Below are 57,671 nucleotides of genomic sequence, written 5' to 3'. Positions count from 1 at the left end.
CGTTGTTAAGGAGCTTTCTGAACGTACAGGACTATCAGAAGGAGACTTTGGAATACTAGATCGGTTAATCCAATTCGGAGATGGCAAGCTTCGCCAACAGGAACTAGCCGACTCGATGAACTGGGATAAGAGCAGATTATCCCATCATTTGACGCGGATGGAAAAACGGGGCCTTGTTAAAAGGGGGCCATTAGACGCAGATCGTGGTGTCCAGGTCATCATTACTTCTGCAGGAAAAGCAGCTTTGGATGAGGCCCTGCCCATCGTCTCAATGGCAATACGCAAGTATTTTCTGGATCAATTAACCGATCAAGACATTGAATCGATTACGAAGCTTGCGGAAAGAACAAAAAGCGACCCTAGCCTCTAGTAAAGCCTCGTTAACTTGATCGCTTCTCTGGGCACTGTCCATGCTGTATATTCGAAAACGACAAGGGACTGAACCGGTCTTTCCCTTTATCTGTACCTCCAAGAAACACGCAGCAGCCCGTTTAATTCGGCTTTTCCGCCAGTCGTGGGTAGCTCACCCCCTTTTCGCCTCATTTATGGTACGGTTCCCCCCGATTTATCTTCACCGCGCGATAAATCTGCTCCACCAGCACCAGGCGCATGAGCTGATGAGGCAGCGTCATGCGCCCGAAGCTCATGCGCTGCTGCGCGCGGCGCATGACCTCGTCGGAGAGCCCATGGCTCCCTCCGATGACGAACACGACATGGCTCGTCCCATAGGTGCCGAGCCGGTCAATTTCTGCGGCAAGCTCTTCCGAGCTCCACAGCTTGCCGTCGATCGCGAGCGCAATGACATGCGCCTCGCTCTTAATGTGCGCGAGGATGCGTTCCCCCTCGCGCGCCTTAACAATACCGACCTCTGCTTCGCTTAGAGAGTCGGGCGCTTTTTCATCTGCCACCTCAATCACCTGAAATTTCAGGTACGGCGTCAGTCGTTTAGCATACTCTGCGATGCCACTAATCAAGTACTTTTCCTTCAATTTTCCTACGCCAATAAGTTGAATAAGCATAAATACCTCCTATTATAGTCCTCTATAGAAATAGCAAAAGGACGCGCTCTAGGCGTCCCTTATAGTTTTAGTAAGTACCTTCTCTCGCCCAATCCTTATATATCTTGTGTTTCATGTATTCCCTGTCCTCATAGGTCAATCCGTTACTTCCCTTCCTCCCGCTCCTCCATCGCAAAATCCGGTTTTTCTCCAGCTTCATAAGCACTTAATATGGAATCCAGCAAACCTGGGAACCTTGCGTTAAGATCTTCCGTCCGCAGCGACAGTATGCGCTGTGTTCCTTGTACCCGCGTAAAAACTACCCCTGACTCACGCAAAGTACGGGCATGGTGGGACATGGTGGACTTTGCAATTGGAACGTTGAAGCCGTTGCAAGCCTGCTCTCCATTTAAGTGAATATCCGAGACGATATGAAGGCGAATCGGATCGCTGAGCGCATACAATATGGAAGCAAGCTGAATGTCCTTGCGGTCCGGATGAAATAGTATTTTCATGGATGATTATCCCCTTTGTCCTACAATTCATACGAAAAAAATATTGTTGTTCCTAATTGCATTTTATATCAACGCATGCTATATTTCAATTGTTCGTAAGTAATCGAACTATTAAACAATAATAAAAGGAGTGCTTCACACATGACTTCTGTAAATAACCTTTCCGCAAACGCGGATCATGAAGCCTCCGCTCCGGAAGCGACTCTTCCACGGGAAGGCTTGCTGACTCTGCTGTTCAGCATCGCTGTAGTTCTCGTCATCATGAATACGGCCATGTTCAATCTGGCACTGCCTGATGTAACTGAAGCCTTTGGGATTACGGCTGCATCCGCTTCTTGGATTGTTACCGGGTATTCCATTATGTTCTCAATTGCCTCCATCACGTACAGTCGTCTCTCTGACTTTCTGCCGATCCGCCGCCTGTTAGTAATCGGGCTGTTGACGCTAGGTTTTGCGGCTGTTGCTGGATTTTTCAGCACCAACTTTGTCTTTCTGCTAATCGTACGCATTCTACAAGCGTCGGGCGCGGGCGCAGTCATGTCCTTATCGCTTGTCCTGTTTACCCGCTATATTCCACAAGCCCGTCGGGGAAAAGCGATGGCGACGATTATGTCAGCCGTTTCACTCGGTCTAGGGCTTGGGCCGGTAGCGGGCGGAGCCATCGTCGAATATCTCGGCTGGATCTGGTTGTTCGCTGTTACAGCAGCAATTTTGCTTCTCGTGCCGCTGTTCCTTATCCTGCTGCCCAAAGAGGTACCCACACGTGGCTCCTTCGATGTCCTTGGTGGGCTGCTCTTGGGCGTCGGCACCACTGGGCTGCTGCTGTTCCTAACCAGTGGGCTGTGGGTGGCCTTGGTCGCCGGAATTGTAGCCATTGCTTTATTTGTTGGCCGCATCCGCAGCACGCCAGACCCTTTTGTGCTGCCTGCGCTTTTCCGCAACCGCTCCTATCTCGTCCTGGCGCTGGTCGGAATCGCCTCCTATCTGTGCAGCTTCGCTACCCTGTTCCTGCTGCCACAGATTCTGACTCATCGCTTTGGCTTCAGCGCAAGCCATGCTGGACTTGTGATCTTTCCGGGCTCGCTGCTCGCCATTTTCGTATCCCGTTCCGTCGGAAGAATCATCGACCGTTATGGTAATGCAGGGATTTTACGCTTTGCTCCACTGCTAGTGCTGACCGCTACTGTACTGTTCGCTTTTTTTGCCGGGCGATCCTGGGTTGCCGTCATGCTCATCTATATGATTATGAGTCTTGCCTTCACGACGTTGTCCAGTAGTGTCTCCAATGAAATCTCTCGGATTCTGCCATCTTCGCAGATCGGCTCCGGAATGGGACTGTTCCAATTGCTGCAATTCTTTAGCGGTGCCTTCAGCGTAGCTATGGCCGCAAGCGCACTCGAATGGCAGCGCGGGCTGCCGCTCTGGACGGCCTACTCCAACATTTACTGGGGACTCTCGATTGCCGCACTGCTTGCCATCATCTCAGCCATTCTCTACCGCAAGAGCAACCGCGGGGGTTCACCAGCCAACATGGCAGACGCAGCAGATGCCTAAGATTAATCCTTTAATTCCATACAGTATTAAACGCAAAAACACCTTACAGCCCATTACGGGACTGCAAGGTGTTTTTTATAAGTCTTAACGGTCTTTAGACCACCAAATATTCCGCATTCTTCTCACATTCCACACATTTGGCCGGCGGGTCCCAGTCCGAGAACTCGGTCTCCTTCAAGTCCACAATATCTGGTGCATCCTCATACTCGTCCACAAATTTGTCGATGGCTAATTCTACATGTTCTTTACATACTACATACATTCAACCAAGCATCCCTTTCTGTGCCGCTACGGCCTAATACTCCTTCTATTGTTCTACCATACTTCCCACGAAAAAGGAACTCCTATCTGCCGATTCCAGCGATCTGTTCATCCATTGTCTATATTCTTGCCCTCCTACAAAAAAAGATTCCTCTCACCCCAATGGGCAAAAGGAATCTCTACACGCATACCTCTCTATTTTATATATCATATTATCTCAAAACTCCCCATCCTACCCTATAAACTCCATCGGACGATCCAGCTCATACAATCTGCGGTAACGTGGTTCTTTTTTCATCAGTTCCGCATGGGTTCCACGCATTTCTACCGAGCCGTTTTCCATAAAAATCACTTCATCCATCTGCTCCGCACCGACCAAATGATGCGTTACCCAAATTAGTGACTTACCCTTCATGGCTTCGAACATTGTCTTCAAAAGATCACGTTCCGTCCGCGGGTCCAGCCCTACAGTCGGTTCGTCGAGAATGACGACAGGTGTATTTTGCAGCAAAATACGAGCTAACGCTATCCGCTGGCGCTCCCCACCCGAGAAACGTTGCCCCGCTTCACGGACAAAGGTATCATATCCATCTGGCAACGAGGAGATCAACGTATCCATTTTCGCTAATGCTCCAGCTTCCTTGATCGCTTGTTCGGAAGCCTTCGGATCACCCATACGAATATTGTTCGCTACCGTAGTATCGAATAAGTGGGGGCTCTGATTTAACACCGCAATAATAGAAGGAATATGTTCACCATAAGCCGCAGCAGCGAGACCATTAATCATAACCGAGCCTGCTGAGGGTTCAATAACACCTTGAATCGCCTTCAATAACGTCGATTTACCCGCACCACTTCGGCCGATGATCGCAATCTTTTTACCTTGTGGAATATCGAGGCTGAGATCGCGAACCGACCAGTTATCCGCTGATCCATAATGGTAACCTACCTTTTCGAGCCTGATGTGAGTACTCTTCATCGCATGAGGTAGAGCATCGACTACAGATACAGATGCTTTTTTAGACACGATGTTCTGCCCATGTCCATCTACACCAGACAACCGCTCCAAGGAGTTACGGTACTGTGGGATTTTCTCCACCGCTTCGGACACTGGCAGAAAGGCATCTGCAACAGGAAAAACAACCAATACGAACGCCGCAATCAACGTACCCGCAATCGCACCATCCGCAAATTCTCCAGCAGCCCAATACAGCATTGAAAGCACACCAACCCCAATTACCGCTTGCCCAATGAATGTGCGAAGACGTGCCCAACTGCGTAACGCTGCATCGGTTTGAGCCACTTTTCTCTCATCTGCTTCATACGTCTCTACGAACTGGCTTTGCCGTCCACTAATGACCCAATCACCCATGCCAAGCACGGCGTCAGTCAGCTTTTGATAGAGACGATTACGCTCTACTTTCACTTCACGTTGGCGCTTCTGTGTGAACAACAAAGATAAGAACGGTAGCACCACCACTAACACCAATATATACAGAGCCATCAATAACGCAAAAGCGATATCAAAAGTACCCAGTGCAATCACAGCTGCTCCATAAATCAGCAAAGCAATGATGCTTGGAAACACGGTGCGCAGATATACATTTTGCAAATATTCAATGTCATCCGCAAGCATCCCGAGAATATCCCCAGTGCGGAAGCGTGACGACAGGAACAAAGCCTGTGGCTCCAAAATATTGTACAAACGCACACGCATCTTAGATAGAATTCGCAAAATCGTGTCATGCCCAACTAGGCGTTCCACATAATGAATTACAGCCCGACTCGTCCCGAACGTACGCACACCCACAATCGGTACATAGATCATTAGAATATTTTCAACCGGTGTAGATGCTTTTGAGATCAGAAATCCTGAAGTATACATTAATGATGAGGCGGTAAAAATCGTCAACGCCCCAAGCGCAATAATAAGCACAAAACGCCAAAAATACGACGATACATACGGAGCAAACCATCCTTCACGTTTCAATGGATTCCCTCCAATTGCGACCCAATCAATTCATAATACGCACCCTTGCGGGCAAGCAACTCCTGATGGGTACCGATTTCTGCCACTTGTCCTTGCTTCATTACTACAATCATGTCCATATCAAGCATCCAGTGCAGGCGATGTGTAGCCAGGAAGACCAGCTTTCCTTCAAAAAGAGGCACCATCGTCTCCTTCAGCTCATATTCGGTTTCAATATCCAGATGTGCCGTTGGCTCGTCTAATAACATAATCGGACGACTGCTGAGTAAGGCCCGGGCTAAGGCTACACGCTGCTCCTGCCCACCACTGAACGAACGACCCCCGCCGCCGATCATCTCATCCAGACCATTCGGAAGGGTTGCCACCAGCTCTGATAATCCGGTAGCTTTCACAGCTGCAGCCACAGCTTCCATAGAAGCTTCAGGGTAATAGAAGCGAATATTATCAGCCAATGTACCGCTAAAAATATAAGGGCGCTGCGGGATATACGAGGTCTGCTTTCGCCAAGCCTCATCCGTTAATGCGCTAACCTTTGTACCGTTTACTGTGATACTTCCTGAAGTAGGGTGTAAGAAACCACCCAAGATATCGACTAGTGTAGATTTACCGGCCCCACTCTCTCCGATAATCCCAATTTTACTTGCTCCTTTAAATTGCAGGTTCACCGCTTCCAGCGAAGAAAGGCCCGCTTCCTCATATTTCACACTGACTTCCTTTAATGTGAGCACGCTATTCTCATGCCAAGTGAATATCTCTTCGGATGTTTTTGATACTGAATCCAAGGTTTGATTACCGTTTGAACCTATTACTTCAGCCTTCACTTCTTCCTGGTCTATGATACTCTTCATTGCTTCAGCGGCTTCCTTCCCATCCAAAGTAGCATGGAAATCTGAACCTACCAGTCTGACAGGCAGGAAATATTCCGGCGCCAAGATCAGAATGGTTAAGCCCGTAACAAGAGTCATCTGATCGTTCACCAGCCGCAACCCAAGACTTACCGCTACGGAAGCAACCGATAACATTGTAAAGAAGTCCAGAGCAAACGAGGACAAAAAGGCTACTCGCAGGGTTCGCATCGTCGCCGAGCGATATCGATCGCTGACCGTAGCAATACTCTTGCTATGACTACGACTGCGGCCCAGAAATTTCAGCGTCTCTAGCCCACGGAGGGAATCCACAAAATGATTAGACAATGTGCGATAAGATTTCAGCTGACGGTCCATCTGCTTGCGAGCGGTCATCCCGATCAAAATCATAAAAACAATAATAATTGGCATGGTAATCGTAAGAATAATCCCACTCGCAGTATCCATCTTGTAGATATAAATAAGTACCAAAATCGGTGTAATTGACATCCCTACCATTCTAGGGATAATCGCTTCCAGATATGTGCGGAACTTTGTTACGCCTTCCAGCACAAGTGTAACAAGATCCCCGGTTCCACGCCCGCCCACCATTCTGGGTCCGAGCTGGAAGAGCTTATCCATCATTTCCCTCCGCATATTGCTGCCCGTTGCTTCCGCAAAGCGGTAAGAGATACGGCTCATCAGCATGGCGCAAGCATGGCGCACTAGAAATGCAAGAAGGAACAATAGCGAAGTAGCCCATTGTTCCTTCAGAGGTTCTCCCGCAAATAGCGCAGAGATAACTTCTGCCAGCCATTTGGCCAGCAGAAGTATGGACAAGCTTTGCACCAGGGTAAGGAGACCAACGATCAGAAAGACCGGCTTAACTCCTTTATACCCAAGCAAATTTTTATCCATCAGTATTCAAGATGCTCCTTCTCGTGAACGCGTTTATGAAAGACAAAGTAACTCCAAATCTGATATCCCAATACGAATGGAAGGATGGTCAGTGCCACAATCGTCATTACCTTTAAAGAGTAATGACCGGAAGCCGCATTAGTGATTGTCAAATTAAAGGCTTGATCTATTGAACTAATCATAACACGTGGGAACAATCCTACAAAGATAGAAGTCACGGACAATGCTATTACCGCTCCTGTCATGCCAAAAGCATAGCCATCCTTCTTCTTTGTCATGAAATAACCCGATAATATGAATGCGATAATTCCTAGCGCTACTATAATCATAAGAACTAAACCACGTTGTTCGAAAATATCAGTCATATAATAAGTCATTACCACGAAAGCAAGCAATAAAGCTCCAAGTGGCAAAAGCAATCTTTGCGCCATTTTTCGAGCACGAGCCTGTAGATCACCTACTGTACGCAGGGTAGTGAACATTAGTCCATGTACCAAGCAAAGAAGAACAACAGTCACACCAGCCACTACGGTATACACATTTACGATATCAGTAAAACCTGCGTACATTTGCATATCCCCATCAATCGGCAAACCTTTGATGAAGCTGGCGAACACCACAGCAAGGAGGAACGGTGGGAGGAAGCTGCCGAAAAAGATGCACACATCCCAAGTTTTTTTCCAAGCTACAGAATCCCGTTTGCCTCTGAATTCAAAAGCAACACCACGTGCAATCAAAGCTAATAAAGCAAAGACAAAAGGAATATAGAATCCACTAAACAATGTTGCATACCACTCAGGGAAAGCCGCAAACATTGCACCCGCAGCAGTAATTAGCCATACCTCATTTCCATCCCAGAAGGGTCCGATCGAGTTAATCAAAATCCGACGCTCTGTATCATTTTTAGCCAGAATTTGTGTTTCCATCCCTACGCCGAAATCGAAACCCTCCAGGAAGAAGAACCCTATAAACAGAACTGCAATGAGCACAAACCACAATTCATTAAGAGAAATCATTGGGCGCCCTCCTCGTTATATGGATCATGCGAATCCCCGTGATCGTTATCCATCGCATAAGGACCTTTTTTAATCACTTTCATAAACAAACCAATCAGAACTAATCCGAGAATGGCGTAAATCGCTGTAAAAGAAATAACAGAGAATAGAACCTGACCACTCGTAATATTAGGTGACACACTGTCTTCCGTTGTCATCAGTCCGAATACCGTCCATGGCTGACGCCCGAATTCGGTCATGACCCACCCCGCTGTATTCGCGATTGGAGGAAGCAATAGTCCCCATAACATAAACCGCATAAACCAAGTGTTAGGACGGTCCATCTTTTTGCGCCACATTAAATACATTGCGTACATACCCAGTACAATCATTAACGTTCCTGCTAGAACCATGATCCGGAAACTCCAGAATGTCGTACGTACAGGTGGAATATAGTCACCGGGGCCATAGGTTTGCTCATACTCAGCCTGCAGCTCAAGCATACCTTTAACTTCACCGGAAAATTTACTGTATGAAAGGAAGCTCAGCATGTACGGAATTTGAAATTCACCTGTACTTTCTTGCTTCTCAGGATCAATATTTGCCCATACGGTCCAAGGTGCTGGGTCACCACTCTTACCCCACAGTCCTTCGGAAGCCGCCATCTTCATAGGTTGAGTTTCAACCAAATACTGTGCTTGCGCATGACCTGCCACTGCTACACCAATCGAAGAAATGATCCCTACGATCGCTGCAATTTGAAAAGATTTCTTAAAAAAAGATACATCTTGTTTCTTCAATATCTTGTACGCACTAATCCCCGTTACGAGGAAGGCGCCTGTTGCATACGCAGCAAGAACCGTGTGCGGGAATTCAACCAGCAATTGTCCGTTCGTAATCAGCGCGAAGAAATCATTCATTTCTGCACGTCCATTATTAATCGCAAAACCCACAGGATGCTGCATAAAAGAGTTCGCTGCTAGGATCCAGAAAGCAGATAACATCGTTCCGAATGCTACCAGCCAGATGGACAATAGGTGCACTCTCTTGGACACTTTGTCCCAGCCGAATATCCAGATTCCAATAAAAGTAGACTCCAGAAAAAAGGCTGCCAATGCTTCAACTGCAAGCGGAGCCCCGAATACATCACCCACAAAACGTGAATAATCAGACCAGTTCATGCCGAACTGAAATTCCTGCAAAATCCCTGTAACTACCCCTACTGCAAAGTTGATGAGAAACAGCTTTCCCCAGAACTGCGCCATTCTTTTGTACTCTTCATTGCCTTTTCTAACGTACATGGTCTCCATAATCGCAATCAAGAGCGCTAGTCCGATTGATACCGGTACAAAGAAATAGTGGAATATTGTCGTCGACGCAAATTGTATACGCGACAGCATTACTGTATCCATATTTGTCCCTTCCTTCTCCCCTTTTCGTTAATTATATTGTGTCAAAAATTTAGACGTTATTTTGTGATATATGTCACACAAAGGGGTACTATTAACGGTAAAATTCAAATGATTTGTGACAAAAATCACAATTTACCTTAAAAAAAGCAAAAAAAATAAGACGGTTTGACCGTCTTGAAGTTGTTCACTGCTCTATAACAAGCTTGACTCATAAAGGCATTGGTTAGGTAATGGAAATACCCTTCTTCAGCGATTTGAGATCGCCATTCGAATTAAGCAATTGTGGTAGCATCTTCGTGCTGCGAACCATTGGAGAGTCACATAGACGGCAAGAAGGCGCATGTTCAAATGCGAAATTATCCCTCATCCATCCGTTGCATCCATCATTGGTACACGCCCAAATCGCGGTATTTTCTTCCGGTATTTCTTCCAAAGGTTTCTTCCGGTAGTTCATTGCCGTTCCTCCCATCCTGTAAGTCAATAGTGACTAACTAGATATAAAAAGACCGTCCCAACTTTCACAAGCTGGGACGGTTTCTTCTATTATTACAGTTTTACAACGTTTTCGGCTTGTGGTCCACGGTTGCCTTGAACAACGTTGAATTCAACGCGTTGGCCTTCGTCCAAAGTTTTGAAGCCGTCGCCAGTGATTGCGCTGAAGTGAACGAATACGTCGCTTCCGCCTTCAACTTCGATAAAACCGAATCCTTTTTCTGCGTTGAACCATTTAACTGTACCTGTTTGCATGTGTGTTACCTCCACAAATTTAAATTAATATGTTCTTTTTATCTTCAAACAAAGAAAAAATTCACACATTGAAAAAGGTTGTATTTCCGAATATAACAGCCCTTTTCAATGCGAAAATTAGGGACTAAATGTATGATTGATATCATATTACCACACCTGATTAGCAAAGGCAAGCTGGCATCCGTATATATCCGTTTCTACCCTAATAAGTATTACCTTCCAATGTAAGGGTTGCCAGTCAGCCCAAAATTCATTAAATCAGCTTATAATTGCCATATTTATCAAAAATTTAGAAGAAACAGATCCCCGATAGCGATACAGAGTATCGCTATTTCAGGAAGCTCTACCTTCTCAACTGAAGGGGTAGTCCGCTCTACTTGTCATTACTGCTATATCATTATATGCCGACTTCCAGCATATTATTCCTCTGGTTTTTCAAGAAGTTTAACTGTGGCTTGATTGACTTTCCCATTTCGGTAATAGGTAATCTTCAGATCCTCACCAATCTTCGTCTGATTATATAAATACTTGCGAAGGGAAAGCGTAGATGTAATAGGTTGATCATTAAATTTCGTAATCACATCATTGAACTGTATTCCCGCTTCCTGTGCAGGTCCAACAGCATCCAGAACGACAACCCCATCCTTAACATTGTTCGGTAGGTTCAGTTCCTTGCGTTGGTCCTCTGCGAGAGGAACGTAAGGATTGTTTAAATCTACCGAATATACGCCTAAGTAGGAACGAGCAATCCGTCCTTTCTCAGCCAGTTCATTAGCGGTGTCTATCACATGGTTAGCTGGAATAGCAAAACCCAGCCCTTCTACACCTGTATCGGAGATTTTCATCGTGTTAATACCGATCACCTTACCATCCAAATCCACAAGCGCTCCGCCGCTATTGCCTTCATTGATTGCCGCATCGGTCTGAATGACCTCTTGCTCCCAATCATATACGCCATCCTGATTCAAGGATACGGGAACCTTCCGTTCAGTGTAGCTAACAATACCTGAAGTTAATGTGTCACCAAGTCCTAACGGGTTTCCGATGGCAATGACCGTTTCACCTAGACGAAGCTTCGAGGAATCTCCGAGCTCTGCGATTGTATTGATACCCTTGGCGTCAATTGAAAGCACCGCAATGTCACTCACTTTATCCGTTCCAACGAGTGTAGCTTTACGTGTCTCGCCATCTACTGTTACGACTTCAAGATTGCTAGAGTCTTCGATGACATGGTTATTAGTAATGATAAATGCCTTATTATCTACCTTTTTATAAATCACTCCAGAGCCTAATGCTGACTCATCCAGAATGTTCAATTCTTTATTATCTTCTTTATGATTGATAATACTTACTACTGCAGGACGGACTCTAGCAGCGGCTTGAATGATACGGTCAAACGGATCACTGCTTGGGGCAACCTCCCCAGTTGTTACTACCGAATTCGGGGTAGTTTCGTGACTCATTTGTCCAGTAAGCATACTGAATAAAAACACTGCCACCACAGCACTGATTAAGGAGCAGACGGCGGATATTTGCCAAGTAGCTAAGCCCTTGCGCGATCTTCGCACAGAATGCTTGCGGTTAGCAAATGATCCCTTTGATGCTTCATCCCCTCTGGACCGTGATACTTTAGTTGAATAGAAATCGTCATCAAACAATCCCACCGAAAATCTCCCCCTTCTATTGCCAACCGTTCACAGTATTTAAAACCTGAACCTCTAGCAATCACGTTCCAAGCATATACCTCTGCATCCTTTAGACTCCAACAATCACTAAAAAGTTTCACTTTATCCATTAACCACACAATAGTTTCAGTTAATCGAAAGAATTTTAGAATCTTTCAATATATCTTCTCTACTAGGAATATTTTGTAACTTAAAAGACTACACTAATAGAAAGGTTCCTTAAATTTAGAGTTTGCTTATCACGTCTATAATTGTATCACAGGCAACCGTCAATTCGTGATTTTCCTGAGGTAAAAAGCCTGCGAATTTTTTACAACTCCAGTTCTGCTTATCCTATATAAGGAGGTATAATTATGAATTCTTTTTCCACAAGTATGGATCTGGTCGAGTTTATCGGTAAGCTTGGTGATTTAAAGGATGAACATTACCATATGACCCTTGCCTTCAGTGCAATGATCGAATTGATGATCGATAAAGGCCTGATCTCCCGCCAAGAATTACAACGAAAGACTGCCGAGCTTGATCAGCTTATGACAACTGGCTCAACTTATCCCATGGCGTAGGTTGGTCATAATAGGTATCGCAAAGCTTAAACTCACTATCTTTAAAGAAACAGCCCCGATCCTCCATTGCGCAACGCACCGACATTTTGGCCAAATCCATCATATTATGATCCCGGCTTAAATGCGCTAAATAGGTACGTTTAGTCCGTCCTGTGAGAATTTCACTTAGTGCCGCTCCGGCTGCTTCATTAGAAAGGTGACCCATGTCGCCAAGTATACGTCGTTTCGTATTCCACGGATAACGTCCCATCCTCAGCATTTCAATATCATGATTCGCCTCCAGCACCAATACGTCCGCCTCTGAAATCGCATCTCTTACCTTGTCGCTAACATACCCCAGGTCTGTAGCTACACACAGCTTTTCTTTTCCATCATAAAAATTGTAGCCCACCGGCTCCGCCGCATCATGAGAAATTGCAAACGATTCTACACGCATACTGCCAAAATCCCTATGCTGTCCCGATTCCATAATGATTCGGTTATAGTCGGGTATTTTTCCAATGCCTTTTTCAATGGCTCCCCAGGTATTGGTGTTCGCATAAATCGGAAGATCGTATTTACGGGCCATTGCCCCGAGTCCTTTAATATGATCGGAATGCTCGTGTGTGACTAGAATCCCGTCTATCTCATTACCCGTTAGCTCGCGCATGGCCAACAGCTCATCGATCCGCTTGGCACTTAGTCCCGCGTCAATCATAAGTGTTGTCTCCCCGTTCCGTACCACCGTTACATTTCCGGTAGAACCACTGGACAGTACTGTAAATGAAATCCCCATTTTCCTTACTCCTTCTAATCTGTTGTCTTCGGACTGATGATGTCCGCACTTATAGCATCCACATAATAGGCATTGCCGTTCTCCAGCATGAACCGCCACATCGGTGACGCTACCTGACTTTCGGAGTTGAACAACTCACCATAATAACCAAGCTCAATCTCCTTCACTACGGAGTCTGCCGGAAAATATTTTTCAATCAAACTGCTAAGCGCTTGCGATGCCGGCAGTACCTTCTGTTCCTTATCGCTACTGCTTGCCCCTATCTCAATCTTAGGTGAGCGGAAAGCTACAATCTTCTGATCACTATTAATCAACTCTAACCTAACTCGGAATAGCGACCACTGATTCTGAACTAGCGGGTGAAGCACGAACTTCCCAACTTCACTTTCTTGAGAATCAAAACGATAATTTGCGATATCCGGTATTTGACTCTCAAGCGCCTTGCTAAGCTCGGTGAAGGAAGAATAGATCAGCTTGCTATCTATAGGAACATCTAATTTAATGGGTGGTTCATTCTGCTCTTCAGCAGAATATCGATAAGTGATATTAGGAAGCTGCGGGGTAGAAGCCGGAATGGGACACAACACACGAATCCCTTTCTGCTCCATGACCGCCTGGGTTTCTTCGGACAGGGAAGTGAAATCGAGATTGGCACTAACCTGATCGCGCAAATCAATCCACAGCTGATAACATAGCAGCAGATTTAGACCTAAAAAGGCGCAAATTAGTACATTTTTGGCTCTTCCCCAATCCATACCCTTACCTCCTAAATGTTATATGAACAACTTGTACATTAATTTAATGTAAGAACGCTGCCGTCAATAAGTGTAACCTTCCAGACTGGAAGTAGTTGCAGCTTTTCTTCTTTCACTACAGGTACATACGCAGGCGTTAAATCCTTCACTGCCGAAGTTTTACTAACCGCAGACAATTGATTCTCTAGCTCCACGCCTCCAGACAGCTCTACGATTTTCTTCACTGCTTTACTCTCATCAATATAGATTAACGAGCGTTCGTAAGAGGATACGGTGCCTTGCTGCAATTCCAGATTAATTACACCATACTGCAGCTGCGAATTACTCATGATCGGATAGGAACCATATGGATAGGAGCCATAATATTGTTGAAAAGAGACCTTTCTCTCCTGTCTCCCCTCCTCTGTGGCTTCAAGACGATAGGTTCCATTCCATCCACCATGTTGGTTCACAAATTCTACAGCTTCAAGCGCATCCTTGGCAGGTGTACTGTCTCCGGCTGGAAGCGCGGCAGGATCGCTATAGCTCATCCAATTCCGTTCCTTATCGACCTGAAGACTCCGTTTGCTATCCGTATAAATCTCCGAGCCATTTTTCTCGCGAATATATCTAGTGCTTCCAACATCGAAGAAAAGATTGTTCTGCATCTGTTCTATGGTATACATGCCTGAGGGCATCTCAACCTGAACCAGAGAAATCTTGCTGTCTGGCACATAATAATCACCATCTACGGACTTGTAAGGCGTCCAATTCTTGCCGAAATCCACATGCTGCTGCACGTCTTGCACAGTTAAATCCGCTTTTGCTGCTTCATATATAATGTCGCCTCTCGTGCTGAAGAAAATGGCATGCGCTTTGGAATCATTCTTAATGTTATAGATCCAAATGCGATCGATGCTTTCTCCTTCAAATAGGGAATCAGGTGACAGCTGCATAACCCGCTGAAGTAACGTTACCGGAATGCCGGATCCGAACGAAAGCTCAATCCCCGGATTCTCATTGCGAATCTTATCCCAGTCATAATCCTGTACCGAGTGCCGCTGGAAGCTTTCAAATCCACGCCCTTTTAGCCGATTCATAATCAAGCTATAGAACGTTGAGTCTGGATAAAAAAGCGTATGCTTGTTTTCGCCCATATGGATGATCATTTTATCAGGGTACAGCAGGTTCTCGACCTTTTCCTCCGGTCCCATATTGTCTGTCTTCACATATAGATTCTCGGAGAGTACCGCAGAGTCTGCACCAGGCAAGCGGTAAATCAAATAGTAACTCTCAACAAGGCTTCCCAGCACGAGCAAGGCTAGAATCCATGACTTCAATCTCTCCTTCATGTCTCACTCCCCCTTTGCGCATTCAGAGGTAGCGTAAAGGTTACCTTAGAGCCTTCATTAAGCTCGGATTGCAGGGAAATAGAGCCTCCATGGGCTTTCACAATTTCCCGGGCAATGGAAAGGCCAAGTCCGGTGCCTCCCATATTCCGTGAGCGCGCCTTATCCACCCGATAAAACCGTTCAAAGATCCGCTCGATGTCTTTTTTCGGAATACCAATCCCGGAATCACGTACAGAAATGGAGAGCATTCCATCCTCACTTTTCATGGCTTCCAATTCAATCGTACCGCCTTCTGGCGTATATTTTAATGCATTGGAGACCAAATTCCCCAAGACCTGATCAATTTGATCACGATCGAGCCATGCTGTGCTGACATCCCTACGGACCCTTGTACTAATGTCGATCCGCTTCTGCCGAATCTGAAAAGAAAAGCGGTCTGCTACATCCTCCAGCATCTCTGTAATATCCGTCTGCTGAATTCTGAGAAGTGCCTCCTTGGAATCCAGACGCGAAAGATGCAGTAGATCTGTAACCAGACGAATCATACGCTCGGTTTCGTTACGAATAACCCCAACAAAACGAACCGCTAACTGCGGATCCTCAAGCGCTCCATCATCAAGTGCCTCCACATAGCTCTTAATCGTTGTAAGTGGCGTTCTTAGCTCATGCGAAACGTTCGCAACGAACTCTCGGCGTGATTCCTCCAGGTTCTCTTGCTCAGTTACATCCTGCAGTACAGCAATCGTACCGGCAATGCCGCCTTCACGGCGATGAATCGGAGTAAACGTAACTCTCACGATATTAGAATCTTCTCCACCCATATGTGTAAGATGCAGCATTGCAGACTGGGCATTGCCTTTAGCCAAGGAACCGCTCTGCTCATAATCAAGACCTAGCAATTTATCCAGGGGGGCACCTTCCGGCAACGGACCTTCTGTTCCCAGCATAAGTGCTGCTCGAAGGTTCATAAGAATGACTACACCATTCTCATCCGTGGCTACCACACCGTCGCTCATATTCGTCAGAATAGAGGTAAGCTTCTCTTTCTCTTCCTCATTCTGAGAGAGCGCCTCACGCAATCTGCCGGTCATATAATTGAATGCCTGACTGAGTTGTCCAATTTCATCGTTGCCGAGTACGGGCATTTTTCGATTGAACCGACCCTCAGCAACAGCTGTTGCATGCCTAGTCATTTCTTTAATCGGCTGCGTAATGGTGTGTGCAAGAATAACACATAGGACAACCGTCAGTCCCAAGGCTAACAGCAAACCAGAGATGAATACACTGTTGATCCTGCCCATAGTCGCATATAAATCCTTCATGTCAGCAGCAATATAGATTGCACCTACTACCTTGTCACCGGAAAGTACCGGCTTGGCCACAACCTTTTTTCGAACATTATCATCGGCAATAATATATTCTTCATTATCGCTGATCCCCTGCAAGGCGCGATTGACTACGGTCTGAGTATTGCGCTGTCCGACATAGTCATTTTGCGAGGGCACGGATGTGGTAATGATTTTGCCGCTGGCATCAAGCACTTGAATTTCAGCCCCGTTAATGTAAAGATTATTAACCATACCGCGCAGACTTTCTACTGCCGTTTCCTCGTCCGCGGTGCCAGCTTCACTGCCAAATTTATCAGCAGTCAGGATGGACAGCATCTCCGCACGTGCTTTAAGATCCTTCGTGAAGTTATCCGTTAACGAGTTCTTCATCGAACTGACAAAATAGACTCCAATTAACTGCATAGCTATCAGAATCAGCAGCACATAAATAATAATAAGCTTGGCCTGAATTGTCCGGAAAAAGGACCACCATTTCATCACAATCCTCCGCTTTTAGGGCTATGCATCAAATAGCCAAGTCCGCGCCGAGTATAAATATATTCCGGCTTGCTGGGATTCTCCTCAATTTTCTCTCTTAAACGACGGATCGTCACGTCTACGGTCCGCACATCGCCGAAATACTCGAATCCCCACACGGCCTGCAGTAAATGCTCCCGGGTCATTACCTTACCCGCATGTTTAATCATATAGTAGAGCAACTCATATTCACGATGGGTCAAATCAAGCGGCTCCCCACCCTTATATACCAGATACATATCTGTATCAATAAATAGATCAAAATGGTAAATACCCTGTCTAGTCTCTGCAGGTTCATTCGCCGTTCCCGGCGGTGACGGTTTGTGCTGTCTCCGCATTTGGGCTTTCACTCTGGCGAGTAGCTCACGTGTACTAAAAGGTTTGGTCACATAGTCATCCGCACCAAGCTCTAGACCAAGCACCTTATCAATCTCTCCGTCTTTGGCAGTAAGCATAATGATAGGAATATCCAAATGTGCAGAACGAACCTCACGACAAACATCCATCCCGTCCTTACCAGGCAGCATAAGATCAAGCAGCATTAGATCAGGCTTTTTGGACAATGCCAATTCTACTGCACTGTTACCATCAAAAGCACAAATAACCTCGTAGCCTTCTTTTTCTAGATTAAACTTCAATATATCAGCAATAGGCTGTTCATCGTCTACTACCAGAATCGTTCCCATCTGCATGTCTCAGCTTCACCTTCCTATCCCTACTTAAAGATCATTCCTTTATTTTAACATACCTGTCTTAACGTCACATCCTACGAAATAAGGAATCGGCTTCCCCAGCAAAATGAAACAGCTATATCGTCATTCCTATATTTAAAAAAAATAAAACCGCTCGAGTTTAATCGAGCAGTTGAGGTTAATGTATGAATTATCGCAAATACTTCATTGGATTTACTGCAGTGCCATTCTTCCGAATCTCAAAATGCAGATGTGTTCCTGTCGAGCGTCCAGTATTGCCCATTACACCAATTTTGGCGCCTTGCTCCAAACGCTGTCCCGTAGAAACGGAGATGCTGTTTAAGTGGCCATAATAGGTTTCGTATCCGTTACGGTGATCCACAATAACCACATTTCCATATCCACTCTTCACACCAGCAAAGATTACAGTTCCGGCATCAGAGGCTTTAATGTTCCGGTTGCCAGATACCATATCTAGACCCTTATGAGCACGGCTCCAGCGCTCACCGAAACTACTAGTAAGGGTTGCTCCGCTTACTGGCCAACTGAACATGCCTGTTCCTTCACCAACTACCTTTGTACCCCGATAAACCACTTCAGGAAGAGAAGATTTAATAACGGTCTGACCCAACCACTCTTCTTGTACGACCATTCCGTTTTTCTTTGTTAACCGGTACTGCATTTCTTTAAGGCCCGTTTGTCCTGGACGAACGACCTTACTTTTGCCTGCTGGTAACTGGTCGCTCTTCCGTACGATCACTTCAGGCTCAGTAACCACCTGCTCTGACACTTGCTCTACAGTAACAACTGTAACATCTGGCTGTGGTACCTTCAGCTTCAGTGTATCTCCAATCTTCAACGTTAGCTCTTTCACATCCGGGTTGTTACTGTAGACCTCTTTTTGTGTAATTTCAAACCGTTTAGCAATCCCCGAAATCGTATCGCCCTCTTGAACGGTATAAAGAAGTGGCGCTTCTTTACCCTCGGTAAGTGTCTTGACTGCTTCCTCCACATCCAACACTTTGTTAGGATCTGTCTTCACAGGAACAATAGAGACCTCTTCACTAATCTTAACGGACTCCACTTGTTTAGCAGCTTTCGCTTTCGCAGCGCTTGAGCTTGAGGCAGCCGTTCTTGTGAGCTTACTCGCTGTTGCTACTTCAGTTTGTGGAACATAATGATTCTTGACCCCTTCGAGTACCGCATTTGCGGTCTCTTGATCCTTAACAATGCCAACGGCTTTGCCATCTACCATTAATTCCACACCTACAGCGTAGGCCTTCAGCATACCATCTAACTTATTAAGCGTTGCTTCACTATCAACTTCCGGCTTGTACGCTTTCTCCTGTTTAATTGTAATGCCTTCTGTCTGAAGCACCATCGTTGAAGCCGGATACTTATCCTGATATTCCTGTTGCTTCTTATCATACAGCTGGTTAAGCTGTGCCTGATCGTTAAGCTTCCCGATCTCCTTCCCCTTCACCAATACTTGGTAGTAGGTTTCGGTATTGGCTGCTACATACTTTTTCTCTGCACCGATTAACACAGTGGTTAGAAGTACCATGCCAACAGCTCCCAAGATCCAAGAGCGCCGGAATCTACGAGTCCCTTTTTCTTGATGAAAGTGTGTGGAGTCGTGATCGAAATTGTGGCTCTGCTGAACATCTGCTCCGGATTCTGCTGTATCAATATCCCGCAGTTTCCCCATCCGGCGCATGAACTTAAATCCCTTCATGAAACTCTCCCTTTCAGTCCGCTCTGTCATCTGATATGAACGGCCAAGCTAGTTGTACGATCTCGATTATATAGATTACGACCATGAATGTTTCTGCTTATCCTAGTTCTAAATTCCTGCTTCTAATGGACCCTCAAAAAGGTTACAAAAAATTAACCCTTTGACATCCTTGTCTAATGTACCATAGCTGAGCAAAAAATTTCAACTTTGTACACATAAAAAAACCCACGAAATACGCGGGTTTTTTGCGCAAATATGAAAATTTAGCCTTTTTCTTGTGTCTATAAATTGACAATTACTATGGTTGCTGTAGAGTTCCTGTAGTTGGTGTAAGCATTTTCATTATACTCTCGTATTCATCAGGATCAACATATTTGGCAATGACTTGTTGCAGCTCCTTAACCTCATCCTCTGTTAATCCATCCTCCATAGCTGTGGAAATTTTCTGCATCTCATCCTGCGGTAGCTTGGACATCAAGATATTGAATATATTTACCTTCTCCGCCGAAGGAAGATTATCTTTTAAGTCACCTATTGCCTCAGGTGTCATTACCAATTTTTGATCCTCAGAACTCCCGCTCTGGCTTTCGTTAGTAGAAGACTCATTTGAGGCTTGGCCCATAACCGGTAAAGCATCCTCGGGTGCTTTTTCCTCCACCGGCTCCCCTTTTTCAGGTGTATCCTTACTGTTATCTTTATCCTTGTTTACCGTGCTGCCTGTTGTCGTCGCTTCTTTATTTACTTTATTGGTATCCGATTGGCTATCCATGCCAATAATACTCTTGACCATCCCGCCTAAACCTGGGCCTGGACTATCCACTTTAATATCGAAGCTTGCCAGCACCGACTGAATATAAGCATTTACAACCACGCCTGTAGTTAGAATTGAAAGTGTACTTGCGAGTACTACAATTAGACATACTCCCAGTGCACGCTTCACGATCTTCATTTCTTCTCTCCTCTCACCTATGTCCAAGTCTATCTGGTATATTTTTTCCATGTTTTTCTATAGTTCCAGTATTGACTAGAACCGGCTTCGGGAAACATACGCATAAAAGTAAACATAAAAAAGAGACCTCTCGCGAGGTCCCTTATAAATGAGTAAATTTATTTAAATATAAATTGGCGTTACTTGATTCGTCTGCTCACGGTTACGGCCTACTGAGAAGATGGCGATCGGAATCCCTGTAAGCTCAGATACACGTTCAACATATCTGCGTGTATTTGCTGGCAGATCGTCCAATGTTTTTGCGGAAGTAATATCTTCGCTCCAACCTGGAAGCTCCTCATATACCGCTTCACACTCTGCCAGCATCTTAAGGCTAGCTGGGTAATGCGTGATTACTTCACCACGGTATTTGTAGCCTGTGCAGATCTTCACAGTCTCAAGTCCGCTCAGCACATCCAGCGAGTTAAGAGACAAGCCTGTGATTCCACTTACACGACGAGCGTGACTTACAACAACACTGTCGAACCAACCTACACGACGAGCACGTCCTGTAACTGTGCCATATTCATGACCTGTTTCACGGATATAATCACCCGTTGCATCATTCAGTTCTGTAGGGAACGGGCCATCTCCAACACGAGTAGTGTAGGCTTTAGCAACCCCGATAACCTGTTTAATCTTAGAAGGTCCAACACCAGAACCTATGCATACGCCACCTGCAGAAGGGTTAGAAGAAGTAACAAACGGATACGTACCTTGATCGATATCAAGCATTACCCCTTGTGCACCTTCAAACAATACTTTGCGGTCTGCATCAATAGCTTCATTAAGAATGACCGACGTATCTGTCACATAATTACGTAGCACTTCCGCATATTCCAGGTACTGAGTCAGAATCTCTTCAACGTCAAGAGCTTCCGCGCCATATACTTGAGTAATCACTTGGTTCTTCTCTTCCATCAAGTGACGAAGTCTCAATTCGAATTCCTCAGCGTCCATCAGGTCAGCAATACGGATACCGTTACGTGCAGCCTTATCCATGTAACATGGACCGATACCTTTGCGTGTTGTACCAATCTTGTTCGGACCCTTGCGGTCTTCTTCCAGAGCATCCAGTACCATGTGATAAGGCATAATAACATGAGCACGATCGCTGATCACTAAGTTCTTAGTGTCAAAACCGTTCTCGTGAATATAATTAATTTCTTGGATCAAGGCAGCTGGATTAATAACCATCCCGTTACCAATCACACAAGTCTTTTCTTTATAAAATACACCAGAAGGGATTAAGCTGAGCTTAAACTTCTCACCGTCAATCAGAATCGTGTGACCGGCATTATTGCCCCCTTGATAACGGGCAACCACATCTGCACTTTCCGCTAGAAAGTCAGTGATTTTCCCTTTACCTTCGTCTCCCCATTGTGTTCCCACGACGACTACCGTTGACATGTTCATTCCTCCGTAGGTGCTAGCCAGCACCATTATTTTTCATAATATGGGCCCTGTACGTCATTCTTATGTACGTAGCCCTCCGGACTCCAAGCGGATTTACCCACTAAAGGACAATACTCAGTGTAACAGCCGTTTTTTTCAAAGTCAAATAAAACGAACGATTACACAAAGAAATGTGCAATCGTTCGGATATCATACATGACAGGTTACCCAGCAAATGGTTCTGCATGTGCTCGCTCGTAGTTAACGAACTTGTTGAAATTTTTGAGGAAGACAAGCTCTACCGTCCCAACGGGACCATTACGCTGTTTAGCTATAATAATTTCAATAATATTTTTCTTCTCAGTGTCCTGATTGTAATAGTCGTCACGATACAGGAACGCAACAATGTCGGCATCCTGCTCGATAGAACCGGATTCACGCAAGTCACTCATCATCGGTCGTTTATCCTGACGTTGTTCCACACCCCGGCTAAGCTGGGACAGGGCGATAACCGGCACGTCCAATTCACGGGCGATCTGCTTCAGTGTACGGGATATATCCGATACTTCCTGCTGACGGTTTTCCCCGCCTTTACCGCGGCCCTGAATGAGCTGCAAGTAGTCAATGACAATCATCCCCAGGCCCTTTTCCTTCTTGAGCCTCCGGCATTTCGCACGAATATCCGTTACAGTAATCCCTGCTGTATCATCGATATAAATCTCCGCCTCCGATAGGGACTGAATGCCCATAGTCAGCTTCGACCAATCATCATCACTCTTGAAGTCACCGGTACGCATAGTATTCGCATCGAGATTAGCTTCCGCACAAATCATCCGTTGAACTAGCTGCGGCGCAGACATTTCCAGACTAAATATGGCAACCGTCTCTTTGGCACGTACGGCCACATTCTGAGCAATATTTAGCGCGAATGCTGTCTTACCTACAGAAGGACGGGCTGCAACAATGATCAAATCATTGCGCTGAAATCCATTAGTCATATGGTCTAAATCCACAAATCCTGTTGGTATACCTGACATGCCGCCCTTATCTTTATTCTGATGAAGGAGTTCAACCTTATCAAATACTTCCATCAATACATCGCGGATTGCGATAAATCCACTGCCACTGCGCCGGTTAGAGATTTCAAGAATTCGCCGTTCTGCATCACTCAGCATATCGGCTACATCTTCGCCACCGGTGTAACCCTCGCTTACGATCTGCGTCGCTGTACGAATCAAACGTCGTAGCATAGCCTTTTCTTCAATAATCTGCGCGTAGTATTCTACGTTAGCCGCAGTAGGCACAGCATGCGCCAGCTTAGCTAGGTAGCTAACACCACCAATATCTTCGAGTTCTCCCTTGTCCTGCAGTCTAGAAGTAAGCGTAACAAGATCAATCGGCTGGCTCTCTTCTCCGAGCTGCACCATCGCCTCAAAAATCATTTGATGCGCTTTATCGTAGAAGTCTTCGGTATTCACCCGTTCCATTGCAGTAATGAGCGCTTCATCCTGCAACAGAACAGCACCAATTACCGCTTGCTCCGCCTCAAGATTCTGCGGGGGAACCCGATCGAAAAAGAGATCTCCACCCATGTTACTCCTCCGTTACCTGAACCTTAAGGGTAGCCTTTACTTCAGTGTGTAGTTTTATACTTACTTGAAATACTCCCAAATGACGAATCGGCTCTCCTAGCTCAATCTTGCGCTTATCAATGGAAATGCTTTGCGTGGCAGCTAGCGTTTCAGCAATTTGTTTGCTCGTGATTGCGCCGAATAGACGGCCGCCTTCACCTGCTTTTGCTTTCATAGTCAAGGTAAGCTCATCTATCTTCTTGCCCAGTTGCTGAGCTTCTTCTTTTTCGTTATCTTTACGGCGTTGTTCAGCAGCTGCTTGATTCTCAAGCGTCTTCACATTACCTTCCGTTGCCGGACGAACTAATCCACGTGGTAATAGGAAGTTCGAAGCATAACCTTCGGATACCTCTTTAACCTGACCTTTTTTACCTTGACCCTTAACATCTTTTATGAAAATGACCTTCATTCGAATAAACCCTCTTTCGATTCGATTTCAGCCAGCACCTGCAGCAGTCTGGCTTCTGCTTCTTTACATGTTCCTTCTAGCTGTACGGCGGCGTTCGATAGATGCCCACCGCCACCCATTTTTTCCATCACGACCTGTACGTTCATACGCCCAAGTGATCGAGCACTAATGCTTATCAGGCCGTCTGGTCGCTCGCTAATGACAAATGAAGCAACTACGTTTGTCATCCCAAGTAATGTATCCGCAGTCTGAGCGATAAGTAGCTGTGGAATCTTCATACCTGGTGCCGTAACGACTAATGCGATTTGATCATAAATCATACGCGCATGTTTGATAATCTCGGCTTTTGAAATATACTCCTGTAAATCCTCCTTCAGCATACGCTGAATAAGAACGGTATCCGCACCATTTCGGCGCAGAAACCCTGCAGCTTCAAATGTACGTGAGCCTGTATGCAGTGCAAAGTGCTTCGTATCTACAGTAATTCCCGCTAAAAGCATTGTAGCATCCAATGGACTAATCTTTACCTTCTCATGGATATATTGAAGCAACTCTGTCACCAGCTCACAGGTTGATGAAGCATAAGGCTCTAAATAGACAAGTACAGCATCATTGATGAACTCTTCACCTCTACGGTGATGATCCACCACCACGATTCTACTCGCATATTGCACAAGCCGCGGTTCCATTGTCATAGACGCCTTATGGGTGTCCACAACAATAAGCAGTGTATGCTCCGTCATCACTTGTAAAGACTGCTCCGTTGTGATGAATGACTTATACAATTCATCATCTTTCCGAATCTGCTCCATCATGTTCGTTATGGAAGGATTAGGCGTCTCCATCACAATGCTAGCCTCTACATTATACATCTGTGCGGCTCTCAGAAGGCCTATCGCAGCACCAACAGCATCGATATCTGGTGTCCGGTGACCGAGGATCAGCACACGGTCGCTCTCCTGCATTAAATCACGCAGCGCATGCGCAATGACTCGTGCCCGCACTCGTGTACGCTTCTCCGCTGCATTACTCTTTCCACCGTAAAAAGACAACCTCTGACCTGCTTTTACCGCAGCCTGATCTCCACCTCGGCCGAGCGCCATATCCAAACTGGATTGTGCTAAGGCACCTAGCTCGCTTGCAGAGTCCGCTCCAAAAGCCATTCCAATACTCAGTGTCATTGGCACTTTAAGGTCGGCCGTCATTTCCCTAATCTCATCAAGAATAACGAAACGACTTTCTTCCAGAGCTTGCAGACTGCGATGATTAAGTAGCATTAGATACCGCTCAGACGACAGACGCCGCAGGTAAACTTCAAACTGTTTACTCCATTCGGTGATCTCACTCGCTACCTTAGCGATCAGAGAAGTGCGCTGTTGATCATCCATTCCTTGAGCAGATTCATCTAGATTATCCATCATCACTATGCCAATCGCCAGCTTCTCATCCTCATAACGTTCCCGTAGCACCACAAGCTCAGTGATGTCATACATGTAAAGAATACGTTCACTTGGAATAATGACGGCTTGATAAAATCGTTCATCCACAGTGAGCTCAAGGCGAGTGTCATGCAGTACGCCTTCTTTGTGGACATCCCGTTTTCCCGAGACATTTGTCGTAAAAAAAGACTGCATATCCGGCAGCAATTCCAGTAGCGGTTCTCCCACTAAAGACTTGCGTGCAAAAATATCACCCGCGTAGCGGTTATTCCATTCTACCGTTCGATCTTCACTAAACAGAATGATACCGAGGGGCAGCATACTCACTGCTTCTCCCTCCACTCGCTTAATACGAAAAGTTAATCCATTAATATATTCCACCAGATTGCGGCGGAACGAAATCTCCGTCTTTAGCATATAGAAGCATAATGTACCTGCCAGAAACAGGCTGACGACCCCAAGAGCCCAGTTATAAATACTAACAATTATAATAAGGGCCAACAGCAGCATGAACGCCCATACGGTATGATAGCCGTGCCAGCGTCTTTGCAGAAATTTAGGCATGAACTCTCACCCTATCGTTTCGATTTCGTCACATACTCCCGCAGCGGGAAAGCAAGATCAATAATACCGATAATGCGTAGCGGCGGCAGCAAAATGACCGGTATTGCTAGCAAAATGGCAACCATCTTGTTCCATTTGCGTTCATGCGCCAGGAAGAAGAAAAATCCAATCGCCTGAATCATAAAGCCAATTCGCAGCAACGGCAGTAGATTGGCAGAAATCATGAGGATGTAATTATTCTCTGATCCTGAGAAGAAGAGCTGAAGAACCACACCAATCAAATAATACCAAATAAACGATCTCGAAAGTCTCCATTCACGAGCAGGCTTCATCTTAGGCACTGCATAATTCATACTGTTCAGAATCGGACGAACAATAGAATGCGTAATGACAGCTATCATGAAAGAGCTTACGATTAGAGTCATTGGGATCATTTGAACCGTCATATGACTTAGCTTGTTTACATCCTCAGTCGTAAAACCAAGGTCCGTAAACAGTGGATTAGCGGTACCCAAATCAGACAGAGGCGAGTTAACCATCTGCAGCACATCGTTCACATAGGTAGACAAATCAAAATTAAATAACGCCGTACCGAGTAATAAGAGTACCAGGAATTCTCCAAGAATCGTAACTGTACCTGCAATCACGGTAGATACTGCTGAAGCATGTCTTTTATACCAACGTCCCATAACCAGAGCAGGTATTAAGAAATACGCCGCGATCAGCACATAAATAGGTGTAATCAGACCAACAATCAGCAACACCGGTAATACATGTAGAACGAATTGTTTGGTGTTCAGCGTAGTGAATAACACTACTGCCGGAACAATCATAAATAGGGTAGTGATGATGAGCAATGGAGTCGTTAAACTTAGCAGCAAAAGTAAGTACGCTACGCTCCAAGCCACAGATGACCAGCGAAATTTCAACAGTATTCACCTCTTACGCATATGTTCTTCTAAAGCAGATATATCTTGATACCATTCTTCCAGTTGATGCCCTTCCTGCTTATGCTTTCTGAGCTTCTCGAGTAGCAAGTCATCTAATTGCCGATAAGGAATCCCTAGTCTGCGGCCCAAAATATAAGAGCTCATAATCAAACTAGCCAGGCTGTCCCCCACACGGGTAGTACTGCCTTCCCATAACGCTTTAAATAACCGAGAAACTTGGTCAATCACTTCTGTTTTTAACCATTCAATTACCTTGGCGCGTTTAGCTACATCCAGATCCTTCGGCACATTGGACACGTCTCTCTACCTCCGGCAAAAAGCTTTATTCTCAATTATAGCATAAAAAATTCCGTGTCACACAAGGGCGCCCCGCGCACCTTAAGTATGCTTCAACAAGGGATGAACTAGTACTTCTTACATTTTTAAAAAAGACCTGCTTTCCGTTATCGCCGGAAATACAGGCCTTGTTCCGAATGCTTCTATTACCGCGAATAAATTGGGCTATAATGACTCTTGTGATTGTTTTGATACAAATTTCTCACAATATTCTATGACTTGACTCCGGCGAACGATGCCAATAAACCGGTTCATATCATCGACTACAGGAACAAAGTTCTGTACCTTAGCCAAATTAATCAGATCTTCCATATCCGCATCAATCGAGACAGGTCTGTTATTCATTCTTAACGGCAAATCTTTAAGCAAGAATTTTGAAGCGTTCTCGAAAGTAACCTTGCCCTCGGATTCCTTCATATACCAGAGCAGATCACCCTCTGTAACCGTACCAGCATATTCTCCATTTCGGTTAAGAATAGGGACAGCAGTATAACGGTGATACTCCATCCTCTCCAACGTTTGGCGTAGCGTTGAATCGATCGTTACGCAAGCGACTTCCTGTTTCGGAAGTAAAAAAAATGCAATATTCATCTCTTGATCCTCCTCAAAGAGTTCCGAAGGAATTACGGTTCTTTAACTTCCTTTTACTTCCATGCAAAATTATTAATACGTGGCAGCTTAATAATAGTTCCAATACATTATAGCATGAAGACAGTAAGCAGCAGCCATAAGAATGTGAATGGCTGCTGCAATTAATTATATGAGTTTGAACTCCACTTTAGAATTATTGCGTAACTGCTGTTGATTTAGGCTCCAGTGCATTACTTGCTTTTCCCGGCTCAATTAGCTGATCTACAGGTGTTGCCGCACTCATCCAGTTGTCGATCATCGCCTTAGCTTCACTCAAATCCTCTTCATCAACGATATCATAATAAACACCATCCATACGTTTACCTTCGCCCATGACTGTGAAGCTTGAGATATCCATGCCTTTTCCGCCCATGAATTTTTTGGCTAGACTGATGATCATCGAAGGCTCTATATCAGTTTTGAAATTATCTCCCATAATATCCAACAACTTCGGAATGTTGCCAATTTGACTGATGGATAACATTTTATTTGCTACGACATCAATAAAAACCTGTTGACGTTTGGTACGGTTAAAGTCACTATCCTCACGATAACGCGTATAGTTCAGTGCTTCTTGTCCGTTATAAAGCGACTTGTTAGCTTCAATTGTAAACTTTTCATGATCCTTACCTTTGTTCACAATGTCTTTCTTAATCGGCAGCGGAACGCCTCCAATAGCATCTACAGCATCCTTGAGTCCTTGGAAATTTATTGTCGCATAATATTGAATATCATGACCAAGCAGTGCTTCTAGGGAATCCTTGGCCATCTGTTGCCCCCCAAAAGCATAGGCATGTGTAATCTTATCCTTTTTATTATCCTTATGACCTATAATTTCTGTATACGTATCACGCGGAATAGAAATAAGCAGGATCTTATAGTCCTCAGGACGAACAACAGCGTACATCATGGTATCTGAACGTGCCGTTTCATTATCACGTTGATCGGTACCTAAGAGCATGATTGAGAACGGATCGCTCTTGTACACAACCGGTTCTGGCTTAACCTTGTTATCATCCTTGAGTGGCTGGTAAGATTCTTCCTTTAGCTTAGTTTCAACCCGATCAGACAAAAAGAGGTCGAAGGCTAATACAGCCAGGGAATTCCGAAACAGAAAGCCTCCCGCTATAATAACAACGAGAACAATGAGGGCGATATATCTTTTCTTTATTTTTTTCATCTTTGATTGCTTCATTTTTGATTCCTTCTTTATTGTAGAATAATTGCTTGCCATATATATAATGCTTCCTGAATCTTTATCAGGCAGTCATGACTTTATTTCTCACGGCGATCAACTGTTCCTTATTCCATTATCTTATTGTCCCCCCTTTCAGGAAATTCAGGTCATTCAAAATTATAGAAAAAAAGTTTTTGGCGGCTCTAAAATAATGTGGACTAAAACAATATTTCTATTGTAATCACTAAATGGATAAAAAGAAACCACAAATAACGACATGAATAGGGAAAAAGCACCAAACCAAGTAATAAATACTGGTATGGCGCTCCGACTTTAGTTCCTAATTGTGAGCGGATTCATCATATGTTTAACCCGATCTCCGGATTGTAAACCACGAAAAAATCCGTAATCAAATAATTTTGCTGCACCTTCAAATCGGCTCTCATATGTCTTTGCCCCCATAACAACTGCAATAAGCCTATGCCCATCCCGCTGAGCCGAGCCTGCAATGCAGTATCCTGCCCGGGTATTGTGTCCAGTCTTTAAACCATCTGTACCCTCATAAGCGTAAATGCCACCCATAGCTGGCAACATGAAATTGCTATTACTTACATATAACCCCTTATCCTTCAAATGCATTTGTGTACGGCTAGAAATATTGAGAATATCCGGATGATGATAGATTAGTGCGGCAGCCAGTTTAGCGGTATCACGAGCTGTCATCATTGTCTCACCGCTGACATGCATATTCGGATCAGTGAAACCAAGATCCTTACCTGATAGTCCCGTTGCATTAGTAAATATTGTGCGAGTAGATAAACCTAGACTACGTGCCTTGTCGTTCATCATGAGCACAAAAGAGGCTTCTGAACCAGCCATATACTCTGCCAATGCAACAGTAGCATCGTTCGCAGAATATATAGTGACTCCTTCAAATAATTCCCTTATAGTATAGAATTCTCCCCGCTTCAATGAGAGACTTGTGCCGCCCATTTTACTTGCATAGGCACTAATTGGGACTCTATCCTCCCATCTAATCATTCCAGAGGAGATTTGATCCAGCACAATCATTTCTGTCATTAATTTAGATACACTGGCCGGTGGCATGGGTACATCACCATTAATATCCACCCATATATCTCCGGTATCCATATCTAGAAGCACTGCTGATTCCGCGTCAATATTCGGTTTAAAACCAAGCCCTGTTGGCCTCCATACCGCAATCAAGACAACGACTAATACAGCTGCGATTGCCCCCACTACTATCCGTCTCTTCATCGTCGTCATCCTCCATACTATATATGACGAATGAAACTACAATTTGATTTCACTTTTCACAAAAAATTATTATTTTATTTTTCGTCATCTTCCTTAATCCACCATTTATAAGGGTCTATAATCGTACTGATAGAATTCACACGAACGCCCTGTAGGCGCTTATTTACTGGAACAATGGCTTTTCGTTCGGCAAAAAAGATCATAGGTACCTCTTCATTAACCAGCTTCTGCCACTCATAATATATTTCTTTACGATAATCCATGTCGTATGCCTTCATACTTACGCCTTCACGAATCAGCTCTTCATTCCGCTCTGAAGACCAACGTGGATAGTTCCATAGATCATTTTCTCTCCATAGACCTGTTGGATCGGGATCACTCGCAAGCCCCCATACTCCGTAAAAGAGTTCAATTGACGGATCGTCGGCTTCCACTGCGTCGTAAAAGTTGTGGAATTCCTTTAATGCTCCACCGTTTAGCTGTACATCTAGTCCAACATCACGCCAATTTCTTAAAATAGCTTTGGCACGTAGCTCTGCTGTTTGACTGCCTAGCATAGAATCAAAATGGATCTTCAGCTTCTGACCCTTTGGGTCTTCCCGTAATCCATCACCGTCTAGATCCAAGAACCCGGCAGCATCCAGCAGTTCTTTAGCCTTAGTAGGATTATAAAGGTAAGTATTAATCTCAGTATCAGGAATCTTCGCCCAGCTAGTGCTAGATATTGGAGTCTCTATAGGCTCAGCTAGACCGTGGGAATATGCTTTAATGATTCCTTCACGATCTAAAGCATAATACATAGCTTGCCGTAATCTTTTATCTTTAAATTTAGGGTTATCCATTACAATTTTTTCGGTTTTCGTATCCCAATGCCCGAACTTAAAACCTATATATTCATAGCCCAGCTCAGCAGTTTGCAGGATGTTTACATTCTCCAGTTTATTTAGATCATCATAAGCATCACGAGGGGCTGACTCTATATCGATTTCTCCTGTTTGAAAGCGTTCAGTCACTTCCTTATCGTCAAATGCCTTATACACTATCCCATCCAATAGGGCTTTGCCCTTATAATATTGATCAAAACGTTTCATTTCTACCCTCTGGCCAGGCTGAATATGTTCAACCTCAAAAGCACCAATGCCTATAGGAGATTTCCGCATCTGGTCACTTTCAGGCATATCTTTAACAGCAATTCCAGTATAATATTTTTTATTCATCGGATAGGGCCACAGACTATCGATTGTGTTTACCCGTGCAGCCGTTACAGTTATTTTCAAAGTATAAGGATCTATGACCTTCAATCCCGATATGCTCTTCGCTTCTCCCTCATGATAGGCTTCTGCACCCTGAATCATTTCAACACTATAATAATGCGAGCCCGTATAATCTGGACTAGCAATCGTTTCAATTGCGAATTTCCAATCCTCTACCGTTAATTCATCACCATTATGCCAACGGATGCCCGGTTTAATTTTAAAGGTAAATACTTTATGATCATCAGATTCCTGCCAAGAGGCGATATTAGGAACCGTCACTAGTTCATCATTTACCTGAAACATCGGCTCAGTAATAAACTCCAGCACATGAAAATCATCTTCCCCTTCATAAAAAGCAGGCTCAAACAAACCCGTAAATGGTGAGGAGAATCCGTAGGTAACTACTCCACCAGCCTGTGGCTTATCGTCTACTAAATTATGGCGCGAAGATAATGGATTACTGCTGGAAGTTGCCCTACTACATGCTGACAATAAAGTTGCCATCACGAGCAGCGTTAACAACAACCTGCATATTTTCTTATTATTCATGTGTTTCTTCCCTTCTCTAGTTGAACATATATCTACATATAAGCTATGGAATATAAATAGTTTTACTGTAACAAAGTTTTTCTGGCGTTACAATAACTTCTAAGCCCTAGGCCTTTACTCCTGCTTGAATTTCACATATTTCGTTATATCTAAAAAAAAGACCTGTCTTTTGGACAGATCTTCATTGCATTTATTCTTCCTTTATTCTTCCTCTCTATGCGTAATCCTTAGACCCTCAACATGTTTACGCTGCATCAATTTGCGCTTTTTACGAGTATCTTTACTCTCAAAAATAATATCAAAGTCATACTCCTCCGGATATAACTCCTCTTTTGAAAGATATGGCTTCAACCGCTTATGGTTAATTCTCAGCTTTTGCTTCTGGATCATCACGCCAACCATTCCTAAATGATCTCTCTTCTCATACACGATCCCTGTCCGGCCGAGTGAAGTTACCACAACTGCATCTCCAATTTCAAATTGGACGACCAGCTTCTCCTTGCTGCTGACGGATGGAGTAACCTCCTCTTCTGTGTTGTCATTTGCCTCTACGGCGTGCTTAACATGCCCCTTCTCTCCCTCTTTGCTAAAAAGACTTCCCCAAGCCTCACCGCCGCCTTTCTGCAACCTTTGTTGCTGCGCCTCTACGATTTCCCATGATCGCTTGATAACGTTATCCTGTATCCCCAGCTTCTTTGCAATTTGCAGCGCGTAACTCTCCCCCGCTTCTCCAATCGTTAATCGATACAACGGCTGTAGTGTTTCTTTGTCGAATTCCATTCTTGCGTTTTGAAAGCCAGTCGTTGCAGCAGCAAAGGCTTTTAACTCATTAAAATGTGTGGTAACAATAATATTTGCCCCTTTACGGCTCAGCTCTTCCAGAATCGCGATAGAGAGCGCAATGCCTTCCCCGGGATCCGTACCAGCCGCCAGCTCGTCAATGAGCAGCAGCACACCTTTAGATGCATCTCTCAGCATCCCCTCAATACTCTTCATTTGCGCCGAAAACGTACTAAGTGATTGTGCCAAACTTTGTCCGTCGCCGATTACACTGATCACATCTGTAAAAACAGTAAATTCGCTGCCCTCCTCGACCGGAATTAACAGCCCTGATTGAGCCATGATCGTCAGTAGCCCCAGTGTCTTGAGGACTACAGTTTTGCCGCCTGTATTCGGACCTGTAATAATGAGGGATTTATAGCCCTTACCCACCTCCAAATTGATCGGAATCATCCCCTTCAGCATGGGGTGTCTGCCTCCGTTCATCTTAAGAAATCCTCTCGCGTTCAGAGTAACAGCAGATGCCCCCAGCGTTCGCGCATATTTAGCTTTGGCAAAAATAAAATCATAGGTGCCCGTAACCTCAATATTAAGCTGCAGTGCGGTCTGTTCCTGTTCTACCAAGCTAGTTAGCATGCTGAGGATTACAGCTTCTTCTCGCGCCTCTTCCCCTAATAGTAAATCAAGCTCTATCTGGAGGGCAGCGATCTCGTCTGGTTCGATAAACACCGTCTGTCCACTTGTGGATTGATCAAGAACAGATCCTTTTATTTGCTTATGATATTCTCGTTTTACGGGGATAACATAACGCCCACCCCGCTGGCTGTAGATATTCTCCTGTAAAATCGATTGATGGCGTGACATAATTCCGTCAATTTTTTTATGAAGACGTTCTTTAGCCACTACAATCCGTTTACGAACTCGCTCTAACCCCTTACTTGCCCCATCGTCAATCGCACCAAAACGGATACAGCGATCAATAGCCTCCCTCACGTCATTTAACTCCATCAGCGAGGATGCATATGCTGCAATCCGTGGAGCACTCTGTTCTTTAGAGGCCATATATTTGCGCAGTTGACTACAGCTCTTAAGAAATGTAGCAACCGCAGTGAAATCTTGCTCACTATACAAATATCCAGTCCCCATTAAGGACATAATCCATTCAATGCCTTCTAATGAAGGAATGGGTACACTCGATCCTCGTTCCAGCAGTTCTTTAGCTTCAGAAGTTTCCTCCATTGCTCTTTGAATCGTCGGCAGAGAGGTCATTGGCATAAGCTCTCCTACAGCTTTTTTCCCTACATAAGATACTGCATGACGACCAAGTTCAGTTTTAATCATTTCGTATTCCAATGTGCTTAAGCTTTGTAAGTTCACAGCAAATCCTCCTTCAAATCTCTATTATTGGCTTAGACCTAATTCTCCTTAACGCAAAGAAGGGCAAAGAATGCCACTATGGCAGTCCTTGCCCTTCTTTTTATGCTGATGCCCCCTATGGTTCTAAGGCTCCCGAAATTGAAAACAGGTGCCGAAAAACAAAAAAACCGTGCATAAGAGCACGGTTAATTACAAAGAGAACAACAGCCGTAAAGAGGCCATTTGACGCTTCGTGTGTTCTTAACTAAATCATCCACCCGTAAGGAACAACAGACTGCTGCGTAATACGAACGCAAATAAAGCACGTAATCGCCTCATGACGAGCCTGCTAAAGTCTTCCTAATCAAGTGTTATGAAATTGCTAGTTAAGAACGTTCACCGACATCAAAATTTCCCCTTTAGTTATAGGATAGCTGTAATTTAACACATAACAGTGCCAACGTCAAACGATTCCACATCCAAATGATTTAATTTCATGCTTACCGCACTAATAATGCTTCCTTTTCTGCATACAAAAAAAGCAGCCGGTTTCCCGACTGCTTTTATAAAACGTCCTATTCCGTTGTGTAAGGAAGCAACGCGATTTGACGCGAGCGTTTTACAGCAATGGTAAGAGCGCGTTGGTATTTTGCACTAGTACCTGTTACACGACGTGGCAAAATCTTTCCACGTTCGCTGATGAACTTCTTAAGAAGTTCGGTATCTTTATAATCAATGTGAGTAATCTTGTTCACAGTGAAAAAGCAAACTTTTTTACGCTTGTTGCGTCCACCACGACGTGCCGGTCTTTTGTCGTTGTCGGCGCCTTCTCTTGGTTTAAAAGCCATATTCTTTTCAGTCCTTCCTAATTAAAATGGCAAATCATCATCCGATATATCAATCGGTTTACCATCGCCCGAAAAAGGATCTTGAGTATTGTTGTTACGCGAGAAATTATTGTTGTTATTTCCGCGTCCAGCGTTACCACCGCCACCATATGCTGGCTCTTCAGGCATACTACTTGCACCACTTGAAGTATTTCCACCTTCACGGCTCTGTGAAGATTCCAGGAAACGAACATTATCAGCAATAACTTCAGTTACGTATACACGTTTGCCTTCGTTATTCTCATAATTCCGCACTTGGATGCGTCCTTCCACTGCTGTCAGACGACCTTTGCGCAAGTAATTGGCACAGGTTTCTGCTAGCTGTCTCCAGGTTACAACCGGGATGAAGTCAGCCTCACGTTCACCGTTCTGGCCCGTAAAGTTACGATCTACGGCTAGCGTAAATTGCGTTACGGCAACACCAGCGGGAGTATAACGAAGTTCCGGGTCACGGGTCAACCGTCCGATCAAAATGATACGGTTCAACAATTCTGGTCCCCTCCTTTAGAGCGATTCATTACAAAGCTTGTCAAGATCTTAAGCAACGTCGTTCGTAATGAGATAACGAATAACTTCGTCAGAAATCTTCATAAGACGTTCTAATTCAGTAACTACTGCAGGTTCTGCATTGAAGTTAACCAAAACATAAACGCCATCACGGAATTTCTTGATCTCATACGCAAGACGGCGTTTACCTTGCACTTCGTGCTTTGTAATTTCCCCGCCATTGGAGATGATGCCTTGGAATTTATCGACTGCTGCTTGAACGGCTTCTTGTTCAATGTCAGGACGAATAATGTACATCACTTCATATTTGCGCATAATTTTCACCTCCTTATGGTCTGAGGCCCCTAATCACGTCAGGAGCAAGGAACGAGCACAAACATAGACTCGCACCTGATTAATATACCAAAATGAACAGCAGAGTGCAAGCAATATTAATACAGGACAATCCATCACCCTCTTTTTACATGAAAAAAACACTACCTGCGCACAATAATTACGAATTCATCTACATTAAAAAGGAGGAATAATAATGGGTGAGAAGACGGAATATGAAGAAGGCGACAAAGCCCCCAATCCAGGCATGTATACAGAGGTAGGCGAAGCGCGAAGCTTCCATACTGAGATTTCGAATCCACAGCACATCAAGATGGAAAAAGGGGACACCTTCCCTGAGACCACCAACAAAAATCGGAAGTGGAAAAAGGTTGAAAAGGCACGGGTACATTAATTGAAAAATAAATGTGTATAAAAAAATCGATAATACACATACTATACTCAGGCAGTACAAAAGAGAGGTGTGGTTCCGTTGGCCGTCGTAGACGAACACAATCACAGGAGATCTGATTCAGCATCTATTGTAAGCTGGGAAGAGTAGTGGGTTATTGCCTTAAAAAAGCATTAGCCTCAGCAACGCCTAATTCACTTTAGTCGCTATAAACAGAGAAATTCCAAACATCATTGATGTACTGCCTCCTGAAGAAGGACCCGAAAGGGGCCTTCTTTTTGTGTTGTATAGAATTCGTTTATAGGCTATTATAGACACAAAAAAACCTCCGTTGCAGGAACGAAGGATTCATTAAAGGTTATATTATGCTGAAGTGGCGGAGAGGGTGGGATTCGAACCCACGCACGCTTTGACACGCCTAACTGATTTCGAGTCAGCCCCCTTGGGCCTCTTGGGTACCTCTCCGCAGCAAAAATAATTGTATCATGCAGACATGCCATTTGCAAGCTTAATTATTGTCTGTATTTTCCTCCAAAGAACGCAGTACCTTCTTCATATTCTTCTCGAATTTGGCACGGGGAATCAGGACACTATGCTGACAGCCTGTACATTTTATTCGGATATCCATCCCCATGCGAATAATTTCCATTTCATTAGATCCACAAGGATGCTGCTTCTTCATTTGTACTATATCCCCAAGCTGAAAAACTTTACGTTCCACTATTCTTCCCCCTCTTCTCCTTCTTGTGCAGCTGCGATTTGCCGTCTTGATCCAGTGTTTGCCGACCCTGTAACTTCTAGTGCATGTTCAGTTTTTGCAAGATCTATTTCAGCCTTCGCCTCTGCTTCTGCTTTCTTACGTGCTTCCTCTTCCGCTTGAGCCTGTTCCAGTGTGTTTTGTTTCTCAAGTGCCTGTTTGATATCGTTTTGAATTTGTCTTTCCGCTGCATCTCTTGCATTAGGAGCACAACTGGCTGCTATACGAATCACATATTCCGAGGTACTCATGGACTGTATACCGAGCACATTAGGGTAAGCAAGCACATTGGAGTTGCGCTCTTCTATTCCTTTTAGCGCCTCGCCAATTAATCCTAACGTAGCTTCCAAGCTTCGCTCCATTTTAACAGGAACATCAACTACAGCCAATGCATTGGAAAGAGAATAGTTCGTCACATTCGTAATTAGTCCATTAGGGATAATAAATACTTCTCCGGTAGCACTAAGAAGTCTTGTTGTTCGTAATCCGATTAATTCAACAGTTCCTTTATAAGTACCTGTCTGAATCACATCACCCACTGCAAATTGGTCCTCCAAAATAATAAAGAAGCCGGTAATAACATCCTTCACCAGACTTTGTGCTCCAAAACCTATTGCGAGACCGAGCACACCCGCTCCGGCCAACAAGGGTGCTAAGTCGAAGTGGAACTCTGAAAGAACGATCATGATCATCACAAAATTACAGATAACCGTTACTACATTTTTCATCAATTCGCCTACCGTAGTAAATCTTCGCGTGTTAGAGAGAATTCTGCCACCAGTTTTACGCTCAAGCGAACGATCAATAATATTAGAAACAATCTTAATGATAACCCTCGTTAAGAGGAAAATAATAAGAATTCGCAAACTTGCGAATAAGACATTAGCCCACATATCAGCATCGGTAAACCAATTCCACACCTTATCTTTAAAACGTAAAGCATCTTTTACAGCATCACCGGGAGTAGCAGCCTCCAATATCCACCTATTCATATCGTGTATTCCTCCCTACCTCTCAATCAGTATGTAGTTCTCGTTGTGTTTTCCGTAGATACCGCGAATCTCGATATTCTGCTCAGTTACAATCCTCTGCACCTCTACCAGCGCACTTGGATAAAACTGAATCGATATCGCGCACCCTGCCGTGATCTCTTTCGGGGTCGGGAATATATCAATCTCAATTTCTGCATATTCAAGCAACATTTCAGCACGAAGCGCCTGCTGGGTAGAGTCAAACGCGATCAACATCTCTTCTTGCATTTACGTTACGCCTCCCATAGGTTTATCGTCCTATCTCTTGCCGTTGTAGTATAAAACCCCTCTTCTATCCATATACTAGATACCATCAAATAGAATCAGCCTCAGAAAGGAAGATAGTATGAATTTTCCATCCAAAGCTACATCAGCGCAAGAAACATCCTGTTTAAAAATATCACATACCGATCCCGATATCTATTCTGCTATTACACACCGACTACTTTTCCATTTTGCACGTACACGCCCTGAGACACAGATTGTCGTCATTTGTGTGGGTACAGACCGATCCACAGGAGACTCTCTTGGTCCTTTAGTTGGTACTGCATTGTCACGTTTTCATAGTCCGCTGTTTCATTTATATGGAACGCTTGAAAATCCTGTCCATGCCGTTAATCTTGAGGAAACTTTGACCCTAATCAATGAAAAATATAGCAACCCTTTTGTCATCGGTATAGATGCTTGTTTAGGTCACTCTACTAGCGTGGGCTGTATCCAAGTTGTTGAAGGACCTCTACGACCGGGCGCTGGCGTAAATAAACAATTGCCGCCGGTAGGTGATATCCATTTGACAGGAATCGTTAATGTCGGCGGCTTTATGGAGTATTTCGTATTACAGAACACGCGATTAAGTTTAGTGATGCGATTATCTGATATTATAGCGACAAGTCTATATTCTGCCTTAAAGCAATGGAATCTTCATGCTAGGTCCGCTGCAACGCGAGAGTAACGACTTCTTTTTCTTCAGGTGATAGCACATATTGTGATTCACCATTCTGCATAGGTTTAGAGTAAATGTAAGAATTCTCACGATTATGAAGACTGGTTAATACAATACCACTGCTGTTGTCATCCAGTATAGCGACTGAGAAACTCAGATCATTGCCACGTTCACCAAAGGCATTATAACGCTTCAGCGCAATATTGGACTTCATGCCACGCATTCTAGTTTGAGTTGCTTCTAATACGGCTTTTTGCTCACGTTGTTCTTCTTCCAGCATGTCGCTTTGGTTCTTCAGATCAATTAGAAGGCCTTCCAGATCCTCCACACCGTTCCCAGCCATCATGGCCTCATATTTACGCCGCATAGCACGCAGCTTAGCTCCCTGGGCGATCACAGTGATTACCAGCACCAACATAATTACTGTAAAACCAAACACAAACCACTTCAACTGCTCACTAATTAATTGATTTAATTCAGACATGAATGGACCATCCTTTTTATTCATCTGCTGCGGGCATTGCCATATAACTCATCCATAGCAGCCAGCATTCTGCTTATATTATGCTCTGTCGTATCTACACCTACACTCGCCCGAACAGCACCACTCTCTAGCGTATCAACTGCCTTATGTGCCAAAGGGGTACAATGCATACCTGCTCTAACCGCTATTTTATAATCACGATCTAGACGGTGAGCGATATTCGCTGACTCTTCTCCATCCACCACAAACGATACAATACCCGTTCTTGGAGCGCCTAGTGAGGGTCCTAATAGTCTAATGCTCGGGATGTGAGACAAACCCTCCATTAGCCTTTGAGTTAACGCCCACTCTCTCTCATGAATAACGCTCATCCCTAAAGATTGTACCTTTTGAACACCTGCTAGTAAACCGGCAATCCCTACCGTATTTTGCGTCCCTGCTTCATACCGATCTGGACGAACATTGGGCTGTTCGCTATTTTCCGATTGACTACCTGTCCCTCCATACATTAAGGGTTCAAGATCCAATTCAGGTGATATATAAAGTCCGCCGGTTCCTTGTGGTCCAAGTAGTCCTTTATGCCCCGGAAATGCCAACAAGTCTATATTCATTTTTTTAACATCAATATCAAGTGAACCCGCGCTTTGAGCTGCATCTACCAGAAATACGGCGCCATGAGATTTAACGATATCGCCAATATCGCTAATAGGCAGTATGCTTCCAAGTAAATTAGAGCTATGATTGCAAATGACCAGTTTGGTGTTTAAGCGAAAAGCATTTTCGAGTTCTAGTAAATCCAATTGTCCTTCACGATCTACTTTTAGATAGTCCACTTTTATCCCTAGAGTCTTACGCAAGTATTCCAGCGGCCGTCTCACAGAATTGTGTTCTGTCATGGTTGAAATCACGTGATCTCCCGCTTTAAGCGTCCCTCTGATCGCCATATTTAAACTCATCGTAGTATTATGGGTAAAAGCTATATCTTGCGCATTAGATACACCGAACAACTTAGCCAGCGCACTCCGTGTTCTTACTAACACTCGGCCACTTCCTATCGCTAGCGAGTAATTCCCTCTACCAGCATTCGCTCCTGACTGCAGAGCATTCATCATCGCATCTGCAACCTCTGGTGGTTTAGGCCATGAGGTAGCTGCATGATCCAGATATACGAAGTCTTCCATAACCTCGCTCCTCGTCTATTACCCTTTTTTAATCAACTTATTCAAAAAAACATACCCCTAATTATCCGATTAAGGATATCTCAGGATATGTTCTTAGCATAGATACCCATTTAGTTACCCAATAATTCCAACAATCTTTCTAAATCCTGAGCACTGTAGTAATTCAGTTCAATCTTCCCTTTTTCCTTACCCTGTTTTATTTTCACCGTTGTTTTAAAACGTTCACGCAATACTTCCTCTACATTATCAATATAGGGATCACGTTTAACAACTTTCACTTTAATTCCATTTGCAGGTTTACGGTCTAAGTTCTTCACTGTTTCTTCTAATTCTCTGACGCTCCACTGTTGTTCCACGCATTGTTCGGCCAGTTGTTTAATCACTTCTGGATCCTTTAAAGCAACAATCGCCCGTGCATGCCCCATTGACATTGTTCCACGTGAAACATATTCTTTTACTTCTTCAGGTAAAGAAAGCAATCTCAGGAAGTTGGCGATATGTGATCTGGACTTTCCTACCTTAAGCGAGAGTTCTTCCTGCGTAAGTGAAAATTGATCCATTAGGCCTTGGTAAGCCACAGCAATTTCCATTGCATTTAAGTTCTCACGTTGCAAGTTTTCGATTAATGCAATCTCCATGACCTGTTGATCACTAAGATTTCTAACGACTGCTGGAATTGTAGCTTTGCCACAATATTGCGAGGCCCGGAATCTGCGTTCACCGGCAATGATCTCATACCCCTTCAATACGCTACGAACAATGATCGGCTGGATCACGCCATGTTGTCTGATCGATTCTGCTAGTTCTTGAATGGCCTCTTCATTAAAATCTTTGCGCGGTTGATATGGATTAGCCCGGAGTTGAGCTAAAGGGATCTCAACTACCTTATCATCTTCATTAATTGATAAAGAAGGGATTAGCGCATCCAGACCTTTTCCTAAACGTTTACTCATAAGAAATCACTTCCTTTGCCAACTCTAAATACACTTCTGCTCCTTTAGAGCGAGGATCATAAGTAATAATGGATTGCCCATGAGACGGCGCCTCACTTAACCGGACATTCCGAGGAATAATCGTTCTATATACTTTTTCTTGGAAATACTTCTTAACCTCTTCTATCACTTGAATTCCCAGATTGGTACGGGCATCAAGCATAGTCAATAATACTCCCTCTATCTTCAGATGCGGGTTGAGATTTTTTTGCACCAGACGAACGGTGTTTAATAGCTGACTCAAGCCCTCAAGCGCATAATATTCACATTGGATCGGGATGATTACCGAATCCGCTGCAGTAAGGGAATTGATCGTCAAAATTCCCAGGGAAGGCGGACAATCGATGATAATATAATCATAATTATTTTTAACCGCATTTAGCGCCTTCTTTAGCTTTAGCTCTCTGGAAATCGTTGATACCAACTCAATCTCCGCGCCTGCCAATTGAATCGTCGCCGGAATGATATGCAGCCCTTCATTTTGAGTTTCCAGTATGGTTTCTAGAGGATTTACCTCATTTATAAGAATGTCATATATACAATTCGCCACGTCAGCCTTGTTGATGCCAACGCCGCTAGTAGTGTTACCTTGAGGATCGATATCAACTAGAAGCACTCTTTTTCCTAATGTAGCCATACCGGCACCTAGGTTCACGGAGGTTGTTGTTTTACCGACACCGCCTTTTTGATTTGCTATGGCAATAATCTTGGACACTTATTTCACCTCGAATAGTTAGGAAGAATCTTCTCGTAGATCGCAAGTACAAATGTTCCTGACGCTGATGTTGCGTCACACTTTATGAAGAATATAGACAACTTTTGAATACTGAAACTCTAAATTATAAGTTTTGCCAACATCCCGGTTATAGCCACACAAAAGGCGGCCAATCACCTCAGGGCCGCCTTCAGCTTTTGAAACAATTTATCTTTTGGGGATTTGGATTACAATCTCGTAATGGTCACCGCGGTCATTTTCTGACGTTTTGATTTCCATTCCTGAGCCTGTCACCATATCAATAGATTGACGAATTGTATTAAGAGCTAGACGAACATCCTTGGTATAGGAAACCCGTTTTGACTTTTTAGTTTGTGAGACTTGTTTGTAGAAAGCAATACGAGCTTCTGTTTGTTTAACATTTAATCCTTTTGCAATGATCTCTGCTAACACTTTCAGCTGCATCTCCACACTATCTAGCGATAATAATGAACGTGCATGTCTTTCGGAAATCTTGCGCTCCATCAATGCCATCTTAACCTCTTCAGGCAAATTGAGTAAGCGAATTTTATTAGCTATGGTAGACTGACTTTTACCTAATCGTTGCGCCAAGCTTTCTTGCGTCAATTGATGAAGATCAATTAACTTTTGATAAGCTACAGCTTCTTCAATGGAGGTCAAACCTTCACGCTGTAAGTTTTCTATAAGCGCAATGGATGCGGCCTGTGAATCATTGAATTCACGAACAATGGCTGGAATCGTCTCTAAACCAAGTTTTTTAACCGCTCGCCAGCGTCGTTCACCTGCGATGATTTCGTACACGGAATCGCGCATGCGTACAACTATGGGTTGAATGACACCATGAGTTTTAATCGTCTGGCATAACTCATCGATTTTTTCGTCATCGAATATAGTCCGTGGTTGGTAAGGACTGCTAATGACCTCATGAACTGGTATTTGTTTGATTTCTTCTCCGCTGCTCCGCTCGTTAAATCCAAATAGCTTGGTAAATTGTTCTTTCATTCCGTTCATAACCACCTAATTTCGTTATAGTACGATCTTCTTGACCTTCTTTTCGGAAAGTGTATCGTACAGCAATAAAAAACATTCTGATATTATGAAATCACCTGCTACTATCAGGCATCATAATCTCTCCTTCTTTCGAACAAGAGTACAGAGAAGGAGTTATATACAAAATTAAAAGTCTACTATGCTATTCTATCACTTTTCTCTACATAATCATATTCTCCGTAAAGACCTATTTTTCCTGCATTTTCATAATGATAACAGCCTAATAAACATATCAATTTAGTTTATCTTTTAATTAATGTTCATTAGAGATCGCTATCGCAATTCCCCACAAAAAAAGGTCATCCCCTTTTAAGATAGAGGATGACCTTAAATATATTTACCTATGCCAATGTTTCACGTGAAACATTATTTGATAAGTGGTGTTTTGGCAGGAATTCCCGCTTTTCGTGGGTACTTAGCAGGAGTAGCACCTGTCTTACGAATAATGACAATATGTCGCGCCGACTCTTCCACAGGCAAGCTGAAAGACTCCACTTTACTAAGTTGAGCACGAAGCTCTTTTAAACTGTACTTCGCCTCACTTAATTCTTCTGATGGATCGCTCCCCTTCATGGCAGCGAAAAATCCATCCTTACGTGTAAAAGGAAGGCAGAATTCATTCAACAAGGATAATCTTGCCACTGCACGTGCGGTCACCAAATCATAAGCATCACGATGCTTAAATTGCCGGGCAATATCCTCCGCACGACCATGAATCAATTGCACATCCGTTAATTTTAACGTCGTACAGACATGCTGCAGAAAAGAGATTCGTTTACTCAATGAATCAACAATCGTAAGCTTCAAATGTGGAAAACAAATTTTAAGCGGAATCCCTGGAAATCCAGCTCCCGATCCAATGTCTGCCAAATTGTTTATCTCATTGATATTAATGAAAAAAGCTAGCGAAATCGAATCATAAAAATGTTTCGTGTAAACCTGCTCACGCTCTGTTATTCCGGTAAGATTCATTTTTTCATTCCAGGATACGAGTTCTTTATAGTAGAGATCAAATTGCTTCAATTGTTCCGCTGTAAGTGTAATCCCTCGTTCCTGTAAAAGCTGTGTGAATTGTAGTTCCGTATTATCCATAGATTATCCTTTCGCCGCGGTTACCCGGTTGTAATGCTCAAGATATACGAGAAGAATAGAAATATCTGCAGGTGTAACCCCTGCTATCCGAGAAGCCTGACCGATAGAGATCGGGCGAATCTTAGTCATCTTTTGCCGCGCTTCCATCGCTAATCCATGAATCTCATTATAGTTAATGTCATCCGGAATTTTCTTCTTTTCCATCTTTTGCAGGCGCTCCACATGTTGAAGCTGTTTTTCGATATATCCGGCATATTTAATTTGAATTTCCACTTGTTCCTTCATCTCTGCGTCTAGCATTTCGGGTGATGGTGAAACTTGATCTACAAAGCTATAATCAAGCTCCGGACGACGCATTAGAACAAGCAAATTGCTGCCATCTACTATAGGCGCTGATTCATATTGTGCTAGAATATCATTTACCTCAACAGGTTTAACCTTTTTCTCTTGTAGGCGGACAATTTCACGTTCCACCCGTTCCTTCTTGTCTACAAAGTTATCGAAACGCTCTTGAGCGATCAAACCAATATCATAACCGATAGGCGTAAGTCTTAGATCTGCATTGTCATGACGGAGCAGCAAACGATATTCCGCACGTGAGGTTAGCAGACGATACGGTTCATTAGTCCCCTTAGTCACCAGATCATCAATGAGTACACCAATGTATCCCTGTGAACGATCTAAGATTACGGGTTCTTTGTCTTGCACTTTGCGCGCTGCATTAATTCCAGCCATTACACCTTGGCCAGCCGCTTCCTCATAACCGGAAGTACCATTGATTTGTCCAGCAGTGAACAAACCTGGTAGACGTTTAGTTTCAAGAGATGGCCATAGCTGTGTAGGAACCATTGCATCATATTCAATAGCATAGCCGTTACGCATCATCTCTACCTTTTCCATACCAGGGATGGAACGCAGAATCGCTAGCTGTACATCCTCAGGAAGACTAGTCGACAGACCTTGTACATAGTATTCCGATGTATTTTTTCCTTCTGGCTCTAAAAAGATCTGATGCTTAGATTTATCACTAAATCTTACTACTTTATCTTCAATTGATGGGCAATAACGTGGACCTGTTCCTTCAATAATACCCGTAAACATCGGCGCACGATGAAGGTTGTCATTAATAATCTGATGAGTAACCTCAGAGGTATAGGTCAACCAACAAGGTAGCTGTTCATTGTTGGATGATTTCGTCTCAAACGAAAAGAATTTAGGCTCATCGTCGCCCGGTTGAATTTCTGTCTTCGAGAAATCGATCGTATCACGATGTACACGTGGTGGTGTACCTGTCTTAAAACGCACCAATTCAAAACCAAGCTCCCGCAAATTCTCAGATAGCTTCACTGATGGCTGCTGATTGTTAGGTCCGCTCTCATACGTCAATTCACCCATAATCACTTTACCCCGCAGGTAAGTACCTGTGGTCAAAATAACGGTCTTACTATGGTATTCCGTTCCTGTCTTCGTAACTACACCCACACAACGTCCATCCTCAACGATTAGACGCTCAACCATGCCTTGACGAAGCGTTAGGTTAGGCGTTTTTTCCATGGTTTCTTTCATTGCATGTTGGTACAGAAACTTATCCGCTTGTGCACGCAATGCATGCACCGCAGGTCCCTTCCCTGTGTTAAGCATACGAAGCTGAATAAATGTCTTATCTATATTACGGCCCATTTCTCCGCCTAGCGCATCAATCTCACGCACTACATGTCCTTTGGCTGGTCCGCCTATGGACGGATTGCAGGGCATGAATGCAACCATATCCAGGTTAATTGTGATCATCAATGTGCTGCAGCCCATCCGTGCTGATGCTAAAGCCGCTTCACAACCGGCATGACCGGCGCCAATGACGATTACGTCATAGTTGCCTCCATCATAACTCATGTCCTGTTTCCCCCTAATTGTTATATTAAAATGTAAAGCTTATTTTCCTAAACAAAATTGCGAGAATATTTGGTCTAACAACGAGTCCGCTGCTGTATCACCAATAATTTCACCCAGCTGTTCCCATGCTAGCCGTACATCGATTTGAATCATATCAATCGGTATATACTGTTCCGCCGCATCGTATGAATCTTGTAGCGATTTATAAGCTTTTTTGAGCAAGGCAATATGTCTCACATTACTTACATATGTCAAGTCACCCGATTCCAGCTTTCCACCAAAAAAGAGTGTCGAAATGGCATCTTCAAGTTTGTCTAGACCTTCCTCTTCCAGAACGGACATCGGTACGATGTTGGACTCCTCAAAGTACGAGAGCAACTTATCCTTATCCAGTTTGGGTGGTAAGTCCATTTTATTCATGATCACTAGGCATTGTCTACCGTGGATTTGTTCCATCAATGCCAATTCGTCCTCATGCAGCTCTTCGTTAGCATTTAACACAAGTAGAATCAGATCCGCATCACTAACTGCCGCCTTGGAACGTTCTACGCCAATCTTCTCGACTACATCCATCGTTTCACGAATTCCCGCCGTATCAAGCAACTTAAGCGGAATGTTGTTTATCGTTATATATTCTTCGATGACATCACGTGTTGTTCCAGGAATATCTGTTACAATCGCTTTGTTATCACGTGCTAACGCGTTTAATAATGAAGATTTACCAACATTGGGACGACCAACTATAGCTGTCGTTATCCCCTCACGAAGAATTTTTCCTTCATTAGAAGTCTTAAGAAGCTTTGTGATTCCTTCCATCACTTCACTGCTTTTATCTTTAATAAATTCAGCTGTCATGGATTCTACATCGTGCTCTGGATAATCTATATTCACTTCGATATGAGCCAGCATCTCAATAAGTGTATGACGCAAAGCATGAATTCGATCCGACAAGGATCCACTGACCTGCTTTAAAGCCACCGAAAACGCGCGATCCGACTTCGAGCGAATGAGATCAATAACCGCCTCAGCCTGTGATAAATCTATACGTCCACCCAAGAAAGCACGCTTGGTGAACTCACCCGGCTCGGCTAACCTTATCTCCTGCTGAAGAAGTAAATCCATCACCCTTCTTACAGAAATTACACCACCATGAGCACTGATCTCTACTACATCCTCAGTAGTAAAAGAACGTGGGCCCTTCATTACGGTTACAAGTACTTCTTCCAGCTTCTCCCCGTTATCCGGACTAACGATATGCCCATAATGAACGGTATGCGATTCCGCTTCAGTTAACGGAACTCGGCTACGAAACAAAGGAGCCACTTGGGAAATAGCCTGTGGGCCACTTACCCGAATAATAGCAATTCCTCCCTCGCCTAATGCCGTTGATACGGCAGCAATGGTGTCACTAAGCATGCTGTTTTTCACCCCAAAACCTGTATTTTTTGATTATAAACGGTCTTATATTTTTAAAAAAGCAATGACCCCTTACATTGGTCAAGGAGTCATTGCATCATATAGTCTTTACTTCAAAGTTATAACGACGCGGCGATTTGGCTCTTCGCCCTTACTAAGGGTATTCACTTGCCGATGATCCTGTAATCTGGAGTGAATAATTTTCCGCTCCTGAGGTGACATCGGTTCCAGTACTACCTCTTTACGAGTCCGAATGACACGACTGGCTAAACGATCAGCCAGCTCTTCGAGAGTTTTTTTACGCCGCTCACGGAAGTTCTCCGCATCTAGCACAAGCCGTATAAAACTGTCGGAGTAACGATTAGCTACGATATTAGCCAAATACTGCAGAGCATCGAGAGTTTGTCCTCTTCTACCAATCAACAGTCCCAAATCTGGACCTGATATCTGCAGAATCGTGGATTCCTTGGTGTGGACGATTTCTACTTCCACTTCGAGCCCCATGCTCTTAGCGACATCCACAATGAAATGAACGGCTTCTTGGTAAGCTTCCTCCACCGGTTGTCCGGAATCTTGGCGTGGCACACCGCCGTTAGCCTCCTGTTTGCTCTCTCTGGTTGACTGCTGAGGCAGTGACGGAGCACTCGCCGCTGATGCCGGTGCGGCTTCGGCTATCAAGGTTAACTCAACCTTGGCACCTTTCGCACCGATCAATCCCAGGAATCCTCTTGATGGCTGCTCAAGTACGTTGACCGTTACCCGGTCCTTTTGAACTCCAAGCTGGGTTAGTCCCCGTTCTACAGCTTCTTCAATGGTTTTCCCTGTTGCGACGACTTTGCTCATTTTGACTTTTTGGCTCCCTTCGATGACTTGTTGCCGCTTTTGCTCTTCGGAGCAGGGCTTGAGTCATCTGTACTTTTCACAGCACTTGCGATTGCCAATTTGTGTTTATCATTGTTGCGATATAAGAAATAGTTCTGAACAATAGTGTAAATGTTACTGTATACCCAGTACAGCGGCAATGCTGCTGGGAAGTTGTAGGACATAACGAAAATCAGAACTGGATAAATCATCATCATGAACTGCATTGGCCCTTGTTGTTGCATCGGGTTCATTTTAGTCATCATTCTGGTTTGTATAAATGTTGTTAATGCTGCTAGCACCGGTAAGATAAACAGATGATCCGGCTTACCTAGCTCCAGCCATAAGAAGGAGTGCTCCCGTAGATGTGGATTATAGTAGATCGAGTTGTAGAGAGCGATAAAGATAGGCATTTGTACGATCAGCGGTAAACAACCCGCCATTGGATTAACCTTATTCTCTTGGAACAAACGCATCGTTTCTTGCTGCACCTTTTCAGGTGTGTCTTTATATTTTTTCTGGATCTTTTGGAGTTCCGGTTGAATGGCTTGCATTGCCCGCGAGCTCTTCACCTGTTTAATCGTAAGCGGAAGAATCAACGTGCGGACAATAATAACCATCACAAGTACGGCTAAACCATATTCTCCGTTAAACCAATCAGCAAACTTGTCCAAGGCAATGGCGAAATAATACACTACATTACTTTGCCAGAAGCCTCCATTCTTTAAATCCTCCGTAGTGTGCGTAACAGCAGCTGACGGAGCGCATCCCGACAGAACAGCTAACGACAACACCATCACTGTGATGAGGAGAAACCATTTTCCCCGTCTAGTCTTCATTAGAGACACTTCAAAACCCCTCTCTTGAACATTCCATTCCACCGTAAATCATACCATAATTATGAATACAAATAAACAAGCCTCTTATGCGTCCTTTATTTGCGGGAAGCCTTGAGTAGCTTGGCTTTGCGCAGTACATGCAGCACGCTTTTTTCGAGCTCTGCGTATTCCATGGAAAGTGCTCCTTTTCTTACGATAAACACCATATCGAGTCCACCTGCGATTTCAGGTTCATGATGACGAACGATTTCCTTCACCAATCTTCTCATTCGGTTACGGACAACCGCGTTTCCAACCTTCTTACTGACCGATACCCCAACTCTAAAACGCTCTACCTCTTTTTTGCTAAACCAATACACTACAAATTGATGATTCGCAAAAGACTTCCCATGGCGGTATACACGACTGAAGTCGGCACGGTTTCGTAATCGTAACTTTTTGTGCACGGGAATCTCCTTCATAAATCCGGTTAAAAGTATCCTTCCGAATTTTTTTCTTCTAATAGTATAGTCATTTGGATGTCGCTATAAACGACCGCGACTACAACGCTGGAATTTCCCTTCTATATTATAGAAAGAAAAATATTCTCAACTTCTCACAAAATAATTCTGTATATACGTTAAATAGCCCCGCAAAGTGTAGCTAGCGCATTAAGCGAGATCCTAGTCGTTTGCAGAGCAAAAAATAATAAAAAGCAGTAAAAAAAGACCACCGGAGTGGTCCCTTAGTGGCCTAACTTACGCACTCAAAACTTTTCTGCCTTTCAAGCGGCGAGCTGCCAGCACTTTACGGCCGTTTTTCGTGCTCATTCTTTTACGGAAACCGTGAACCTTCTTACGTTTGCTCACATTTGGTCTAAATGTCGGTCTCATAATTGCACCTCCCTTACAGGAACTTAATTACTGTCATATAAGCAGAAACGGTCTAAGCCGTCCTTATAGTAGGGACAGTATCTACATGAATCATCAATTAATTATCGAGACATATCCTTACAGAAAACACCTTTATATATTTAAACATATTTTATGCGCAAAAGTCAACCTACTGCTGGCTCCAGAGCCTCCCTCTAATTTAAGCTGCTTGTCCACAACTCCCATTAGAAAAAAAAGTAATCCACAAGATATGACAGTTATCCACCTGTGATCAAAAAATAAAGTCGACTACTCACAGATGAGCACAACCTGTGTATAAAATTATCGAAGCTTTGGCGTAAAGTGTCGAACCGTAAACAAATTATCAACAATATGTAGTGGTGTTCCTAATAATTGTACACAAGTGCTTGAATTTGTGGATAAAATAGCCCTGCTCATTGAAAAATAAGGGGCGTTTTGCTATGATGGTATTACTTTTGAATGTGAATAGATTTGTTTGTTCTCTTAATTATCAACAAGCTGTGGATAAAGTTGTGAACAAATCAAATTTATCCATATTTTTTTGTCTCTTCATATTGCCTACTGGGGATAAATATCAGCACCAACCTATTTTCTTCGACATTTCCACTTCATGGCTGATGCCACATTTGGAAGATTTAAAGGAGTGACAGTCTGTGGACAGCCATACTTCCGAATTATGGCAGCAAATTTTATCGATTATTCAAACCAAATTAAGCAAGCCGAGCTTTGATACCTGGTTTAAGGCTACTAAAGCGATAACCTTCAACTCCCAGGTTCTCATTATCTCGGCACCTACAACGTTCGCAGTAGAATGGCTGGAAAGTCGCTACACCAAACTAGTAGGAGCAACGGTCTACGAAGTCACTGGGAAACAAGTGGATGTAAAATTCGTGATTGAAGAAAGCAAGCCACCTGAGCTTGTGGTTCAACAATCCGCCCCCACTCCCGTAGTATCACGAGAAGAAGCGCAAACGCATCTCCTCAATCCAAAGTACACTTTTGACACTTTTGTAATCGGCTCCGGCAACCGTTTTGCGCATGCAGCCTCACTGGCAGTAGCCGAAGCGCCGGCCAAAGCATACAATCCCTTGTTTTTATATGGTGGTGTAGGTCTGGGCAAAACCCATTTAATGCATGCCATTGGGCACTATGTTCTAGAACATAACCCGAATAACAAGGTTATTTACATCTCATCAGAGAAATTCACGAATGAATTTATCAATTCGATCCGTGATAACCGCGGTGAAAGCTTCCGCAATAAGTATCGTAACGTTGACATTTTGCTTATTGACGATATTCAATTCCTCGCCGGAAAAGAGTCCACGCAGGAGGAATTTTTTCATACGTTCAATGCGCTCCACGAAGAACGCAAGCAAATTATCATCTCCAGCGACCGACCGCCAAAGGAAATTCCCACACTGGAAGAACGGCTGCGTTCACGGTTCGAGTGGGGCTTGATTACGGATATTCAACCACCCGATCTAGAAACCCGAATTGCGATTTTGCGCAAAAAGGCGAAGGCAGAGAACCTTGATATCCCTAATGAGGCCATGATGTATATTGCTAATCAGATTGATACCAATATTCGTGAGCTTGAGGGTGCATTAATCCGGGTTGTTGCTTACTCTTCGCTAACCAACCAGGATGTAACCACACATTTGGCAGCTGAAGCACTCAAGGATATCATTCCTTCCAGCCGCCCAAAAATGATTACCATCGCTGATATTCAGCAAAAAGTCGGTGAATACTACAATTTGCGCCTTGAAGACTTCAAAGCACGAAAACGTACAAAAGCCGTAGCGTTTCCACGTCAAATCGCAATGTATCTCTCCCGTGAACTAACGGATTATTCGCTGCCTAAGATTGGTGAGGCGTTCGGAGGACGTGACCATACGACCGTAATTCACGCGCATGATAAAATTACACAGTCATTAAAGGTCGATCAGGAGTTGTACAAAGTGGTAAATAATCTTGCGGAGAAAATTAAAAATCCTTCCTAAGAGGAACAAAGAGCCTATACACAATCTATACACATGTGGGTAGGCTTAATTTTATGCTATTTGATAGGGTTATCCACATATTAGACGCCCCTACTACTAATACTATTAAATAACTATAATAATTCATCATGTAAAGACGCGTAATAACGAGCAACAAAATACAACGAAATTCCCAATTTTTCAGCTAGGAGTGAAATCATGAAAATAAGCATTCTTAAAAATGAACTCAACGAATCCATTCAACACGTATCCAAAGCAATCTCCAGTAGAACAACCATCCCTATTCTGACCGGTATTAAGCTGGAAGTTAGCCATCAAGGCGTCACATTAACTGCAAGCGACACCGATATTTCCATCCAATCGTTTATTCCAGCAGAGAATGACAGCCATACGATCGTGAAAATAGATCAGCCCGGAAGTGTTGTTCTTCCCGCTAAATTTTTCGTAGAGATTATTAAGAAGCTGCCCTCCAAAGAGATTCACATGGAAGTTAAAGAAGGATTCCAAACATATATTTCTTCTGGATCCACTGAGATTCAGATTGTAGGTTTAGACCCTGAAGAATTCCCGGTGCTACCGAGTATTGAGGAGAACGAAACTATCTCTATACCAGGTGATTTGCTGAAAAATATGATTAAACAAACTGCTTTTTCTATTTCTACCCAAGAGACAACTCCGATTTTAACAGGTATACTGTGGAATCTGGCCGATAATGAATTTAAGTTTACAGCGACTGACCGTCACCGCTTAGCTACAAGAGCAGCAAGACTAGAAGGTACGGAGAATGTTCAATTTGCCAATATCGTAATCGCTGGTAAAACCCTTAATGAGCTAAGCAAAATTATCCCTGATCAAAATATGCTCGTTGATATTGTCGTTGCGGACAATCAAGTTCTTTTTAAACTCGACAAAGTTCTGTTCTATTCACGGATCCTCGATGGAATTTATCCGGATACTTCTAGAATTATTCCAACAACCTACAAAACAGAACTAACTTTGGACACAAAAAAATTAAGTGAATCAATTGATCGTGCTTATTTGCTGTCCCGTGAAGAAAAAACGAATATTGTGCGCATGCAGACACTTGATCAAGGCGGCATTGAAATTTCTTCTAGCTCTTCCGAGCTTGGTAAAGTTCGTGAGGAACTTGAAGTCATTGATTTCAAAGGTGAACCACTCAAAATATCTTTCAACTCCAAATATATGCTCGATGTCCTAAAAGTTATTGAGAGTGAGCAGCTTGTTATAGCCTTCACAGGGATGATGAGTCCGATCATTTTGAAGCCACTCGATCAAACCAATAGCTTGTATATCATTTTGCCTTACCGTACAACAAATTAATGCCAACATTCATGAACATGTGGATAAGTGGCTGAAAGGATAAAAATCATGAAAAAAATACTTATCCACAGTGGATATATCAAGCTAGATCAATTCCTGAAACTTTCCGATTGTGTATCCACAGGTGGAATGGCTAAAGCTTTATTGCAAGAAGGACATGTGCTGGTTAACGGAGAAGTAGAGGAACGGCGTGGAAGAAAGCTTTATCCGGGTGATCAAATTGAAGTGCAGGATAACGGCACATTTCAGGTTGAAGGCGGAGGAGTTAAAGAGGAGTAGGCTAGGGGAGGAACCATTTCGTGTTTGTTAAAAATATCGGTCTGCAGCATTATCGAAATTACGGGCTGCTGCGTCTGGAGAGCCTGGGCGATGTGAATCTGATTCTGGGTCAGAACGCCCAAGGCAAAACAAACCTCATGGAGGCATTGTTCGTCCTGGCGATGACCAAAAGCCACCGCACCTCGAAGGATCGCGAACTTATCTCATTCGATGCCCCTGGAGACGCTGCTCAGATCATTGCTGAGGTAGAACGTAAGTACGGCGATCTCAAGCTAGAGCTCACCCTATCTGCCAAAGGTAAAAAAGCTAAGATTAACGGTTTAGAACAACGACGTCTTAGTGAGTTTGTGGGATCACTCAATGTGGTCATGTTCGCACCGGAAGATTTAGAGATCGTAAAAGGCACACCTGGGATCAGACGGCGTTTTCTCGATATGGAGATTGGCCAAGTCCAGCCTAGTTATCTCTTTCACCTCCAGCAGTATCAAAAAATCCTCTTACAAAGGGGCAATTTGCTAAAGCAGTTGTGGGGAAAAGAGGCAGCGGGAAAAGACCTTTTGGAAATCTGGGATGCTCAACTTGTGGAGCACGGTGTTAAAATCGTAAAAAAAAGGAAACAATTCATAAAGAAGCTGCAAATATGGGCTGAAAGCATACACCGGGGGATTACGAACGGCGGAGAAGAACTGAAATTGCTCTATGTCCCCTCTTTCGGCGATCGGGATGAGGAAGATGAAGCTGTCTTATTAGACAATTTTATGTTAAAGTTATCACAAACGAGAGAACAAGAAATCAGGCGCGGCATGACGCTGACGGGTCCCCATCGGGATGACCTGTCCTTTTTTATCAACGGAAGGGAAGCTCAGGTCTACGGTTCTCAGGGACAGCAGCGTACAACGGCTTTATCGCTCAAGCTGGCGGAAATCGAGCTGATCCATGAAGAAATCGGAGAATATCCTGTGCTGCTTCTTGATGATGTTTTATCCGAGCTTGATCCTTACCGACAGACCCAGCTTATTGAAACCTTTCAAAGCAAGGTACAGACATTCATTACCGCTACTGGGATTGAGGGTCTGAATGCCGATAAATTAAAGGGCGCCAGCCTATATCATGTTCATGATGGAAAAGTGGAGTTATAAAGAGCGGAGGAAGATCATGTATATTCATTTGGGCGGGGAGAAGATTATTCGCTCTTCGGAGTTAATTGCAATATTTGATATTTCGATTGAGAAATCTTCCAAGGTGTCTAAGCAATTCGTCATTCACTCTGAGCAGGACAAGAAGCTTGAGCGGATTGGTGAAGAGGAAGCAAAATCTATTGTCGTAACTAAAAATATCGTGTATTACTCCCCCATTTCCTCCTCCACTCTCAAAAAAAGAGCCAAAATTTTGCTCGAAATATAACTTACGTTTAGTAACAAAGAGATAATCTGAAAGAAGTAGGTGAAGGCATGTCAATGAATCAACCGACATATGATGAGAGCCAGATTCAGGTACTGGAAGGGCTAGAAGCTGTCCGGAAACGTCCGGGCATGTATATTGGTTCCACTAGTTCTAAAGGTCTCCATCACTTGGTGTGGGAGGTCGTAGATAATAGTATCGATGAGGCCCTAGCAGGTTATTGTGACCGGATTCAAGTGATTATTCATGAGGATAACGGGATTACTGTTATCGATAATGGACGTGGCATACCTGTAGGTGAAAATGAAAAACTTAAAAAGTCGACGCTTGAAGTTGTAATGACAGTACTGCATGCAGGCGGTAAATTCGGCGGCGGCGGATATAAAGTATCAGGCGGCTTACACGGTGTGGGTATCTCCGTAGTAAATGCCTTGTCTGAGAAGGTTGTTGTTAATGTTAAGCGTGATGGGCATATTTATCAGCAGGAATACAGACGTGGTGCACCACAGTATGAGATTAAAGTTGTTGGAGATACGGACGAGACAGGTACGACTACAACTTTCCATCCGGATCCTGAGATCTTTACTGAAACCACGGTCTTTGAATATGCGACACTGCTTACTCGAATTCGGGAGCTAGCTTTTCTTAACAAAGGAATTGAGCTTTCACTCCATGATGAGCGGACCGATGTCACCAACGTGTTCAAATACGAGGGCGGTATCGTTGAATATGTGAAATATCTGAATGAGAAAAAAGAAGCGCTGCACGAGGATCCAATCTACGTGGAAGGCTCACGGGATATGATTCAGGTTGAAGTAGCTCTCCAATATAATGATTCGTATACAGAGAACATCTACTCTTTTGCGAATAATATTAATACCCATGAGGGCGGAACGCATGAATCCGGCTTCAAAAGTGCTCTAACACGTATCATCAACGATTACGCCCGTAAAGCGGGTGTGCTGAAGGATGGTAATTCAAACCTGACTGGCGACGACGTGCGTGAAGGATTGACAGCCATTATTTCTGTCAAAATTCCAGAGCCGCAGTTCGAAGGTCAAACGAAGACTAAGCTCGGAAATAGTGAAGTCCGTGGAATAGTAGAATCACTGTTCGGAGAGAAATTACAGGAATTCCTGGAAGAGAATCCGGCAGTATCACGCCGTGTCCTTGAGAAGTCGCTTTCAGCTTCACGTGCACGAGAAGCCGCTCGTAAGGCTCGTGAGTTAACCCGCCGTAAGAGTGCGCTTGAAGTCAGTGCACTACCTGGTAAACTTGCGGACTGTTCATCCAAGGATGCGTCTATCAGCGAACTGTATATCGTCGAAGGTGACTCTGCGGGTGGATCGGCCAAGCAGGGCCGGGATCGTCATTTCCAAGCGATTCTACCGCTGCGTGGTAAGATTCTAAACGTAGAAAAGGCACGCTTAGACCGTATTTTATCCAACGCCGAGATCCGGGCTATTATTACTGCTCTTGGTACAGGAATCAGTGAAGATTTTGACCTATCGAAGGCTCGTTACCATAAAGTCGTTATTATGACGGATGCCGACGTCGATGGAGCTCATATTAGAACTCTGTTGTTAACATTCTTCTACCGTTACATGCGGAAGCTGGTAGATGCAGGTTATATCTATATCGCACAACCGCCTTTGTTCAAGATAGAACGCAACAAAGTGATCCGTTATGCAGGCAGCGAGAAGGAACGCGATGAGATTATCGCCTCTTTTGGTGAGAATGTTAAGGTCAATGTCCAGCGCTACAAAGGTTTGGGTGAAATGAATGCTACCCAGCTGTGGGACACGACGATGGATCCTGAGGCTCGTATGATGCTACAAGTAACGATTGAAGATGCGATGCTTGCTGATAGTATCTTTGATACGCTGATGGGCGATAATGTTGAACCAAGACGTGACTTTATCCATGAGCATGCGAAGAGTGTCAGATACCTTGATGTGTAAGAAAATATAAGGATAATGTATAAAGTGAAACT

General features: G+C 43.9%; 57 protein-coding genes and 1 tRNA gene (1 of these 58 running past the window's edge). 11 read left to right on the top strand and 47 right to left on the bottom strand.

What is annotated here, in order from left to right; translation table 11 throughout:
• Positions 1-370: the 3' portion of a MarR family winged helix-turn-helix transcriptional regulator gene (locus CA598_RS11445; RefSeq protein WP_094876562.1), read on the top strand. Its footprint begins 80 nt before the window's first position; the window shows 370 of its 450 coding nt (coding positions 81-450); the start codon falls outside the window, past its left edge; it ends in the stop codon at positions 368-370.
• 169 nt (positions 371-539) lie between these two features.
• Here the strand turns inward: CA598_RS11445 and rlmH are convergent, their stop codons facing one another.
• Both rlmH and CA598_RS11435 read right to left on the bottom strand, forming a co-directional pair.
• The gene (gene rlmH / locus CA598_RS11440; protein ID WP_094869753.1) at positions 540-1,019 is read right to left on the bottom strand and encodes a 23S rRNA (pseudouridine(1915)-N(3))-methyltransferase RlmH; all 480 of its coding nucleotides are present in this window, start codon (positions 1,017-1,019) and stop codon (positions 540-542) included.
• 143 nt (positions 1,020-1,162) lie between these two features.
• The gene (locus tag CA598_RS11435) at positions 1,163-1,513 is read right to left on the bottom strand and encodes an ArsR/SmtB family transcription factor (RefSeq protein WP_094869752.1); all 351 of its coding nucleotides are present in this window, start codon (positions 1,511-1,513) and stop codon (positions 1,163-1,165) included.
• Positions 1,514-1,654: 141 nt separating this feature from the next.
• On the opposite strand from CA598_RS11435, the gene CA598_RS11430 reads away from it, so the two are divergent.
• Positions 1,655-3,067 (top strand): MFS transporter, encoded by a 1,413-nt coding sequence (locus CA598_RS11430; RefSeq protein WP_094876561.1) that lies wholly within the window; start codon positions 1,655-1,657, stop codon positions 3,065-3,067.
• A 94-nt stretch (positions 3,068-3,161) separates the two neighbouring features.
• On the opposite strand, the gene CA598_RS11425 is transcribed toward CA598_RS11430, so the two are convergent.
• From CA598_RS11425 to CA598_RS11390, 8 genes are all read right to left on the bottom strand, one after another.
• Positions 3,162-3,329, bottom strand: coding sequence for a CxxH/CxxC protein (locus tag CA598_RS11425; protein WP_076301545.1), 168 nt, complete (start codon positions 3,327-3,329; stop codon positions 3,162-3,164).
• A gap of 231 nt (positions 3,330-3,560) precedes the next feature.
• The gene (cydC, locus tag CA598_RS11420) at positions 3,561-5,318 is read right to left on the bottom strand and encodes a thiol reductant ABC exporter subunit CydC (protein WP_094876560.1); all 1,758 of its coding nucleotides are present in this window, start codon (positions 5,316-5,318) and stop codon (positions 3,561-3,563) included.
• Positions 5,315-7,081: a thiol reductant ABC exporter subunit CydD gene (cydD, locus tag CA598_RS11415; RefSeq protein ID WP_094876559.1), complete on the bottom strand. Its 1,767-nt coding sequence runs from the start codon at positions 7,079-7,081 to the stop codon at positions 5,315-5,317. Before cydD ends, cydC begins: the two co-directional genes overlap by 4 nt.
• The gene (gene cydB, locus CA598_RS11410) at positions 7,081-8,097 is read right to left on the bottom strand and encodes a cytochrome d ubiquinol oxidase subunit II (RefSeq protein WP_094869748.1); all 1,017 of its coding nucleotides are present in this window, start codon (positions 8,095-8,097) and stop codon (positions 7,081-7,083) included. The genes cydD and cydB overlap by 1 nt, the downstream gene beginning before the upstream one ends.
• Positions 8,094-9,488: a cytochrome ubiquinol oxidase subunit I gene (locus CA598_RS11405; RefSeq protein WP_076285054.1), complete on the bottom strand. Its 1,395-nt coding sequence runs from the start codon at positions 9,486-9,488 to the stop codon at positions 8,094-8,096. The genes cydB and CA598_RS11405 overlap by 4 nt, the downstream gene beginning before the upstream one ends.
• 223 nt (positions 9,489-9,711) lie before the next feature.
• Positions 9,712-9,942 (bottom strand): cold-shock protein, encoded by a 231-nt coding sequence (locus CA598_RS11400; protein ID WP_042131698.1) that lies wholly within the window; start codon positions 9,940-9,942, stop codon positions 9,712-9,714.
• A 92-nt stretch (positions 9,943-10,034) separates the two neighbouring features.
• Positions 10,035-10,235, bottom strand: a complete 201-nt coding sequence (locus tag CA598_RS11395) for a cold-shock protein (RefSeq protein ID WP_019914582.1) — start codon at positions 10,233-10,235, stop codon at positions 10,035-10,037.
• A 419-nt stretch (positions 10,236-10,654) separates the two neighbouring features.
• Positions 10,655-11,899 carry a S1C family serine protease gene (locus CA598_RS11390; RefSeq protein ID WP_094876558.1) on the bottom strand — a complete coding sequence of 415 codons (1,245 nt, stop codon included), beginning with the start codon at positions 11,897-11,899 and terminating at the stop codon, positions 10,655-10,657.
• Positions 11,900-12,273: 374 nt separating this feature from the next.
• Between CA598_RS11390 and CA598_RS11385 the strand changes: the two genes are divergently transcribed.
• Complete coding sequence (locus tag CA598_RS11385) at positions 12,274-12,483, top strand: hypothetical protein (RefSeq protein WP_094869746.1); 210 nt, start codon at positions 12,274-12,276, stop codon at positions 12,481-12,483.
• Here the strand turns inward: CA598_RS11385 and CA598_RS11380 are convergent.
• The 21 genes from CA598_RS11380 to rpsF all read right to left on the bottom strand — a co-directional run bounded on the left by CA598_RS11380 (position 12,449) and on the right by rpsF (position 36,083).
• Positions 12,449-13,258 carry an MBL fold metallo-hydrolase gene (locus CA598_RS11380; RefSeq protein ID WP_094869745.1) on the bottom strand — a complete coding sequence of 270 codons (810 nt, stop codon included), beginning with the start codon at positions 13,256-13,258 and terminating at the stop codon, positions 12,449-12,451. The two genes, CA598_RS11385 and CA598_RS11380, sit on opposite strands and share 35 nt — an antisense overlap.
• Positions 13,259-13,272: 14 nt before the next feature.
• Complete coding sequence (yycI, locus tag CA598_RS11375) at positions 13,273-14,013, bottom strand: two-component system regulatory protein YycI (protein WP_094869744.1); 741 nt, start codon at positions 14,011-14,013, stop codon at positions 13,273-13,275.
• A gap of 38 nt (positions 14,014-14,051) precedes the next feature.
• Entirely contained in the window at positions 14,052-15,344 is a 1,293-nt protein-coding gene (locus CA598_RS11370; RefSeq protein WP_094876557.1) for a YycH family regulatory protein, read from the bottom strand.
• Positions 15,341-17,170 (bottom strand): cell wall metabolism sensor histidine kinase WalK, encoded by a 1,830-nt coding sequence (gene walK, locus CA598_RS11365; RefSeq protein ID WP_094869742.1) that lies wholly within the window; start codon positions 17,168-17,170, stop codon positions 15,341-15,343. Before walK ends, CA598_RS11370 begins: the two co-directional genes overlap by 4 nt.
• Entirely contained in the window at positions 17,170-17,901 is a 732-nt protein-coding gene (yycF, locus tag CA598_RS11360) for a response regulator YycF (protein WP_094869741.1), read from the bottom strand. Before yycF ends, walK begins: the two co-directional genes overlap by 1 nt.
• Positions 17,902-18,091: 190 nt before the next feature.
• Positions 18,092-19,636: a M23 family metallopeptidase gene (locus CA598_RS11355; protein WP_094876556.1), complete on the bottom strand. Its 1,545-nt coding sequence runs from the start codon at positions 19,634-19,636 to the stop codon at positions 18,092-18,094.
• Positions 19,637-19,934: 298 nt separating this feature from the next.
• On the bottom strand, positions 19,935-20,585 hold the full coding sequence (locus tag CA598_RS11350; RefSeq protein WP_094876555.1) for a hypothetical protein: 651 nt from the start codon (positions 20,583-20,585) through the stop codon (positions 19,935-19,937).
• A gap of 162 nt (positions 20,586-20,747) precedes the next feature.
• Positions 20,748-22,034, bottom strand: coding sequence for an adenylosuccinate synthase (locus CA598_RS11345; protein WP_060626292.1), 1,287 nt, complete (start codon positions 22,032-22,034; stop codon positions 20,748-20,750).
• A gap of 209 nt (positions 22,035-22,243) precedes the next feature.
• A complete protein-coding gene (gene dnaB, locus CA598_RS11340) occupies positions 22,244-23,611 on the bottom strand; it encodes a replicative DNA helicase (protein WP_042131710.1) in 1,368 nt (455 codons plus the stop codon).
• 1 nt (position 23,612) lies between these two features.
• Complete coding sequence (rplI, locus tag CA598_RS11335) at positions 23,613-24,059, bottom strand: 50S ribosomal protein L9 (RefSeq protein WP_094869738.1); 447 nt, start codon at positions 24,057-24,059, stop codon at positions 23,613-23,615.
• Positions 24,056-26,062 carry a DHH family phosphoesterase gene (locus CA598_RS11330; protein WP_094869737.1) on the bottom strand — a complete coding sequence of 669 codons (2,007 nt, stop codon included), beginning with the start codon at positions 26,060-26,062 and terminating at the stop codon, positions 24,056-24,058. Before CA598_RS11330 ends, rplI begins: the two co-directional genes overlap by 4 nt.
• An 11-nt stretch (positions 26,063-26,073) precedes the next feature.
• Entirely contained in the window at positions 26,074-26,991 is a 918-nt protein-coding gene (locus tag CA598_RS11325; RefSeq protein WP_094869736.1) for a DUF2232 domain-containing protein, read from the bottom strand.
• Between the two features lie 6 nt (positions 26,992-26,997).
• Positions 26,998-27,300, bottom strand: coding sequence for a MazG-like family protein (locus CA598_RS11320; RefSeq protein WP_170880353.1), 303 nt, complete (start codon positions 27,298-27,300; stop codon positions 26,998-27,000).
• 213 nt (positions 27,301-27,513) lie between these two features.
• The gene (locus CA598_RS11315; protein WP_042193039.1) at positions 27,514-27,939 is read right to left on the bottom strand and encodes a CBS domain-containing protein; all 426 of its coding nucleotides are present in this window, start codon (positions 27,937-27,939) and stop codon (positions 27,514-27,516) included.
• Positions 27,940-28,132: 193 nt separating this feature from the next.
• Entirely contained in the window at positions 28,133-29,173 is a 1,041-nt protein-coding gene (locus CA598_RS11310; protein WP_179281570.1) for an LCP family protein, read from the bottom strand.
• Between the two features lie 315 nt (positions 29,174-29,488).
• A complete protein-coding gene (locus CA598_RS11305) occupies positions 29,489-30,433 on the bottom strand; it encodes a D-alanyl-D-alanine carboxypeptidase family protein (protein ID WP_094876554.1) in 945 nt (314 codons plus the stop codon).
• Between the two features lie 74 nt (positions 30,434-30,507).
• The gene (gene opp4A / locus CA598_RS11300) at positions 30,508-32,238 is read right to left on the bottom strand and encodes an oligopeptide ABC transporter substrate-binding protein (protein ID WP_094876553.1); all 1,731 of its coding nucleotides are present in this window, start codon (positions 32,236-32,238) and stop codon (positions 30,508-30,510) included.
• A 201-nt stretch (positions 32,239-32,439) separates the two neighbouring features.
• Positions 32,440-34,395, bottom strand: coding sequence for an endonuclease MutS2 (locus tag CA598_RS11295; protein ID WP_094876552.1), 1,956 nt, complete (start codon positions 34,393-34,395; stop codon positions 32,440-32,442).
• Between the two features lie 554 nt (positions 34,396-34,949).
• On the bottom strand, positions 34,950-35,222 hold the full coding sequence (gene rpsR, locus CA598_RS11290) for a 30S ribosomal protein S18 (RefSeq protein WP_036651767.1): 273 nt from the start codon (positions 35,220-35,222) through the stop codon (positions 34,950-34,952).
• Positions 35,223-35,243: 21 nt separating this feature from the next.
• Positions 35,244-35,750, bottom strand: coding sequence for a single-stranded DNA-binding protein (ssb, locus tag CA598_RS11285; protein WP_036677780.1), 507 nt, complete (start codon positions 35,748-35,750; stop codon positions 35,244-35,246).
• Positions 35,751-35,798: 48 nt separating this feature from the next.
• Positions 35,799-36,083 carry a 30S ribosomal protein S6 gene (gene rpsF, locus CA598_RS11280; protein ID WP_036677776.1) on the bottom strand — a complete coding sequence of 95 codons (285 nt, stop codon included), beginning with the start codon at positions 36,081-36,083 and terminating at the stop codon, positions 35,799-35,801.
• A 214-nt stretch (positions 36,084-36,297) separates the two neighbouring features.
• Here rpsF and CA598_RS11275 point away from each other — a divergent pair, with 214 nt between their 5' ends.
• On the top strand, positions 36,298-36,495 hold the full coding sequence (locus CA598_RS11275) for a YjzC family protein (protein WP_042131720.1): 198 nt from the start codon (positions 36,298-36,300) through the stop codon (positions 36,493-36,495).
• Positions 36,496-36,866: 371 nt separating this feature from the next.
• Here CA598_RS11275 and CA598_RS11270 read toward each other — a convergent pair.
• The 4 genes from CA598_RS11270 to CA598_RS11255 all read right to left on the bottom strand — a co-directional run bounded on the left by CA598_RS11270 (position 36,867) and on the right by CA598_RS11255 (position 38,508).
• Positions 36,867-36,957, bottom strand: a tRNA-Ser gene (locus CA598_RS11270).
• A gap of 43 nt (positions 36,958-37,000) precedes the next feature.
• Positions 37,001-37,213 (bottom strand): DUF951 domain-containing protein, encoded by a 213-nt coding sequence (locus tag CA598_RS11265; protein ID WP_094869732.1) that lies wholly within the window; start codon positions 37,211-37,213, stop codon positions 37,001-37,003.
• Positions 37,213-38,241, bottom strand: a complete 1,029-nt coding sequence (locus tag CA598_RS11260) for a mechanosensitive ion channel family protein (protein WP_094869731.1) — start codon at positions 38,239-38,241, stop codon at positions 37,213-37,215. Before CA598_RS11260 ends, CA598_RS11265 begins: the two co-directional genes overlap by 1 nt.
• 15 nt (positions 38,242-38,256) lie before the next feature.
• Positions 38,257-38,508 (bottom strand): putative Se/S carrier protein, encoded by a 252-nt coding sequence (locus CA598_RS11255; RefSeq protein WP_094876551.1) that lies wholly within the window; start codon positions 38,506-38,508, stop codon positions 38,257-38,259.
• A 118-nt stretch (positions 38,509-38,626) separates the two neighbouring features.
• Here CA598_RS11255 and yyaC point away from each other — a divergent pair, with 118 nt between their 5' ends.
• Positions 38,627-39,232, top strand: coding sequence for a spore protease YyaC (yyaC, locus tag CA598_RS11250; protein ID WP_094869729.1), 606 nt, complete (start codon positions 38,627-38,629; stop codon positions 39,230-39,232).
• Here yyaC and CA598_RS11245 read toward each other — a convergent pair.
• The 12 genes from CA598_RS11245 to rpmH form a co-directional block, all read right to left on the bottom strand.
• Complete coding sequence (locus CA598_RS11245; RefSeq protein WP_094876550.1) at positions 39,207-39,707, bottom strand: DUF4446 family protein; 501 nt, start codon at positions 39,705-39,707, stop codon at positions 39,207-39,209. The genes yyaC and CA598_RS11245 overlap by 26 nt on opposite strands.
• Positions 39,708-39,727: 20 nt before the next feature.
• Positions 39,728-40,888, bottom strand: a complete 1,161-nt coding sequence (locus tag CA598_RS11240) for an aminotransferase class V-fold PLP-dependent enzyme (RefSeq protein ID WP_094876549.1) — start codon at positions 40,886-40,888, stop codon at positions 39,728-39,730.
• 110 nt (positions 40,889-40,998) lie between these two features.
• On the bottom strand, positions 40,999-41,841 hold the full coding sequence (locus CA598_RS11235; protein WP_094876548.1) for a ParB/RepB/Spo0J family partition protein: 843 nt from the start codon (positions 41,839-41,841) through the stop codon (positions 40,999-41,001).
• On the bottom strand, positions 41,834-42,595 hold the full coding sequence (locus CA598_RS11230) for a ParA family protein (protein ID WP_094869725.1): 762 nt from the start codon (positions 42,593-42,595) through the stop codon (positions 41,834-41,836). The genes CA598_RS11235 and CA598_RS11230 overlap by 8 nt, the downstream gene beginning before the upstream one ends.
• Before the next feature lie 207 nt (positions 42,596-42,802).
• The gene (gene noc, locus CA598_RS11225; RefSeq protein ID WP_094869724.1) at positions 42,803-43,618 is read right to left on the bottom strand and encodes a nucleoid occlusion protein; all 816 of its coding nucleotides are present in this window, start codon (positions 43,616-43,618) and stop codon (positions 42,803-42,805) included.
• A gap of 414 nt (positions 43,619-44,032) precedes the next feature.
• Positions 44,033-44,758, bottom strand: coding sequence for a 16S rRNA (guanine(527)-N(7))-methyltransferase RsmG (gene rsmG, locus CA598_RS11220; protein ID WP_094869723.1), 726 nt, complete (start codon positions 44,756-44,758; stop codon positions 44,033-44,035).
• A gap of 3 nt (positions 44,759-44,761) precedes the next feature.
• Positions 44,762-46,648, bottom strand: a complete 1,887-nt coding sequence (gene mnmG / locus CA598_RS11215; protein WP_094876547.1) for a tRNA uridine-5-carboxymethylaminomethyl(34) synthesis enzyme MnmG — start codon at positions 46,646-46,648, stop codon at positions 44,762-44,764.
• A gap of 39 nt (positions 46,649-46,687) precedes the next feature.
• On the bottom strand, positions 46,688-48,064 hold the full coding sequence (mnmE, locus tag CA598_RS11210) for a tRNA uridine-5-carboxymethylaminomethyl(34) synthesis GTPase MnmE (RefSeq protein ID WP_094876546.1): 1,377 nt from the start codon (positions 48,062-48,064) through the stop codon (positions 46,688-46,690).
• A gap of 108 nt (positions 48,065-48,172) precedes the next feature.
• Positions 48,173-48,907, bottom strand: a complete 735-nt coding sequence (jag, locus tag CA598_RS11205; protein ID WP_042193066.1) for an RNA-binding cell elongation regulator Jag/EloR — start codon at positions 48,905-48,907, stop codon at positions 48,173-48,175.
• A complete protein-coding gene (locus CA598_RS11200; RefSeq protein ID WP_094869720.1) occupies positions 48,904-49,773 on the bottom strand; it encodes a YidC/Oxa1 family membrane protein insertase in 870 nt (289 codons plus the stop codon). The genes jag and CA598_RS11200 overlap by 4 nt, the downstream gene beginning before the upstream one ends.
• Positions 49,774-49,859: 86 nt before the next feature.
• Positions 49,860-50,210 (bottom strand): ribonuclease P protein component, encoded by a 351-nt coding sequence (rnpA, locus tag CA598_RS11195; protein ID WP_042193070.1) that lies wholly within the window; start codon positions 50,208-50,210, stop codon positions 49,860-49,862.
• Positions 50,211-50,501: 291 nt separating this feature from the next.
• Positions 50,502-50,636 (bottom strand): 50S ribosomal protein L34, encoded by a 135-nt coding sequence (rpmH, locus tag CA598_RS11190; protein WP_039295761.1) that lies wholly within the window; start codon positions 50,634-50,636, stop codon positions 50,502-50,504.
• A gap of 674 nt (positions 50,637-51,310) precedes the next feature.
• On the opposite strand from rpmH, the gene dnaA reads away from it, so the two are divergent.
• The 6 genes from dnaA (at position 51,311) to gyrB (ending at position 57,639) form a co-directional block, all read left to right on the top strand.
• Positions 51,311-52,657: a chromosomal replication initiator protein DnaA gene (dnaA, locus tag CA598_RS11180; protein ID WP_042183777.1), complete on the top strand. Its 1,347-nt coding sequence runs from the start codon at positions 51,311-51,313 to the stop codon at positions 52,655-52,657.
• A gap of 198 nt (positions 52,658-52,855) precedes the next feature.
• A complete protein-coding gene (gene dnaN, locus CA598_RS11175) occupies positions 52,856-53,998 on the top strand; it encodes a DNA polymerase III subunit beta (protein WP_094869719.1) in 1,143 nt (380 codons plus the stop codon).
• Positions 53,999-54,046: 48 nt separating this feature from the next.
• Complete coding sequence (gene yaaA / locus CA598_RS11170; RefSeq protein WP_042123047.1) at positions 54,047-54,277, top strand: S4 domain-containing protein YaaA; 231 nt, start codon at positions 54,047-54,049, stop codon at positions 54,275-54,277.
• Positions 54,278-54,297: 20 nt separating this feature from the next.
• Entirely contained in the window at positions 54,298-55,416 is a 1,119-nt protein-coding gene (recF, locus tag CA598_RS11165; RefSeq protein WP_042123050.1) for a DNA replication/repair protein RecF, read from the top strand.
• A gap of 16 nt (positions 55,417-55,432) precedes the next feature.
• Positions 55,433-55,681 carry an extracellular matrix regulator RemB gene (remB, locus tag CA598_RS11160; RefSeq protein ID WP_036677731.1) on the top strand — a complete coding sequence of 83 codons (249 nt, stop codon included), beginning with the start codon at positions 55,433-55,435 and terminating at the stop codon, positions 55,679-55,681.
• A gap of 47 nt (positions 55,682-55,728) precedes the next feature.
• The gene (gene gyrB / locus CA598_RS11155; protein WP_094869718.1) at positions 55,729-57,639 is read left to right on the top strand and encodes a DNA topoisomerase (ATP-hydrolyzing) subunit B; all 1,911 of its coding nucleotides are present in this window, start codon (positions 55,729-55,731) and stop codon (positions 57,637-57,639) included.
• The last annotated feature ends 32 nt before the right edge of the window (positions 57,640-57,671 follow it).

Origin of the sequence: Paenibacillus sp. VTT E-133291, from assembly GCF_002264395.1 — a bacterium.
Classification (GTDB): Bacteria; Bacillota; Bacilli; order Paenibacillales; family Paenibacillaceae; genus Paenibacillus_AQ; species Paenibacillus_AQ nitricinens.
Note: the sequence above shows the minus strand (reverse complement) of the source record. Positions and strands in the feature narration are given on the sequence as shown.

Coding starts and splice junctions, on each gene's coding strand:
- rlmH (WP_094869753.1), bottom strand. CDS start 1,019: ATGCTTATTCAACTTATTGGCGTAGGAAAATTGAAGGAAAAGTACTTG.
- CA598_RS11435 (WP_094869752.1), bottom strand. CDS start 1,513: ATGAAAATACTATTTCATCCGGACCGCAAGGACATTCAGCTTGCTTCC.
- CA598_RS11430 (WP_094876561.1), top strand. CDS start 1,655: ATGACTTCTGTAAATAACCTTTCCGCAAACGCGGATCATGAAGCCTCC.
- CA598_RS11425 (WP_076301545.1), bottom strand. CDS start 3,329: ATGTATGTAGTATGTAAAGAACATGTAGAATTAGCCATCGACAAATTT.
- cydD (WP_094876559.1), bottom strand. CDS start 7,081: ATGGATAAAAATTTGCTTGGGTATAAAGGAGTTAAGCCGGTCTTTCTG.
- cydB (WP_094869748.1), bottom strand. CDS start 8,097: ATGATTTCTCTTAATGAATTGTGGTTTGTGCTCATTGCAGTTCTGTTT.
- CA598_RS11405 (WP_076285054.1), bottom strand. CDS start 9,488: ATGGATACAGTAATGCTGTCGCGTATACAATTTGCGTCGACGACAATA.
- CA598_RS11400 (WP_042131698.1), bottom strand. CDS start 9,942: ATGAACTACCGGAAGAAACCTTTGGAAGAAATACCGGAAGAAAATACC.
- CA598_RS11395 (WP_019914582.1), bottom strand. CDS start 10,235: ATGCAAACAGGTACAGTTAAATGGTTCAACGCAGAAAAAGGATTCGGT.
- CA598_RS11385 (WP_094869746.1), top strand. CDS start 12,274: ATGAATTCTTTTTCCACAAGTATGGATCTGGTCGAGTTTATCGGTAAG.
- CA598_RS11380 (WP_094869745.1), bottom strand. CDS start 13,258: ATGGGGATTTCATTTACAGTACTGTCCAGTGGTTCTACCGGAAATGTA.
- yycI (WP_094869744.1), bottom strand. CDS start 14,013: ATGGATTGGGGAAGAGCCAAAAATGTACTAATTTGCGCCTTTTTAGGT.
- CA598_RS11370 (WP_094876557.1), bottom strand. CDS start 15,344: ATGAAGGAGAGATTGAAGTCATGGATTCTAGCCTTGCTCGTGCTGGGA.
- walK (WP_094869742.1), bottom strand. CDS start 17,170: ATGAAATGGTGGTCCTTTTTCCGGACAATTCAGGCCAAGCTTATTATT.
- yycF (WP_094869741.1), bottom strand. CDS start 17,901: ATGCAGATGGGAACGATTCTGGTAGTAGACGATGAACAGCCTATTGCT.
- CA598_RS11355 (WP_094876556.1), bottom strand. CDS start 19,636: ATGAAGGGATTTAAGTTCATGCGCCGGATGGGGAAACTGCGGGATATT.
- CA598_RS11350 (WP_094876555.1), bottom strand. CDS start 20,585: ATGAAGATCGTGAAGCGTGCACTGGGAGTATGTCTAATTGTAGTACTC.
- CA598_RS11345 (WP_060626292.1), bottom strand. CDS start 22,034: ATGTCAACGGTAGTCGTCGTGGGAACACAATGGGGAGACGAAGGTAAA.
- dnaB (WP_042131710.1), bottom strand. CDS start 23,611: ATGGGTGGAGATCTCTTTTTCGATCGGGTTCCCCCGCAGAATCTTGAG.
- rplI (WP_094869738.1), bottom strand. CDS start 24,059: ATGAAGGTCATTTTCATAAAAGATGTTAAGGGTCAAGGTAAAAAAGGT.
- CA598_RS11330 (WP_094869737.1), bottom strand. CDS start 26,062: ATGCCTAAATTTCTGCAAAGACGCTGGCACGGCTATCATACCGTATGG.
- CA598_RS11315 (WP_042193039.1), bottom strand. CDS start 27,939: ATGAATATTGCATTTTTTTTACTTCCGAAACAGGAAGTCGCTTGCGTA.
- CA598_RS11310 (WP_179281570.1), bottom strand. CDS start 29,173: ATGAAGCAATCAAAGATGAAAAAAATAAAGAAAAGATATATCGCCCTC.
- CA598_RS11305 (WP_094876554.1), bottom strand. CDS start 30,433: ATGAAGAGACGGATAGTAGTGGGGGCAATCGCAGCTGTATTAGTCGTT.
- opp4A (WP_094876553.1), bottom strand. CDS start 32,238: ATGAATAATAAGAAAATATGCAGGTTGTTGTTAACGCTGCTCGTGATG.
- rpsR (WP_036651767.1), bottom strand. CDS start 35,222: ATGGCTTTTAAACCAAGAGAAGGCGCCGACAACGACAAAAGACCGGCA.
- rpsF (WP_036677776.1), bottom strand. CDS start 36,083: ATGCGCAAATATGAAGTGATGTACATTATTCGTCCTGACATTGAACAA.
- CA598_RS11275 (WP_042131720.1), top strand. CDS start 36,298: ATGGGTGAGAAGACGGAATATGAAGAAGGCGACAAAGCCCCCAATCCA.
- CA598_RS11260 (WP_094869731.1), bottom strand. CDS start 38,241: ATGAATAGGTGGATATTGGAGGCTGCTACTCCCGGTGATGCTGTAAAA.
- CA598_RS11255 (WP_094876551.1), bottom strand. CDS start 38,508: ATGCAAGAAGAGATGTTGATCGCGTTTGACTCTACCCAGCAGGCGCTT.
- yyaC (WP_094869729.1), top strand. CDS start 38,627: ATGAATTTTCCATCCAAAGCTACATCAGCGCAAGAAACATCCTGTTTA.
- CA598_RS11245 (WP_094876550.1), bottom strand. CDS start 39,707: ATGTCTGAATTAAATCAATTAATTAGTGAGCAGTTGAAGTGGTTTGTG.
- CA598_RS11240 (WP_094876549.1), bottom strand. CDS start 40,888: ATGGAAGACTTCGTATATCTGGATCATGCAGCTACCTCATGGCCTAAA.
- CA598_RS11235 (WP_094876548.1), bottom strand. CDS start 41,841: ATGAGTAAACGTTTAGGAAAAGGTCTGGATGCGCTAATCCCTTCTTTA.
- noc (WP_094869724.1), bottom strand. CDS start 43,618: ATGAAAGAACAATTTACCAAGCTATTTGGATTTAACGAGCGGAGCAGC.
- rsmG (WP_094869723.1), bottom strand. CDS start 44,758: ATGGATAATACGGAACTACAATTCACACAGCTTTTACAGGAACGAGGG.
- mnmG (WP_094876547.1), bottom strand. CDS start 46,648: ATGAGTTATGATGGAGGCAACTATGACGTAATCGTCATTGGCGCCGGT.
- mnmE (WP_094876546.1), bottom strand. CDS start 48,064: ATGCTTAGTGACACCATTGCTGCCGTATCAACGGCATTAGGCGAGGGA.
- jag (WP_042193066.1), bottom strand. CDS start 48,907: ATGAGCAAAGTCGTCGCAACAGGGAAAACCATTGAAGAAGCTGTAGAA.
- rpmH (WP_039295761.1), bottom strand. CDS start 50,636: ATGAGACCGACATTTAGACCAAATGTGAGCAAACGTAAGAAGGTTCAC.
- dnaN (WP_094869719.1), top strand. CDS start 52,856: ATGAAAATAAGCATTCTTAAAAATGAACTCAACGAATCCATTCAACAC.
- yaaA (WP_042123047.1), top strand. CDS start 54,047: ATGAAAAAAATACTTATCCACAGTGGATATATCAAGCTAGATCAATTC.
- remB (WP_036677731.1), top strand. CDS start 55,433: ATGTATATTCATTTGGGCGGGGAGAAGATTATTCGCTCTTCGGAGTTA.
- gyrB (WP_094869718.1), top strand. CDS start 55,729: ATGTCAATGAATCAACCGACATATGATGAGAGCCAGATTCAGGTACTG.